The sequence below is a fragment of the Klebsiella sp. GW_Kp181 genome (genome assembly GCF_040062315.1).
GTDB classification, from domain to species: Bacteria; Pseudomonadota; Gammaproteobacteria; order Enterobacterales; family Enterobacteriaceae; genus Klebsiella; species Klebsiella oxytoca.
On record NZ_JBEAFR010000060.1, the window covers coordinates 1 to 57,671 of the forward strand.

General features: G+C 57.5%; 43 protein-coding genes and 1 pseudogene (1 of these 44 running past the window's edge). 24 read left to right on the forward strand and 20 right to left on the reverse strand.

What is annotated here, in order from left to right:
* Window positions 1-95: 95 nt before the first annotated feature.
* Together ABLV11_RS14740 and ABLV11_RS14745 are read right to left on the reverse strand one after the other, a co-directional pair.
* Window positions 96-530 carry a PTS sugar transporter subunit IIA gene (locus ABLV11_RS14740; RefSeq protein WP_004103186.1) on the reverse strand — a complete coding sequence of 145 codons (435 nt, stop codon included), beginning with the start codon at window positions 528-530 and terminating at the stop codon, window positions 96-98.
* Window positions 527-1,966 (reverse strand): sugar porter family MFS transporter, encoded by a 1,440-nt coding sequence (locus ABLV11_RS14745; RefSeq protein WP_004113687.1) that lies wholly within the window; start codon window positions 1,964-1,966, stop codon window positions 527-529. The genes ABLV11_RS14740 and ABLV11_RS14745 overlap by 4 nt, the downstream gene beginning before the upstream one ends.
* Window positions 1,967-2,977: 1,011 nt before the next feature.
* Between ABLV11_RS14745 and ABLV11_RS14750 the strand changes: the two genes are divergently transcribed.
* The 3 genes from ABLV11_RS14750 to ABLV11_RS14760 all read left to right on the forward strand — a co-directional run bounded on the left by ABLV11_RS14750 (window position 2,978) and on the right by ABLV11_RS14760 (window position 7,332).
* Window positions 2,978-6,190, forward strand: a complete 3,213-nt coding sequence (locus ABLV11_RS14750) for a molybdopterin cofactor-binding domain-containing protein (protein ID WP_348855385.1) — start codon at window positions 2,978-2,980, stop codon at window positions 6,188-6,190.
* Window positions 6,191-6,202: 12 nt separating this feature from the next.
* Window positions 6,203-6,661: a (2Fe-2S)-binding protein gene (locus ABLV11_RS14755; RefSeq protein ID WP_004103181.1), complete on the forward strand. Its 459-nt coding sequence runs from the start codon at window positions 6,203-6,205 to the stop codon at window positions 6,659-6,661.
* A 65-nt stretch (window positions 6,662-6,726) separates the two neighbouring features.
* Window positions 6,727-7,332 carry a CTP--molybdopterin cytidylyltransferase gene (locus ABLV11_RS14760; RefSeq protein ID WP_049593016.1) on the forward strand — a complete coding sequence of 202 codons (606 nt, stop codon included), beginning with the start codon at window positions 6,727-6,729 and terminating at the stop codon, window positions 7,330-7,332.
* 74 nt (window positions 7,333-7,406) lie between these two features.
* Here the strand turns inward: ABLV11_RS14760 and fdhF are convergent, their stop codons facing one another.
* Window positions 7,407-9,554 (reverse strand): formate dehydrogenase subunit alpha, encoded by a 2,148-nt coding sequence (gene fdhF, locus ABLV11_RS14765; RefSeq protein ID WP_126489259.1) that lies wholly within the window; start codon window positions 9,552-9,554, stop codon window positions 7,407-7,409.
* A gap of 133 nt (window positions 9,555-9,687) precedes the next feature.
* On the reverse strand, window positions 9,688-11,163 hold the full coding sequence (locus ABLV11_RS14770) for a nucleobase:cation symporter-2 family protein (protein ID WP_004103176.1): 1,476 nt from the start codon (window positions 11,161-11,163) through the stop codon (window positions 9,688-9,690).
* 510 nt (window positions 11,164-11,673) lie between these two features.
* Between ABLV11_RS14770 and ygfT the strand changes: the two genes are divergently transcribed.
* Together ygfT and ABLV11_RS14780 are read left to right on the forward strand one after the other, a co-directional pair.
* Window positions 11,674-13,614, forward strand: coding sequence for a formate-dependent uric acid utilization protein YgfT (gene ygfT, locus ABLV11_RS14775; RefSeq protein ID WP_142478423.1), 1,941 nt, complete (start codon window positions 11,674-11,676; stop codon window positions 13,612-13,614).
* The gene (locus ABLV11_RS14780; RefSeq protein WP_004103174.1) at window positions 13,611-14,087 is read left to right on the forward strand and encodes a 4Fe-4S dicluster domain-containing protein; all 477 of its coding nucleotides are present in this window, start codon (window positions 13,611-13,613) and stop codon (window positions 14,085-14,087) included. Before ygfT ends, ABLV11_RS14780 begins: the two co-directional genes overlap by 4 nt.
* 98 nt (window positions 14,088-14,185) lie before the next feature.
* On the opposite strand, the gene ssnA is transcribed toward ABLV11_RS14780, so the two are convergent.
* Together ssnA and ygfK are read right to left on the reverse strand one after the other, a co-directional pair.
* Window positions 14,186-15,517 (reverse strand): putative aminohydrolase SsnA, encoded by a 1,332-nt coding sequence (gene ssnA / locus ABLV11_RS14785; RefSeq protein ID WP_348855389.1) that lies wholly within the window; start codon window positions 15,515-15,517, stop codon window positions 14,186-14,188.
* 2 nt (window positions 15,518-15,519) lie between these two features.
* A complete protein-coding gene (gene ygfK / locus ABLV11_RS14790; RefSeq protein WP_126489258.1) occupies window positions 15,520-18,624 on the reverse strand; it encodes a putative selenate reductase subunit YgfK in 3,105 nt (1,034 codons plus the stop codon).
* Window positions 18,625-19,348: 724 nt separating this feature from the next.
* Here ygfK and ABLV11_RS14795 point away from each other — a divergent pair.
* Window positions 19,349-20,125: pseudogene (locus ABLV11_RS14795) on the forward strand (XdhC family protein); the annotation flags it as partial.
* A 107-nt stretch (window positions 20,126-20,232) separates the two neighbouring features.
* Here the strand turns inward: ABLV11_RS14795 and arcC are convergent.
* The 5 genes from arcC to ygeW form a co-directional block, all read right to left on the reverse strand.
* Complete coding sequence (gene arcC / locus ABLV11_RS14800) at window positions 20,233-21,165, reverse strand: carbamate kinase (RefSeq protein ID WP_126489257.1); 933 nt, start codon at window positions 21,163-21,165, stop codon at window positions 20,233-20,235.
* Between the two features lie 12 nt (window positions 21,166-21,177).
* Complete coding sequence (hydA, locus tag ABLV11_RS14805) at window positions 21,178-22,584, reverse strand: dihydropyrimidinase (protein WP_004113675.1); 1,407 nt, start codon at window positions 22,582-22,584, stop codon at window positions 21,178-21,180.
* A 50-nt stretch (window positions 22,585-22,634) separates the two neighbouring features.
* A complete protein-coding gene (locus ABLV11_RS14810; RefSeq protein WP_004113674.1) occupies window positions 22,635-23,846 on the reverse strand; it encodes a YgeY family selenium metabolism-linked hydrolase in 1,212 nt (403 codons plus the stop codon).
* 62 nt (window positions 23,847-23,908) lie between these two features.
* On the reverse strand, window positions 23,909-25,108 hold the full coding sequence (gene dpaL, locus ABLV11_RS14815) for a diaminopropionate ammonia-lyase (RefSeq protein WP_017145668.1): 1,200 nt from the start codon (window positions 25,106-25,108) through the stop codon (window positions 23,909-23,911).
* Between the two features lie 61 nt (window positions 25,109-25,169).
* Window positions 25,170-26,357, reverse strand: a complete 1,188-nt coding sequence (gene ygeW, locus ABLV11_RS14820; protein ID WP_004103164.1) for a knotted carbamoyltransferase YgeW — start codon at window positions 26,355-26,357, stop codon at window positions 25,170-25,172.
* Between the two features lie 490 nt (window positions 26,358-26,847).
* Here ygeW and ABLV11_RS14825 point away from each other — a divergent pair, with 490 nt between their 5' ends.
* Window positions 26,848-28,632 carry a sigma-54-dependent Fis family transcriptional regulator gene (locus ABLV11_RS14825; protein WP_004103163.1) on the forward strand — a complete coding sequence of 595 codons (1,785 nt, stop codon included), beginning with the start codon at window positions 26,848-26,850 and terminating at the stop codon, window positions 28,630-28,632.
* 71 nt (window positions 28,633-28,703) lie between these two features.
* Here ABLV11_RS14825 and ychF read toward each other — a convergent pair whose 3' ends face one another.
* A complete protein-coding gene (gene ychF / locus ABLV11_RS14830) occupies window positions 28,704-29,798 on the reverse strand; it encodes a redox-regulated ATPase YchF (protein ID WP_004103162.1) in 1,095 nt (364 codons plus the stop codon).
* A gap of 117 nt (window positions 29,799-29,915) precedes the next feature.
* On the reverse strand, window positions 29,916-30,500 hold the full coding sequence (gene pth, locus ABLV11_RS14835; protein WP_016808842.1) for an aminoacyl-tRNA hydrolase: 585 nt from the start codon (window positions 30,498-30,500) through the stop codon (window positions 29,916-29,918).
* A 272-nt stretch (window positions 30,501-30,772) separates the two neighbouring features.
* Here pth and ychH point away from each other — a divergent pair, with 272 nt between their 5' ends.
* Both ychH and ABLV11_RS14845 read left to right on the forward strand, forming a co-directional pair.
* Window positions 30,773-31,048, forward strand: a complete 276-nt coding sequence (gene ychH, locus ABLV11_RS14840) for a stress-induced protein YchH (RefSeq protein WP_004103160.1) — start codon at window positions 30,773-30,775, stop codon at window positions 31,046-31,048.
* Window positions 31,049-31,257: 209 nt separating this feature from the next.
* On the forward strand, window positions 31,258-32,304 hold the full coding sequence (locus tag ABLV11_RS14845; RefSeq protein WP_016808841.1) for a MerR family transcriptional regulator: 1,047 nt from the start codon (window positions 31,258-31,260) through the stop codon (window positions 32,302-32,304).
* Here the strand turns inward: ABLV11_RS14845 and dauA are convergent, their stop codons facing one another.
* The 4 genes from dauA to lolB form a co-directional block, all read right to left on the reverse strand.
* Window positions 32,305-33,984 (reverse strand): C4-dicarboxylic acid transporter DauA, encoded by a 1,680-nt coding sequence (dauA, locus tag ABLV11_RS14850; protein WP_348855386.1) that lies wholly within the window; start codon window positions 33,982-33,984, stop codon window positions 32,305-32,307.
* A gap of 248 nt (window positions 33,985-34,232) precedes the next feature.
* A complete protein-coding gene (gene prs, locus ABLV11_RS14855) occupies window positions 34,233-35,180 on the reverse strand; it encodes a ribose-phosphate diphosphokinase (protein ID WP_004103157.1) in 948 nt (315 codons plus the stop codon).
* Window positions 35,181-35,362: 182 nt separating this feature from the next.
* The gene (gene ispE / locus ABLV11_RS14860; protein WP_172598533.1) at window positions 35,363-36,211 is read right to left on the reverse strand and encodes a 4-(cytidine 5'-diphospho)-2-C-methyl-D-erythritol kinase; all 849 of its coding nucleotides are present in this window, start codon (window positions 36,209-36,211) and stop codon (window positions 35,363-35,365) included.
* Window positions 36,211-36,822 carry a lipoprotein insertase outer membrane protein LolB gene (gene lolB / locus ABLV11_RS14865; protein ID WP_004103154.1) on the reverse strand — a complete coding sequence of 204 codons (612 nt, stop codon included), beginning with the start codon at window positions 36,820-36,822 and terminating at the stop codon, window positions 36,211-36,213. The genes ispE and lolB overlap by 1 nt, the downstream gene beginning before the upstream one ends.
* A 273-nt stretch (window positions 36,823-37,095) precedes the next feature.
* Here lolB and hemA point away from each other — a divergent pair, with 273 nt between their 5' ends.
* The 6 genes from hemA to kdsA all read left to right on the forward strand — a co-directional run bounded on the left by hemA (window position 37,096) and on the right by kdsA (window position 42,622).
* On the forward strand, window positions 37,096-38,352 hold the full coding sequence (gene hemA, locus ABLV11_RS14870; RefSeq protein WP_348855387.1) for a glutamyl-tRNA reductase: 1,257 nt from the start codon (window positions 37,096-37,098) through the stop codon (window positions 38,350-38,352).
* Between the two features lie 42 nt (window positions 38,353-38,394).
* Window positions 38,395-39,477 carry a peptide chain release factor 1 gene (gene prfA, locus ABLV11_RS14875; RefSeq protein WP_004103150.1) on the forward strand — a complete coding sequence of 361 codons (1,083 nt, stop codon included), beginning with the start codon at window positions 38,395-38,397 and terminating at the stop codon, window positions 39,475-39,477.
* Window positions 39,477-40,316 carry a peptide chain release factor N(5)-glutamine methyltransferase gene (prmC, locus tag ABLV11_RS14880; protein ID WP_064344501.1) on the forward strand — a complete coding sequence of 280 codons (840 nt, stop codon included), beginning with the start codon at window positions 39,477-39,479 and terminating at the stop codon, window positions 40,314-40,316. Before prfA ends, prmC begins: the two co-directional genes overlap by 1 nt.
* Window positions 40,313-40,705 carry an invasion regulator SirB2 gene (gene sirB2 / locus ABLV11_RS14885; RefSeq protein ID WP_004103148.1) on the forward strand — a complete coding sequence of 131 codons (393 nt, stop codon included), beginning with the start codon at window positions 40,313-40,315 and terminating at the stop codon, window positions 40,703-40,705. Before prmC ends, sirB2 begins: the two co-directional genes overlap by 4 nt.
* 3 nt (window positions 40,706-40,708) lie before the next feature.
* A complete protein-coding gene (gene sirB1 / locus ABLV11_RS14890; RefSeq protein ID WP_004103147.1) occupies window positions 40,709-41,521 on the forward strand; it encodes an invasion regulator SirB1 in 813 nt (270 codons plus the stop codon).
* Between the two features lie 246 nt (window positions 41,522-41,767).
* Window positions 41,768-42,622, forward strand: a complete 855-nt coding sequence (gene kdsA, locus ABLV11_RS14895; RefSeq protein WP_004103146.1) for a 3-deoxy-8-phosphooctulonate synthase — start codon at window positions 41,768-41,770, stop codon at window positions 42,620-42,622.
* 88 nt (window positions 42,623-42,710) lie between these two features.
* On the opposite strand, the gene chaA is transcribed toward kdsA, so the two are convergent.
* Window positions 42,711-43,811: a sodium-potassium/proton antiporter ChaA gene (gene chaA, locus ABLV11_RS14900; protein ID WP_004113666.1), complete on the reverse strand. Its 1,101-nt coding sequence runs from the start codon at window positions 43,809-43,811 to the stop codon at window positions 42,711-42,713.
* A 265-nt stretch (window positions 43,812-44,076) separates the two neighbouring features.
* Here chaA and chaB point away from each other — a divergent pair, with 265 nt between their 5' ends.
* Window positions 44,077-44,307, forward strand: a complete 231-nt coding sequence (gene chaB, locus ABLV11_RS14905; protein WP_004103144.1) for a putative cation transport regulator ChaB — start codon at window positions 44,077-44,079, stop codon at window positions 44,305-44,307.
* A 149-nt stretch (window positions 44,308-44,456) separates the two neighbouring features.
* A complete protein-coding gene (locus ABLV11_RS14910; protein WP_004103143.1) occupies window positions 44,457-45,137 on the forward strand; it encodes a gamma-glutamylcyclotransferase in 681 nt (226 codons plus the stop codon).
* 35 nt (window positions 45,138-45,172) lie between these two features.
* On the opposite strand, the gene ABLV11_RS14915 is transcribed toward ABLV11_RS14910, so the two are convergent.
* The gene (locus tag ABLV11_RS14915) at window positions 45,173-45,415 is read right to left on the reverse strand and encodes a DUF1883 domain-containing protein (protein ID WP_004103142.1); all 243 of its coding nucleotides are present in this window, start codon (window positions 45,413-45,415) and stop codon (window positions 45,173-45,175) included.
* 238 nt (window positions 45,416-45,653) lie between these two features.
* Complete coding sequence (locus ABLV11_RS14920; RefSeq protein WP_004103141.1) at window positions 45,654-46,007, reverse strand: DsrE/DsrF/TusD sulfur relay family protein; 354 nt, start codon at window positions 46,005-46,007, stop codon at window positions 45,654-45,656.
* Window positions 46,008-46,075: 68 nt separating this feature from the next.
* On the opposite strand from ABLV11_RS14920, the gene nasR reads away from it, so the two are divergent.
* The 7 genes from nasR to ABLV11_RS14955 all read left to right on the forward strand — a co-directional run.
* Entirely contained in the window at window positions 46,076-47,272 is a 1,197-nt protein-coding gene (nasR, locus tag ABLV11_RS14925; RefSeq protein WP_126489255.1) for a nitrate regulatory protein NasR, read from the forward strand.
* A gap of 246 nt (window positions 47,273-47,518) precedes the next feature.
* Window positions 47,519-48,775, forward strand: a complete 1,257-nt coding sequence (locus ABLV11_RS14930; RefSeq protein WP_004103139.1) for a CmpA/NrtA family ABC transporter substrate-binding protein — start codon at window positions 47,519-47,521, stop codon at window positions 48,773-48,775.
* A 1-nt stretch (window position 48,776) separates the two neighbouring features.
* Window positions 48,777-49,661, forward strand: a complete 885-nt coding sequence (ntrB, locus tag ABLV11_RS14935) for a nitrate ABC transporter permease (protein ID WP_023329828.1) — start codon at window positions 48,777-48,779, stop codon at window positions 49,659-49,661.
* A 10-nt stretch (window positions 49,662-49,671) separates the two neighbouring features.
* The gene (locus tag ABLV11_RS14940) at window positions 49,672-50,460 is read left to right on the forward strand and encodes an ABC transporter ATP-binding protein (protein ID WP_016808835.1); all 789 of its coding nucleotides are present in this window, start codon (window positions 49,672-49,674) and stop codon (window positions 50,458-50,460) included.
* 9 nt (window positions 50,461-50,469) lie between these two features.
* The gene (gene nirB, locus ABLV11_RS14945; RefSeq protein ID WP_348855388.1) at window positions 50,470-54,540 is read left to right on the forward strand and encodes a nitrite reductase large subunit NirB; all 4,071 of its coding nucleotides are present in this window, start codon (window positions 50,470-50,472) and stop codon (window positions 54,538-54,540) included.
* Window positions 54,540-57,140, forward strand: coding sequence for a nitrate reductase (locus ABLV11_RS14950; RefSeq protein WP_126489252.1), 2,601 nt, complete (start codon window positions 54,540-54,542; stop codon window positions 57,138-57,140). Before nirB ends, ABLV11_RS14950 begins: the two co-directional genes overlap by 1 nt.
* A 102-nt stretch (window positions 57,141-57,242) precedes the next feature.
* Window positions 57,243-57,671 carry the start of a YchO/YchP family invasin gene (locus ABLV11_RS14955; RefSeq protein ID WP_004103131.1) on the forward strand. 951 nt of this gene lie beyond the right edge of the window, so 429 of the gene's 1,380 nt are visible here — the first part of the coding sequence; it begins with the start codon at window positions 57,243-57,245; its stop codon lies beyond the right edge, outside the window.

The following is a 57,671-nucleotide window of genomic DNA, read 5'->3' on the forward strand; positions in this document are numbered from 1 at the left end:
ATAAAAAACTGCACCTTACTCAGTTGGGTGTCCAACTTTTGGGGTGCAGTCCACAAGCAGGCTTTTATCTGACGACTTTCGGTAGCGCGCCGTGCTTATTGGTTTTGCTGGAGGATCCTTAAAAAGTCCGCTTTATTGGCAATCAATGACAGCGCTCTGGCGATAACTTCATCGCTAAAGATTGACGCGACTTCTCTTAGCACATCAATGTGCTCACTCTCTTTAGCAATCACGCCAATGGCAATGAACATGACGTTATTTCTGTCCCAGATTACGCCGTCAGGGAACTGATAAATCTCAACGCCGGTTTTAACTATGATGTTTGTGGCTGATTTAGGCAGATGCGGCAGCGTAATGCCGTTACCTAAAAAGGTGGAGACCTGGCGCTCTCTTTCAGCAAGAAAGGCCACGCAATCTTCACTGACATAACCCCTGGCTTTAAAGTCAGCGCCAATCATCGCCAGCACTTCCGCTTTATTTTTCGCCCGGCATGACAGATGAAGATTATCTTGCGTAATGTTATCGATCATAATCCGCTTTCCTTTGTTGCTGCATTGAGTCGTGCTGAAGATTTATTGGCCGACAGCTCTTCTTCCAGCTGCTCCAGCGATTTATTTGATGTTTCAGGTAGCGCCGTGACGACAAAAATAATCGCCAGGTAGTTAATCGCGGCAAAAATCAGGAACACCGGGCCTAACCCGAGCTTGGCCTGCAATAATGGGAACAGATAGCTGACGATGGCGTTCATCACCCACATGAAAAATACCGATATGCCCATCGACAGTCCGCGGAACTTGAGCGGAAAGAGTTCCGCCAGCACCACCCAGGTGATAAAGCCCATCGTCCCCTGCATTACGCCAACGAACATCGCGCCGAGCAGCCAGATGGCCGTGGCTTTGATGTCGCCGACCAGGGTGTAGTCTACGCCGGCAATGATAAGGTGCAGGGTAGCCATGATCGCGAAACCATAAATAATGATGGTTTTACGCTTAAAACGATCGACCAGGAACAGAACGCCAAATAACATGCCGCCGACGGAGAACACGCCGTTCAGCACGTTACAGATCAAGGAGGTTCTTTCGGAGAATCCGGCGCTGCTCAGGATCTCAGTGCCATAGTACATAATGACGTTGACCCCGGTGGTCTGCTGCAGCGCCGCCCAAATCACCCCTACCAGCAGGAGTTTGAAAATCCATGGCGTCTGAAGGATGGTGATAAAGGCGTTTTGCGAATGGAGCTTTTTATCGGCTTCGGCCTTAATTAAGGTGGTGATATCGTTGAATTCTTTGGTTGCGCGTTCAAGCGGGCGGATTTGCTTTAAAATTTCCAGCGCTTCTTCATGGCGGTTTTTGCTAACGAGCCAGCGAGGGCTTTCCGGCGAACGCAGCATGCCGATAAACAGGCAGATAGCGGGAATGGTCTGTACCATCAGCATATAGCGCCAGACGTCGGGCAGATGGCCCCAGAGGATGCCAATAATGGCGTTGATGGCAAATGCGGCTAACTGGCCGATGACAATCGCGACTTCATTTAAGCCAGTGAGTTTTCCGCGCATTTCCGTTGGCGCGACTTCAGATATAAAGGTGGGGGCGGTGACCGAAGCGCCGCCGACGGCATAGCCGAGGATGAAACGTGAAATAAGCAGTACGGTGATATCTGGCGCCAGAGCGGACATCAGTGCGCCGATGAAAAAAATAAAGGATAAAAAAAGCAGGTATTTTCTTCTGCCAAAGAAATCGGCGAATTTTCCCCCGAACACGCTGCCTAGCGCAGCGCCGATCAGCAATACGCTCATGACCAGACCTTCAGTGGTCGGCGTCAAAGCCATATATTGTTTCAGAGAGGAAAATGCGCCATTAATAACGCCGGTGTCATAACCGAATAACAGGCCGCCAAATGTCGCAACCAGGGTTATCTGGTGTAGTCGTTTTCTCTGCTGTAGGTTCAGATTCATAATAAGAGACATTTTTATACCTTTTGTTTTGATTAACGGCACGAGATAAAAACGTGTCATTCCATCCCCGTTATGGCCTGCCTTTGCGCCAGGCGAAGCACGGTCGGGATGAAATAATTTTTTGTTCTTAGTGCAACTATTTAGCGCGATTGCTATGCGCTAAATAAAACCGATCAAAGAGGTTTCTTTTTGATTAATGATGAATCATCGGTAGATGCGGGGCTGGGTCCTCCGGGATGGTCGACGTTCAGAAAGTCCCCGGCAGCGTGAGGGTGGAAAAGGGGTGGGCCAATATAAACGGTTCTGATAAATCCTGATCTCACTTCCTTCATTGCATCCTCCGGGGGGTTAGGATTTCTGCTGCGCCATTAAGGCGGGCAGAGTGCGTTTAGTGAGACGTTATTATTGACGCAATAAGTGAAATAAAAATGCAAACAGATCACATTTTGAAAGTTTTGTTTCGAGTGTGTTTTGTGAGGCAAGTGTAGCAGCCTTGTTTATACAAGGGCTTTGTTTATAATCATCTGATATATAGAGTAATTTTTTAGCTTGCAAATGGGGGGGGTAGCTATCAGTATGCCGATGTATTGTTAAAATTATGATATATATCACATTTGTTTACCGCATATTTTATGGAACTTAAATTCCATTATTGAAATTATTTTAATTTTTATTCGAAATTTGATGGCAAAAAGCTGCTGCCGTGGCGAGCGTTAACATTCACGGCTTAACCTCCTGAGTCCGCTTTTTGACCGCAAGCGAAGGCTGAGATCTATGTATGTCGTCAATGATTAGCGGCGGGGCGGCCCCGGGAAAGAGAATTGAGAACAACCGATTATCATAGTGATACGCCTGTTCTCTTTTTGATAATTACCCGGCAGGCTTATCCATGTCATATTTTTTCAGCGGCAGGTTTTTTTAGAGATGCTTCACATAACTTACCCTCAAATAACCCTTTATTTATAGGTGGCATAGCCATTGCTTTATTCAGTCATCTTTCTTTGTGAGTGGAGACTGAATAATATGGATACAGTGCTTGTTGGCAGTGAGGTGCCCCGCGTAGACGGGCTCGCCAAGGTGACGGGTAAAGCTGTCTACGGCGATGACATCACCATGAATAATATGCTGTATGGCGTATGCCGCTACGTCGATATCCCTGCCGGGCGTATTGATTCTCTCGACCTGTCGGAGGCGGAAAAAGTCCCGGGGGTCGTGCGCATCGCCACCTGGGACGATATACCCGGCCAGCGCAAACTGGGGGCGATTGTTCCCGATCATCCGCCGATTATTGACAAGGAGATCGCCTACCGCGGCGACGTGGTAGCCGTCGTGGCGGCGGAATCCTATGAGGCGGCCTGCATTGCCGTCGATAAAATCAAAATCACCTATACCCCGTGGGAACCGATTACTTCGCCGGAAGAGGCCATGAAGCCCGGGGCGCGCCTTATCCACAGCGAACTCGATAGCAATATCATCAATCGCCACCACACGGCGAAGGGCGATATAGAAGCCGGCTTTGCCGCCTCCACCCATATCTTTGAACGTGAATATGAAGTGGGTTTTCAGGAGCATGGCTATATTGAGCCGGAGTCCATTACTGCCTATCTGGACAATAATGAACAGATCATGACCATTGAAGGGTCGATTCAGAACGCTCACCGCACCCGGGCGGTGATTGCCAAATATCTCGACCTGCCCCAGGCGAAAGTCAATATTAAGCGTTCGGTCCTCGGCGGCTCCTTCGGCGGTAAGGATGACATTATCGATAACGTCTCCTGCCGCGCGGCGCTGCTGGTGCACCTGACCGGACGGCCGGTTAAGATCTCCTATAACCGTGAACAGTCGATGCGCGAGAGTTACAAGCGCCATCCTTATAAGATGAAATACCGCATTGGCGTGGACGACGACGCGCGTATTCAGGCGATTAAAATTGACATCATCGCCGATGGCGGCAGCTACTGCGGCCAGACGGTGTTTGTCACCTGGCGCAGTTCCGTCCAGGCGGCGGGCCCCTATAATATTCCTAACGTGCGCGTCGATCTGGTGGGGGTGTATACCAACAACAACTACACCTCGGCCTATCGCGGCTACGGCGCGCCGCAGGTCATTTTCGCCAACGAATCGCTGATGGATGACGTGGCGGGCGAACTGGGCCTGTCGCCCGTCGAATTCCGTTTGCGCAATATTCTCAAGCAGGGCGATACCAGCATGGCCGGGCAGGTCTTCAGCGAACACACCGTCTCCGCGCAGGAGGTGCTGGAGAAGACGCTGCTCAAGGCCGAATATGAGGCCAAACGCGAGCACTATAAAAAACTTAACGCGGAAGGCGGCCCGATCCGCTACGGGATTGGCTTCGCGCTGAGCCATCGCGGCTGCTCTCTGGGGGCGGAGGGGCTGGATGCGTCCTCGGCCCTGATTCAGGTGAATGCCGACGCCAGCGTGAACATTTCCACTTCGGTATCCGAGAACGGGCAGGGGCTGCAGACCACCATGTCGCTGCTGGCGGCGGAAGCCTTTGGTATTGCGCTCGACCGGGTGATGTTTAGCGAACCGGCCACCGCGATGATCGCCGACGGCGGCTCAACGGTCGCTTCGCGCGGTACCCTGATGGGCGGGCAGGCGATTCTGAGCGCGGCGAACAAAATTAAACAACGCATGGCGGACGCCGTCAGGGAAACGCTAAAAGCGCAGAGCATTGACGATATTGCCTGGCAAAATGGCAACGTGTTCAACCGCCACAACCCGGAGCTGAGTCTCAGTTTCCAGCAGGTGTGCGATATGACCCGGGCTACCGGGGCAAACCTCTCCGCCTACGGCTGGCACGTGGCGCCGAATATTCACTGGGATGAAGAGAAAGGCTGCGGCAGCCCCTATTTCACCTGGGTGTACGGCTGCCAGCTGGCCGACGTGGCGGTGGATATGCGCACCGGTAAAATTACCGTCAATAACGTCGTCGCCACTCACGATGTGGGAAAAGTCATTAACCCGGTTGGCTTTAGCGGCCAGGTTTACGGCGGCGTGCTGCAGGGGATGATCGGCTACGGCATGCTGGAGGATTTCAACACCGAGCACGGCGTGGTGAAATCGGAAAACTTCGATACCTATCTGCTGCCGACCATCAAGGATATGCCGCACATCGATATCATCGCGGTGGAAAACTATGATAAAGCGGGCCCGATGGGGGCGAAGGTTATCGGCGAACCGGTGCTCGAACTGGGCGCTGCGGCCCTCAACAACGCGGTGAGCTTCGCCATCGACCGACCCAACCGGACCCTGCCGCTGACGCTTGAACAGGTTCGCCTCGGCTATAACCTTAAGAAGCCGGAACGCCAGAGCGAGCAGATGCTGGAATCGGGCGATAAGAAACAGGTTCACCGCCTCAACACCCTGTCGCTGAGCGTCCCGCAAACCCTGAAAGAGGCTCTGACGCTGATGGCCGAGAAGGGGACAATGCCTATTGCCGGCGGTACCGATGTGCTGGTTCAGGCCCGGATGCTGTCCGGCGAAGTGCCGCTTGTTAATATTGCCGGGCTGGCGGAGCTGAAGGAGATTTTTGACGTTGAGGGTGGCGTCTCAATTGGTTCCGGCGTCTGCTTTACCGATCTGGTTAAGCATCCGTTGATTCAGCAACGCTATCCGCTACTGGTCACTGCCTGTAAAACCGTCGGCTCCCTGCAGCTGCGCAATCGGGCAACGATCGGCGGCAATATCGTCAACGCCGCCCCGTGCGCGGACTCCATGCCGCCGCTCATTATCTATGATGCGGAAGTCGAGCTGCGCAGCGCGCGCGGAACGCGCCGGATGCCGGTCAGCGAATTCGTCGTGGGCGGCTATCGCACCCTTCTTGAACCCGATGAGCTGGTGGTCCGCTTTATCCTGCCGGCGCCGACGCAGCAACCGCTGATCAATCGCTATCTGCAGCTTGGCCGGCGCAATGCGTTGAACATTACGCGCCAGAGCTTAACCGGGCAGTTCATGGTCGATAAGGGCGTGGTTCGCCTGTGCCGTCTGGTGGATGGCGCGCTGATGGCTAAACCGCAGCGGCTGACTGAGGTTGAGCAGGCGCTCACCGGTAAGACGCTAGACGCCGCCACCATCGACTATGCGGCCGGCGTGCTTCACGACAAGGTAGAAAAAGCCATCGGCGGACGCTGGTCAGCCCCCTATAAAGTCCCCGTATTTATCGATATGTTCCGGCAGATGCTGCAGGAAGTCATGACAGAGCAGAAGAAATAAGGAGCCATGAACATGAACCATATTGAGCTAAAAGTGAATGGCATCCGCATTGCCCGCGATGTTAAAGACAATGTCCGCCTGATCGATTTTCTACGTGAAGATCTCAAGTTAACCGGCACCAAAGAGGGCTGTTCGGTGGGTGAGTGCGGCGCCTGCACCGTCATTCTGGACGGAAAATCGGTCTGCTCCTGCCTGCTGCTGGCCGCCCAGTGCAACGGGGCGGAGGTCACTACCGTCGAAGCGCTGCATCACGATCCGGTCGGCAAAAAATTGCAGAATGCCTTTATTCGTCACGGCGGCGTTCAGTGCGGCTTCTGCACCCCCGGCGTATTGATGAGCGCTAAAGCGCTGCTGGATGCCAACCCGGCCCCCAGCGACGATGAGCTGAAAGAGGCGCTGGAGGGAAATATCTGCCGCTGTACGGGATATCAGCCGATCATCACCTCGATTAAAGCCGTGCTGAAATCCTGACCATCGTAAGCGCCGCCGTCGCCAGTTGACGGCGGCGCTTTTTCGGCCGCAGGAGGAGGATGACAATGAGAAAAAAAGTCGATAAGCAGTGCATTATGCTGGCTGCCGGGCTCTCAAGCCGCATGGGCAAGTGGAAAATGATGATGCCGTGGGGCGAAGGAACGATTCTGGATAGCGCCCTGGCCAGCGCCCTGGCGTTCTGCGATCGGGTGGTGCTGGTCACGGGGTTTCGCGGCGATGAGTTGGCCGCGTGCTATCAGGACCATCCGGGCGTTGAGGTGGTCTTTAACCCGCGATATCAGGAGGGCATGTTCTCTTCGATTCAGTGCGGGGTGAGCCATATCCGCGCTTCGCGTTTCTTTCTGGCGCTGGGCGATATGCCGGAGGTCACGCCGGGCGTATACCGCAGGCTATGGGCCAACGCCGACGCGGAAAGCTGCCTCATTCCGGCTTACGATCGCGGAAAAGGCCACCCGGTACTTCTGCCGCAGCGGGCGATATCTTTGATTAACCACGCGGCGGAAGAGGCCACCCTGAGGGAGGTCATCGGTCAGATGGCAGTACGCGTTATCCCGGTGGAGAATCAGGGAATTCACTGGGATGTAGACACTCCGCAGCAGTATCTTGCGGTCGCGCGCCGCTGCCGCAAGGATCTGACGGCTGTCGGATAGCGTTGATGGACGTCACCAGAAAAAATAAGCAGAGACAATATCGCCCCGGGGATTGACCGCCGGGGCGATATTTTTTACCCCGCGGCGCTTTCGCGCAGGCGGGCTTTCAGCTTGCTGTATTCCTCAATGACGTACCTTTCGGCGGCTTGCCGATCGGCAATGCGCTCAACGTTAACGGCGCAGTACTTGTACTCGGGGGTTTTGGTGATTGGGCTGAGATTCTCGGTGACCAGCTCGTTGCAGGCGCCGATCCACCATTGATAGGTCATATAGACGGCCCCTTTATTCGGCCTGTCGCTGATCTTCGCCCGGGAAATCACCTTGCCTTTGCGCGAGTGAACCCACACCAGTTCTTCGTCCTCAATGCCGAGACGTTTTGCGTCGGCGGTGTTGATCTGGATGTAGCCCGGTTCGTCCGCCAGTTTGGCCAGCGCCGCGCAGTTGCCGGTCATCGAACGGCAGGAGTAGTGGCCCACTTCGCGCACCGTGGAGAGCACCAGTGGATACTCGTCGCTCAGCTTATCGATCGGCGCTTGCCATTCGCAGGTGAAGAACTGCGCCAGCCCGTTCGGGGTGGAGAAACGTTCCGCAAACAGATACGAAGTGCCCTGGTCCGCCTCCGACTCGTCGCGACACGGCCACTGCACGTAGCCCAGTTCCCCCATTTTCTCGTAGGTCGCGCCGAAGAAGTTGGGGCACAGGTGGCGGAGTTCATCCCAGATCTGCTGGGTGTTGTCGTACTTCATCGGATAACCCATACGGGTGGCGATCTCACAGATGATCTGCCAGTCGGTTTTCAGATCCCACTTCGGCTCTACCGCCTTGAAAAACCGCTGGAAGCCGCGGTCCGCTGCGGTATAGACGCCTTCATGCTCGCCCCATGAGGTCGAGGGCAGAATCACATCGGCCGCCGCGGCGGTTTTGGTCATAAAGATATCCTGGACGATGACCAGCTCCATCTCTTCGAAGGCCTGACGCACGGCGGAAAGCTCGGCATCGGTCTGGAGCGGATCCTCTCCCATGATATACGCCGCCCGCACTTCGCCGTGCGCTACGCGGTGCGGCAGCTCGCTGATGCGGTAGCCAGGGTTCTCCGGCAGGCTCCCGACGCCCCAGGCTTTGGCGAACTTTTGCCGATTCTCCGGAAATTTCACGTACTGATAGCCGGGATAGGTGTCCGGCAGCGCCCCCATGTCGCAGGCGCCCTGGACGTTATTCTGGCCGCGCACCGGATTAACGCCGACGTGCGGTTTCCCCAGATTGCCAGTGAGGATCGCCAGGCTGGTCAGGGAACGCACCGTTTCAACGCCCTGCCAGAACTGGGTCACGCCCATTCCCCACAGAATCATGGCGTTTCCGGCGGTGGCATACAGCCGCGCGCATTCGCGAATCTGCCTGGCGCTGACGCCGGTGATGGCTTCCACCGACTCCGGCGTATAGCCTTCGACGATTTTGCGATACGCTTCGAAACCTTCGGAACGCCCGGCGACAAAGGATTTATCGTAGAGATCCTCTGCAATAATCACCTGCCCGATGGCGTTGAGCAGCGCAATATTGGAACCGTTTTTCAGGGCCAGATGCAGGTCGGCAATGCGCGCGGTTTCGATTTTGCGCGGATCGCAGACGATGATTTTGGCCCCGTTGCGTTTAGCATTGAGGATGTGATTCGCCACGATCGGGTGCGAATCCGCCGGGTTATAGCCGAAAATAAACACCAGATCGGTATTATCGATCTCGGTGATGGCATTACTCATTGCGCCGTTGCCGACCGACTGGTGCAGACCTGCAACCGAAGGGCCGTGTCAGACGCGTGCGCAGCAGTCGACGTTATTGGTACCAATAACGGCGCGCGCAAATTTTTGCATGATGTAGTTGGTTTCGTTGCCGGTGGCGCGCGAAGAGCCGGTGGTCTGAATCGCGTCCGGCCCGTATTTCGCCTTGATGTCGCTGAGGCGATTTGCCACATAATCGAGCGCTTCGTCCCAGGAGACGGATTCCAGCTTGCCGCCGCGCTGGCGGCGGATCATAGGGGTTTTCAGGCGCGGCGTGAGGATCTGCGGGTCGTCAATAAAATCCCAGCCGTAGTAGCCCTTAAGGCACAGGGTGCCCTGATTGTTTTTCCCCATCGCGGCGTCGGCGTGGGTAATTTTTCCCTCCTCTACCGTGAGCTGCATTTTGCAGCCGGAGGCGCAGTAGGGGCAGACGGTCGTTACTCTCTTCATAGCAGTGGTCCTTAAACTTAGAACAGCAGGGCATAACTAAAGCGGCCGCTAAGGCCCTGCGCTATTCCCTGCTGCACGACGGGTATCGCCAGCAGCAGCAGGGTGATCAAGGCAAACAGGATTCGGGTGGGCATTACTGTCCCTCCTGGGCTTCTTCAGGCTGTCTCTCCTTCTGAACTTTGCGCAGCAGGAGCCACATTCTGACGGTTCTGACGGCCATATTGCGCGCCGCTGAGCTCGGCGGGGCCGGATCGGGGACCGGCGTTTCGTGGTTAACGCGGAAAGGTACGCTGCCGTTGAGGGTGAGGTTGGCGACGATAGCCGTCAGGGTACCGATGGTGATCCCGCTGTGCAGAAACAGCTGAACCATCGGCGGAAACTGGGTAAACAGATTGGGCACCAGCACCGGCATCATGCCGAGGCCGAGGGTCAACGCCACGACCATGCCGTTATTATTGTTGCGATAGTTCACCTGCCCCAGGGTACGAATACCGGAGACGGCCACCATACCGAACATGACGATGCCTGCGCCGCCGAGGATCGGCTTTGGTATCAGCACCACCAGCGCCGCCATCCTTGAGAACACGCCCATCAGAATCAGAATGATACCGGAGACCGACACCACAAAGCGGCTGCGTACCCCGGTTAAACCGATCAGGCCGACGTTCTGCGCGAACGCGGCGTAGGGAAACAGATTAAAAAAGCCGCAGATAGTGGTCGCGATGCCGCAGGTGTTAAGGCCGTTGCGCAGCATTTTCGCGTCAACTTTTTTCCCGACGATATCCCCGGTCGCCATCATTGAGGACATGGTTTCCACCATGACCACCACCATGACCATTGATAGCAGGGCGACGGGGATAATATGAAATTCAGGTTTGGCAAACGGCATCAGGGTCGGTAGATGGAGCCAGGGTGTGGCGTGGACCAGACTAAAGTCGAGAGGCTTAAAGCAGCTCCAGAGTACGGTGCCGATAATCAGGCCGATCAGTACCGACGTATTTTTCACCACGCCGGAGGCAAAAGTGTAAATATTAAGAATAATCACCAGAGTAATCGCTGCCATCAGCAGCGAGAAGGGGGCGCCAAAGCCGCTCATCTCGCTGCTGCCGCCGCCGATCCACCCGCCAGCGACCGGCATAATAGACATGCCGATAAGCGTGACGATGCTGCCCATGACCACCTTGGGAAAGAAGCGGATGAGCTTGCTAATCCACGGGGCGCAGCAGAGGATGAAAATACCGGAGACGATCACCGCCCCGGAAATACCGCCGATCCCATACTCCTTGCCGATCAACACCATCGGGATCAGCGCGGCGAAGGTACAACCCTGGATTAGCGGCAGCCGACAGCCGAGCCACTTACCGACCCCCAGCGACTGTACGATGGTGGCCGCGCCGCAGATAAACAGGTCGGCGCTAATCAGTAAAATAATGTGCTCCGGCGGGAGCCCTACCGCATTACCCACAACGAGCGGAACCGCCACGGCGCCCGCATACATCACCAGCACGTGCTGTAGTCCATAAAGAATCATTTGCGTAACGGGTAAAACCTCATCAACCGGTGCGGTTGAATGACCGTTGCGTGAGGCGGAATTGGCGATATCTTTCATGAAGTTGTTATCTCCTGTACGACTTCACTCCGTATAAACGTGAACGGAGCCGAAGTTACGATTCGAAGGCCGCTGCCTCCCTGAGCTGATGCGTTCACCAGCGTGTTGCGCGCACGTTGAGTGATATGCGTAAGATGTGCCAAAAATAAATATCCGGAGAATCGAAGAGGAATTGTGTGAAATAACTCACGGGAAAAAGGGCGGAATATCTCTCTGAGGGCCATATCTTTAAATAAGACGCGTTGGCAAAAAATGTGCGCTATCACATTGAGATAGGGATAATCTCATTTTGGTATTACGCACGATACGTTGAATTATCAACATGATTAAATCCAGAACGCAGCGAATAATTTTCCCTCAGCGCGCGTGGATAATTATCTCGCCGTTACGCTGAGGGGCACTTTTTTTTGAGGCGGCTCGCAAAAATGAGCAGCATATGAATACCCTGAAAAAAATCGCCTGATTATTGCATCGCTTCCCGGTGAGTCCTGGAATAATAAAGGGAAGCAAATGAATAAATTTATTGTTGCCGATTCTGCAAACTGTATTGGCTGCCACGCCTGTGAAGTGGCCTGCGTCACCTCTCATCGCCAGGACAGCTGGCCCCAGCAGCGCAGCGACTTTCTGCCGCGTATTCGGGTGTTCTTCCACCGCAACGCCAGCAGTGCGACAACCTGCCGCCACTGCAACGACGCTCCCTGCGTCGGCGCTTGCCCGACCCAGGCGCTGATCGTAGCCAACGACAGCGTTCAGTTTACAGAGGCGCTGTGCATCGGCTGTAAAAACTGCGTCATCGCCTGTCCCTTTGGGGCGATTGAGATGGTGGCCAACGATGACGACGCGCCGCAGCTGGCGCAGAAATGCGATCTTTGCCGTCAGCATCCTTCCGGTCAGCAGGCGTGCGTGGCCAGCTGTCCAACCCAGGCGCTGCGTCTGATGGATGAAGCCGCGGTTAACCAGCTGCGTACCGCGCGGCAGATCCGCTCCGCGCTGGAAACCCCGCTGGAAGCCGTTCGCGGCGTAAGACGTCGGGCGATACTCAATAAACCTCCGCGCGTTGGCGCAAAAAAAGTGCCCGCCGATGACCGCATGCAGCACTTCCGGGAAATTTATCAGCCGCTGAGCGAGTGCGATGCGGAGTATGAGAGCGAACGCTGTCTCTACTGCGCGCAGAAGGCATGGTGCAACTGGACCTGTCCTTTACATAATCATATTCCCGATTTCATTCGCCTGGTGAACGAGGGCAAGATTATCGAGGCGGCGGAGTTATGCCATCAGAGCAGCTCCCTGCCGGAGATTTGCGGCCGGGTCTGTCCACAGGACAGGCTGTGCGAAGGGGCCTGCACGCTCAAGAACGAAGGCGGCTCGGTCGCCATTGGCAACCTTGAGCGCTATATCACCGATACCGCGCTGGCGATGGGCTGGCGGCCGACAATCGACAAAGTGGCCCCGCGACCGGAGCGGGTGGCGGTGATCGGCGCCGGGCCTGCCGGTCTGGGCTGCGCCGATATTCTCGTGCGCGCGGGCGTGCACGTTGATGTTTTTGACCGCCATCCGGAGATCGGCGGTCTGCTGACCTTCGGTATCCCGCCGTTCAAGCTGGATAAAAAGGTGCTTGAGATGCGCCGCGACATTTTTAGCGCCATGGGCGTCAATTTTCATCTCAATCAGGAGGTGGGGCGCGACGTGGCTTTTGCCGATCTGCTGAAAAACTATGACGCCGTCTTCCTCGGCGTGGGCACCTACGGTCTGATGGCCGCCGGTCTGGGGGGAGAGAACGCCCCCGGCGTGATTCAGGCCCTGCCGTTCCTGATTGCCAGCACCCGCGAGGTGATGGGGCTTGAAGAGAGCGCCGAGTATCCGCTGACCGACATCAAGGGGAAACGCGTGGTGGTGCTTGGCGGGGGAGATACGGCGATGGACTGTCTGCGCACCGCCGTTCGCCGCGGCGCAGCGAGCGTGACCTGCGCTTACCGTCGCGATGAACTGAGCATGCCCGGATCGAAAAAAGAGGTGGTGAACGCGCGGGAAGAGGGCGTGAAATTTGAGTTTAACGTGCAGCCGCAGCGCATTCAGCTCAACCGTAAGGGGCAGGTCTGCGCGGTGGAGATGATCCGCACGAAGATGGGCGAGCCGGGTCCGGACGGCCGCCGCCGGCCGCAGCCGATCCCGGATTCCGGGTTTGAACTTCAAGCCGATGTGCTCATTATGGCGTTTGGCTTTCAGGCTCACGAGATGCCGTGGCTACGCGGCCACGGCATTAAGCTGGACCGCTGGGGGCAGATAGTCACCGGTGGAAAAGGGCGCGGAACGACGCAAACCAGCCATGACAAAATCTTTGCCGGCGGTGACGCCGTGACCGGGGCGGACCTGGTGGTTACCGCCATGGTCGCCGGGCGGCAGGCGGCCAGCGAGATGTTGACGCAATTCAGGGCCCGGGAGGAGATATGACCAGTTTTATCGTTGCCAGTTCGCAGGCCTGCATCGGCTGCAGGACCTGTGAGGTTGCCTGTGCGCTGGAACATGTGGCGCCGGGGGCGGAGTTCCATCCCCGCCTGAAGGTGATGCGCCTCGACGATCTTAGCGTGCCGGTGATGTGTCATCAGTGCGAGAATGCGCCCTGCGTGGGCGCCTGCCCGACCGGGGCGCTGAGTATGGGGGCGGAGAAAGTTGAAGCCGACGGCGGACGCTGCATTGGTTGTCAGAGCTGCGTTGTCGCCTGCCCGTTTGGGGCGATTACCATCGAGGTGGAGGCCGGTCTGACGCCGGTTATCGTCAAGTGCGACCTTTGCGGTACCCGCGAGCGCGGCCCCGCCTGCGTTGATGTCTGCCCGACGGCGGCGCTGAGTATCATGACCGAAGAGCAGCTCAGAGCGCTGCAAAAGCAGCGCAATATCGCTACTGCCGCGCTGCTGTCGCTATAAACGTTGCGCCCGGCGGCGCGTAAGCTGCCGGGTCATTTCACGCGCGCTGTCTGCAAAAAAAACCGGCTTGTCAGGCCGGTTTAGCATTTTTGCACGGGCTATGCGGGGAGCGCATCCATTCGCGCCCACATTTTTTTCGCCACTTTCTGCGCTTCGCGGAATATCGGCTCGCAGTCGAAGCTGAACTGGCGATCCTCGTAGATCATCACGCCGTTCACCATCACGCTGCGCACGCTGTTTGCTCCCAGGCCGAAGGCGATATGTCCGGCGATATTTTCCGCGATCAGCGGCGTCGGCGCCATATAGTCGCAAATGGTGAGGTCCGCTTTATAGCCCGCCTCAAGGCGGCCAAAGTGGGCGTTGAAGTTGCGATTCAACAGTTCATTACCGTTACTCAGCGCCTTCGCGAAGCTGTCCGGCCACAGCGGCCCGCCGGCGTCGCGGTGTTTAAAGAAGGCAAACTTCAGCTCCTCGAACATATCGGAACCAATGCCGTCGGTGCCGAGCGCCAGATTACGGATCTGCGGCAGGTGGTAGTTGTAGCCGACGTGATTGTTCATATTGGAGCGCGCGTTATGCACCAGGAAACCGTCCTGCGCATTGAGCAGCTCCACGTCGGCATCGGAGATATACAGACCGTGAGCAATCAGCGTCTTACTGTTGATAAGGTCGAACTCCGCCAGCCGCACCAGCAGGTCCTTGCCGTAAAGGTGATGGCTGTGAGAAACATCGTAGCGGTCTTCCGCCGCGTGGATATGCAGGCCGCGGCCGGTGGCTTTTAGCGCTTCGCGCAGCATCGCCAGGCCTTCATCAGGCACGGTGAACGGCGCATGGGCGCCGATATGGGCCTCCACCAGATAAGGTAGCTCTCCTTTTTCGCGGGCGGCGTCGATCTCTCTGGCAAAGCGAATGTTCTCCTCAACGCTGTCGCGCAGCTCGCGGCTGCCAAAGTTGCGGTCGGTCGTTTCGAAGCAGGTCATCCCGCGCAGCCCGATTTTGAGAAAAGCGTTGCGCAGCTGGCTCAGGGAGCCAGCGATATAGTGGGGCGACGCATGATGATCGATAACCGCCGTGCAGCCGCTACGCACGGCCTCCATGGCGCAGATCAGACCGCTGTAGAAAAGCGACTCTTCGTCCAGCGCCCGGTCAAGGCGCCACCACAGGTTTTTCAGCGTGGAGATAAAGTCCGGGCTGGGGGCGATATTAGCCTGAATCCCCCGGGACAGGCCGGAATAAAAGTGATTGTGCGAGCAGACCATGCCGGGCATTACCAGTTGCCCGCGCATCTCTTTCACCTGCGCCTGCGGATAGCGCTGGCACAGGCCGGGGCCGACGGCGAGAATTTTATCATCCTCAATGGCAATATCGACGTTCTCCCACACTTTCGCCGGATAGATCTGCGCGGCGGTGGCATTTTTCAGGATCAGGATACTCATACTTCAACGCCTCCCAGGAGATAGCTTTGATGCTGATGAATATGGCTTATGATGCGGCACATGGCGTCGAGCTGGGCCGGTACCTCGTTAAACTGGCCGCGGTCGTTAATTTCCAGCTGCCACGTCTGGTCGTTCTGACGCACTTTGACGCTGGCACCCTCGACGAAGAAGCCCGGATTGGTGCTGTTGACAAAATCCTGCTCGAGGCTGAATACGGTGATTTTGTCTTTATACGGTTTCCCCTGCCACGGGCAGAACTGAGCGCAGTTGCCGCATTCGTTGCAATAAGCGTCCAGGTGCAGGGTCTGGAAACGATTCTGGAACCCCGGGACGGCCACGGAAATATTGGCGCGGTTTGGACAGACGTCGACGCACTTGCTGCACACGTAGTTGCACTCCAGGCAGCGGCTGGCTTCCTGCTCGACAAAAGCCTCGCGCTGGTTTTTATCCACCAGCGTGACGGCGATAGCGCCTTTACGCTGATACACCTTCGCCGGATCGACATTGTTCCAGACTTTATTCCCGTAGCTGCTGGCGATATTCTCCCGCGCCAGGATCAGGTCCGTGGCCCGCCGCGCGTTGCCGATAGCGGAGACGATAGAAGAGGGGCCGCGCTGAACGTCGCCAATCAGAAAGACGTTCGGCTTGCTGGTCTCGCCATCGGCGTTGACCACCGGCCAGCCCTGCGGGTCGAGCGGGATCCCCATTGCCGACAGCGCTTCGCCGTCCTGCTGCTCGCCGATGGCGGTAATCAGGGAGTCGACTTTCAGCGTGCGAAGTTCATCGGTTTCTACCGGACGGCGGCGGCCTTTCTCATCCGGCTCGCCCAGCTTCATCACGCGTACGACGAGCGTTCCGTCGGCGTTAAACTGTTCCGGGTTGCATAGCCACTCGAAGTCGACGCCGTCGAGCAGCGCCTCATCGTACTCTTCGCGCCAGGCGGGCATCTCTTGCTGAGAACGGCGATAGACGATGGTTGCGCTCTGCACGCCCGGCACGCGTAGCGCCGCGCGGGCGCAGTCCATCGCGGTATTGCCGGCGCCGACCACGGCCACGCGTTTGCCCAGATCCAGTCGGTCGCTGCGGTTGAACTGGCGCAGGAACTGCAGCGACTTATGCACGTTCTGGTTATCGCCGCGCAGCTTCACGCCGCTGTTTTTATCGGTACCGGTGCCGACCAGCACATAACGAAAACCTTCCGCCTGCAGCTTTTCTACGCTCAGATGCGGGTCGCAGCCGTACTCAATTTTGACGCCGTGGGCGACGACAAAATCGATATCGTGCTGGATAAGCTCGCCGGGAATGCGGAACTGCGGAATGATATTCTGCACCACGCCCCCGGCGTTGGCTTCGCGTTCAAAAACCGTGACCGGATGCCCGGCGCGGGCGAGAAAGTATCCGGCGGCGAGACCCGCAGGGCCTGCGCCGATCACCGCTACCGGGTGCTGGGAGCCGGAGCCCGCGGGTTTGTGCCAGCGGCTGCGGTACTCGTCCCAGCCTTTCTCCAGCGCCACTTTTTTCAGCTCACGAATGTTGAGCGCGCTGTCGTAATCCAGGCGCGTACAGTTGTACTGGCACTGGTGGTCGCAGATATGGCCGGTAATGGCCGGCAACGCGTTACGCTGATAGATTAGCTCCAGCGCGTCGGCGTAGCGATGCTCGCCCAGCAGGCGAATGTATTCCGGAATATCCTGCTTAATGGCGCAGGCCGTTACGCAGGGGGCGACGTAGCAGTCAAGCAGCGGCAGGGGCTCGCCGGTATCAATGCGCTCTTCCGGCTTCCACTGTTTCTGGGTGTAGTCCATGCTCACCGCTTTTTCCGCCAGTGCGTTGAGGCGCTCGACGTCGATCTGCGTCATGTTCCAGCCGTCGGCTTTTTCCAGCTCGCGCATGCACTCGCTCAGGCGCAGATATCCTCCCGGCTTCAGCAGGTCGGTGGCCATGGTGATAGGGCGAATGCCGGTTTCGAAAATTTCGCGAATATTCAGCTGGCTGGCGCCGCCGGAATAGGAGATCGGCAGCTTGCCGTCAAACGCCCGCGAGAGCAGGGCGGCCACGTTGATAGATAGCGGGAACAGGGCGCGGCCGGACATATACATTTCATCTCCCGGCAGCGCCCCCTTGTTATTGACGGTGCCGAGGGTGTTGGTCAGCTTGACGCCAAAGCCAAGGCTGCGCTCTTTCGCCAGCGCCATCAGGCGCGTCAGCATCTCCAGCGCCCGGTCGATCTTAAGATCGTGGTCAAATGACTCTTCGCTAAGGCCGATATAGCCGAAGCCGCAGGCGTCGAGGATCTGGCGTACGCGTGGATAGCCGAGCAGGGTCGGATTGAGCTTCACAAAGGTGTTGAGGTTTTTCTCCGTCAGCATATAGCGGCAGATGGCTTCGATCTCATCCGGCGGACAGCCGTGCATCGTCGAGAGGGTCACCCCTTCCACCAGCCTGGCGGGCACGCGCTGGGCAAGGTTATCGAGCCCGTCTTTGCGCGCGCATGTTGGCAGGCGATCGATAAAGGTTCTATTTTGCAGCCAGCGGTTCAGGGTATCGCGGTACTGGGCGAATTTAGGATGGGCGGAGGCGTCCATCATATTGTCGATAAATTCCTGCATTGGCGGCTGTTTAATACCGTCAAGGTTGTAGCCAACGCTCATATTGAAAATAAACGACTTGCTCTCTTTATGGGTGCCCAGCGGAAAGACCTGCTCGAGCAGATGCAGCGTGAACCAGGCTTTCAGGTATTCATCCCAGGCTTTCTTGAGGGTAAATTCGGTGGACCATTCGGTGTTAAAGCACTCATCTTCGGCATCGATACAGGGTTTTTCCAGCTCCAGCCGGTCAAGGATCTGTACGGTTTTCAGCTCGATAAACCGCCCGCCGGTGAGCCATGCGGTAATGATGTTTTGCGCCAGCTGGGTATGCGGCCCTGCTGCCGGGCCGAGCGGCGTCGCACAGCTTTCGCCGAATACGCCGATCGACCTCTGCGCCTGCGGCGTGTAAAACTGTTGCTCGGGAATGCCAAAAATAGTCCGCTGACTCTGATACTCGTCGAAAATGCGCGTTAAAAGCTCCTCAAACGGCACGGGACGCATTATATCTCCCATAACCCTCTCCTTAGATATCATTGTAAGATCGACATTGCCGGTGGTAATAATCCCGACGGATAACGAAAGAGGAGCAACAATCACACCAGTTATTCAAACCGCGGCGGCGAAATAATTAATTTGTGAACCAGGTCGAAACTCGACGATGCCGGGCGAATAATTCCATAGCGGGTAAATGAGAACTTAAATCAATACGCTTTATCATTCGGCGAGATTTCTCAAAATCAGATCCGGAATATCAGAATGATAATTTATGTCGGCTATTCGGCGGTGATTTCAGCAGGCGGCTTATTTTTGCTGCGGTAACCGAGGAAATAATCGATGAGATACCCTCGTTGCAGCGTCAATAGGGCTAACGAAATGACCTGGCTCACAATTTACGATGAAAAATAGTGGCTAAGTATAAATATTGCATAGTTGCTACGGGTCGCTGCGACGCTATTTCAACGCCGGGTAGACTCTCAAACTGAGAACCCGGGAAATATCGCAGATAAACAAATATACCCAAAATAATTCGAGTTGCAGGACAAAACGGTTAACCGTTTTGAACAGCGCTTGCGCTGGCCCTGAAAGTGTGAGTCCCGTAGGGGCGAATCACGCGGCAACGCAGTGAATCCCCAGGAGCTTACTCTAGTAAGTGACTGGGGTGAGCGAGGAAAGCCAACGCACATGCAACTTGAAGTATGAAGGATATAGAGCCGTAAACATCGCCTTTGAGGTTAGTATGAATATTTTTGCAGAAGCTGCACGACTTGAGGAGCAGAACCGTCCCTTTGCCCTGGCGCAGATTGTCGAAAGCCGGGGCTCTACCCCCCGACACTCCGCTCAGATGCTCATCCGGGAGGACGGCTCGATTGTGGGCACCATTGGCGGCGGGATGGTGGAGCGTAAAGTCATCGATGAGGCGCTGGAGGCGCTGAGCGAGCGGGAGTCGCGAATGTTCCACGGCCGCATGGCGCGCACCGGTAGCGACGCCGTGGGCTCCGACTGCGGCGGCGCGATGTCGGTTTATATCAGCGTTCACGGCCTGCGCCCGCGCCTGCTGTTGGTCGGCGCCGGGCACGTCAATCGTGCGGTTGCCCACGCCGCGGCGCTGGTGGATTTTGACATCTGCGTGGGCGATATCTATCCCGCCAGCCTTTGCCCGGAGGCTTTTCCGCTTTCGGCGAGGCTGGTCCATGGCTCCAGCTTTACGGAAGTGGTCGAGGCGATGGCGGTGCGGCCGCAGGATTTCGTACTGATAGCCACCAACAATCAGGATCGCGAGGCGCTGGACAGGCTGATAACCCAGCCGGTAGCCTGGCTTGGGCTGCTGGCCAGCCGACGGAAAGTGCAGGCTTTTTTACGCCAGATGCGGGAGAACGGCGTGCCGGAGGCGGATATCAGCCGCCTTCGGGCGCCGATTGGTTATGACATCGGCGCCGAGACGCCAAACGAGATTGCTATCAGCGTACTGGCGGAAATCCTGCAGGTGAAAAACGGCGCGCCTGGGGGGCTTATGGATCAGGTGCGGCAATCTTGTCAGCCGGATTGTCTGGCTGAGGCGGTGGCAATCTGAAGAGCAGGGGAGAGTTGCCGGGAGGTTCCCGGCAACCCGTGGTGTACAGCTTATTGGCTTATGATGGTGCCCGTTTTTCCTTCAATCCCCTCTTTGGCTTTGCTCAGTATCGTGATCAGCGCCTTGCGCCCCGGGCCTGAGCGGGCAAAGGCGGCGGCGGCTTCCACTTTTGGCAGCATAGAGCCTTTGGCAAAGTGTCCTTCTTCGATAAAACGTTCGGCATCGCGCAGGGAGAGGTTATCCAGCCACTGCTCGTCAGGTTTACCGAAGTTGATCGCCACCTTCTCTACGGCGGTGAGGATGATCAGCAGATCGGCGTCGATCATCTCCGCCAGCTTCGCGCTGGCCCAGTCCTTGTCGATGACCGCGCTGGCGCCGCGCAGATGATTCCCTTCGCGTATGACCGGAATGCCGCCGCCGCCGACGGTGATCACCACGTGGCAGTCATCCATCAGCGCTTTTACCGTTTGTTTCTCGATAATATCGACCGGCTTTGGCGACGCGACGACGCGACGGTAGCCGCGCCCGGCATCCTCTTTCATGATGTAGCCGTTTTGGCTCAGCTTCTCAGCCTCTTCTTTACTGAAGAATGAGCCGATGGGCTTGGTCGGATTAAGAAAAGCCTCATCGTTAGCGTCCACTTCCACCTGGGTTATCAGGGTGGCCACCGGAATGTCCAGCTGGCGCGTGAGCAGTTCTTCACGAATCGCGTTCTGCAGGTCGTAGCCGATGTAGCCCTGGCTGAGAGCCACGCAGACCGACATCGGTAGCATCGGTGTGTGGGCTTCGGTTTTTGCCGCGGCCTCGAAGGCCTGATTAATCATGCCCACCTGCGGGCCGTTGCCGTGAGTGACCACCACCTGGTGGCCAAGGGAGATAAGATCGACGATCGTCCGGGCGGTGTGCTGTACGGCCCGCATCTGTCCGGCGAGATCGTCGCCCAGCGCATTCCCGCCGAGAGCGAGAACAATTTTTTTACTCATAGCTTCCTCTCATTACGTTTCTGTTCCGCTGACGGTCTGGTGAGCGGTGGAAAAAGGTTGTCGGCGTAAAAAGCGGCCCTGTCCGGCGATGCCGGTAAAGGTGCCGTTATCAAAGATCACTCTGCCGTGGGAGAGCGTCTGGCGAATCGCGCCCTGGCAGATAAAGCCTTCATAGGGTGAATAGTCTGCGTTGTCGTGCAGCATGGCATGGCGGATGGTGGTCGTACGCTGTGGATCGATGATAACCACGTCGCCATCGGCGCCGGGCGCCAGCAGACCCTTCTGCGGCCACAGACCAAACAGCTTCGCCGGATTGGCGCTGGTGAGCGCCACAAAGCGCTCGGGGGTGATGCGCCCGGTCATCACGCCGTGCGAGAACAGCAGCAGCAGCCGGTTTTCCACCCCAGGCAGGCCGTTCGGGCAGCGGCTAAAGTCGCCGCCGGAGATCTGCCTGCGCTGCTGCGCAGAGAACGCGCAGTGGTCGGTGGCGACCGTGTCAATATCCCCATCATGGATGCCGCGCCATAGCGCATCGTTATTACTGGCGTTGCGCAGAGGAGGGCTGAGCAGGTAGTTAAGCGCATCTTCACGCTCATAGCAGCGCTCGTCGAGCAGCAGATACTGCGGGCAGGTCTCTACCCACACCGGCTGGTGGCGTCTTCTGGCAAGACGTAGATACTCCAGGCCCAGGGCGTTGGAAAGATGAACAATATAGAGCGGCGCGTTTCCCGCCAGCCTGGCGAGGTTGATCGTTCGGGCGATGGCTTCCGCCTCGCACTCCAGCGGGCGGCTCAGGGCGTGATAGCGCGGCGCGGTTTTACCGGCGTTGATAAATTCCGCCCGGCGCTGGGCGATGGCGGCATCGTTTTCCGGATGGACCGTCGTCAGCGCGCCGGCGCGCTGCAGGTGGCGCATTGCCTGCAGCAACTCGTCATCGTTAAGTTTGTACTGGTAGGTCAGATAGAGCTTAAAGCTGCTGATGCCGCTATCCACCATCATCGGGATCTCGTCGAGAATGCCGTGGTTAACGTGCTGGATAACGCCGTGAAAACTGTAGTCGATAACGGCTTTATAGGCGGCGTAGCCGCGATAGACTTCGAACTGGTGGCGCAGGTGACAGCCGACGGGGCCAAAGCCCATATGATCAACAATGGTGGTGGTGCCGCCGCAGGCCGCGGCCCGGGTTCCGGTAAAAAAATCATCGCAGCTGCGGGCGAGCCCCACGTCAATATTGAAATGAGTATGAACGTCGACGCCGCCGGGCATCACGTAGCAGCCCTCGGCGTCAATCACTTCGCAGGGTTGTTCTGCCTCAATAGAATCGGCAAGGCGCTTGACGAGGCCATCTTCAATGAGCAGGTCCTGCTTTACCTGTCCGTCGGCGTTGACGACGAGGCCATTTTTAATCAGTACGCGCATAGAAACCTCAACATACCGCCGCAGAGCGCGGCGGCAGACAGGACGAACAATTACTCCGTAGCCAGCCAGCTCAGCGGGATGGCGGCATACATTGCGGCGCAGGTCACCAGATGCGATTTCCAGGTTTTCTCATTTGGCGCGTGCGCTTCCGGCTCTTTCCCTGGCCCAAAACCGATAACCGGAATGCCGTGGCGGCCCATAATTGACACGCCGTTGGTGGAGAAGGTCCACTTATCCACCACCGGCGCTTTGCCGAACAGACCTTCGTAGGCGTTACTCAGGGCGCGGACGGTGAAGTGGTTCTCTTCCACTTTCCAGGTCGGGAAGTAGCATTCGGTCGGGTAGACCAGCCCGGTCCAGGAGGGGCGTTCGTAGTTGTACATTGAGACCACCGCGGCGGCTTTTTTCACCGCTGGCAGCGCGCGGATCTCTTCCAGCGCGCCTTCCCAGGTTTCGCCCCAGGTCAGACGGCGGTCAATGGAGACGGCGCAGCTATCCGCCACCGCGCAGCGGCTCGGCGAGGTGAAGAAAATCTCTGACACGGTCAGGGTGCCTTTGCCGAGGAACTCGTCGTAGCCCAGCTTCTGCGAAAGTTGTTCCAGCTCGGTGAGAATAGGGGCCATTTTGAAGATGGCGTTATCGCCGCGCTCCGGAGCGGAGCCGTGGCAGCTGACGCCCTGAACTTCCACGCGGATCTCCATACGCCCGCGCTGGCCGCGGTAAATCTGGCAGTCGGTGGGTTCGGTGCTGACGACAAATTCAGGACGAATGCCGGACTGTTCAATAATGTACTGCCAGCACAGGCCGTCGCAATCCTCCTCCTGAACGGTACCGGTCACCAGCAGGGTATACTCATCTTCCAGACCCAGATCTTTGATAATTTTACCGGCATAAACCATGGAGGCCATTCCGCCCTCCTGGTCAGACGCGCCGCGTCCGCCGATCAGCTCATCGGTCTCCATACCTTCGTACGGGTCGAAGTTCCAGTTTTTGATGTTGCCAATGCCGACGGTGTCAATGTGCGCGTCCATGGCGACCAGACGCGGGCCGTGGCCGATGTAGCCCAGTACGTTACCCATCGGATCGATTTCCACTTTGTCGAACCCGACTTTCTCCATCTCCTCTTTGATGCGGTGCACCACGCGCTTCTCATCACTGCTTTCGCTGGGGATGGCGATCATATCGCGCAGGAAGCGGGTCATCTCTTTTTCATACTGTTTTGATTTTTCCAGGATCGCGTTGAACGGAATTTGCTTAGCCATAAGGATGTTCTCCAGTTCTGAATACAGGTTTCCCGCCGGGCGGGAGGAATTTGATAAGTTGGCTACTGCGCGGCCGGATGTTTGCCTTCCCAGACGACTTCGCGATAGTGCTTAACGTCGGTGTCACCCTCGGTGCTAATCACCAGCACCACGGAATCGCTATCCAGCTTGAGTTTGTGCATCAGCGCTTCGCGCTGCGGATGGAAATGAATCGCCGCCAGCAGGCCGAGACCGACGGCGCCGGATTCGCCGGAGATGATGCGAGGATCCTGGCCCGTCGGGTTTCCCAGCACCCGCATGCCGAGGGCGGCGACGGCGTCCTGACAGGAGACAAACTGCGTGGCGCAGTTGCGCAGCACTTCCCAGCCCAGCGGGTTAGGCTCACCGCAGGCGAGGCCAGCCATAATGGTGGCCATATCGCCGCTGACGTTAACGATCTGGCCCTTCAGGGCAGAGCGGTAGAGACAGTCGGCCAGCTCTGGCTCGACGATAATGGAATGGAGATGCTTCGCGCCGTAGACATCGGCCAGGTAGCCCAGCACGCCGCCCGCCATCGCCCCCACGCCGCCCTGCAGGAGCACGTGCGTCGGACGAGCGATACCCATTGAGGAGAGCTGTTCTACCGCTTCATCAGCGAGGGTGGCGTAGCCCTGCATAATCCAGGTCGGAATTTTTGTGTAGCCTTCCCACGCGGTGTCCTGCACCACCTCCCAGCCGTTTTTCTGCGCGGTCTGCATGGTAAAGCGGACGGTGTCGTCGTAGTTCATGTCGGTGACGATACACTCGGCGCCGAGGCGCAGAATGGCATCAACCCGCTCCTGTGCGGAACCTTTAGGCATATAGATAACGGCGTTCTGGCCTAACTGGCGGGCCGCCCACGCCACTCCGCGGCCGTGGTTGCCATCGGTGGTGGTGGCGAACGTCATCTTCTCTTTAATGCTGGATTTGAGCGTTTCGAAGGAGAGATCGTTGATATCTAAATGGTATTTTTCACAGAGCAGCCTGGCAATAGCGTAAGAGCCACCGAGCATTTTGAAGGCATTGAGGCCAAAGCGTCGTGACTCGTCTTTGACGAGGATTTTTTGCACGCCAAACAGGGCGGAAAGCTCGTTCAGCGCCACCAGCGGCGTAGGCTTATAGCCGGTAATTTTTTGATGAAAGCGGCGAGCCTGCTGCGCCTGCTGGCGTGAAAACAGCGGCGAAGTCTCCCCGTTGAAAAAACGGTTTTCGGCAATATCCATTTTCAGTGAGAAAGCAGACATACTCGATCCTTATCCTTTTATGGGCGAAGTCATGAGGCTGGCCCGCTGGCCAGCCTGGGGATTATTTGATGCGTTTCTGTGCTTCCTTGAGCAGCTGCTCCAGCACCTTGCCCGGATTGGCGTATTTGCGGCACACGATCATCGCGGCGATGATATACGGCTTCCAGCTGGCCTCTTTGTAGGTCGGGATACGGTACTTCTCGAAGACGCCCTCGGTGACTTCGCCCGCGTCGCAGGAGACGCCGGTGATATCCGCCGGCAGGCAGTGCATGTACAGCGCGTCGCCGTCGCGGGTGTGTTTCATCATCTCTTCCGTACAGTGCCAGTCTTTATGTCCGGCGTTCTGTTCAAGGCAGGCTTTTTCCAGCGCCTTCAGACCTTCATGGTCATTCGCGCGCAGCAGCTCGGTGCGTTTTTCCATCACCTTGTACGGCGCCCAGGATTTCGGGTAGACGATATCGGCGTCTTTAAACGCTTCTTCCATGCTGTTTACCTGGCGGAAGCTGCCGCCGGAAGCTTTGGCGTTGTTTTTTGCCACTTCAATAACGTCCGGGATCAGGTCGTAACCTTCCGGGTGGGCGAGGGTAACGTCCATTCCGAAGCGGGTCATCAGGCCGATAATGCCCTGCGGTACCGAGAGCGGTTTGCCATAGCTCGGCGAATAGGCCCAGGTCATAGCGATTTTCTTGCCCTTCAGGTTCTCCAGCGAACCGAAGTGCTCGCGCAGCCAGGCGAGATCGGCCATGGATTGCGTCGGGTGGTCGATATCGCACTGCAGATTGATCAGCGCCGGACGCTGCGGCAGGACGCCCTGCTTGTGGCCGTCATCCAGCGCTTCGCCTACCTCACGCATGTAGGCATTGCCCGCGCCAAGGAACATGTCATCGCGGATGCCGATGGCATCGGCGCAGAAGGAGATCATGTTGGCGGTTTCACGGACCGTTTCGCCGTGGGCAATTTGCGATTTTCCCTCATCCAGATCCTGCTGGGCCAGACCTAACAGGTTGAGCGCGGAGGCATAGGAGAAACGGGTGCGGGTTGAGTTATCGCGGAATACGGAAATACCTAATCCGCTGTTAAACACTTTGGTGGCGATATTTTCATCGCGCAGGGTTTTCAGCGCGGCGGCAACATCCAGCACCTGCTTCAGCTCATCCGGCGATTGCTCCCAGGTCAGCAAAAAGTCTTTCTCACTGAGATGAGAGTTAAGTTTATTGATATCCTTAATCAGTTCGTTAACAGTTTTCATGTTTCAATCCTGGTCGTGAATGACGGCTTAATGATTGCTGTGCGGTCGGATATGCAGAGTTGCCGAATTAGCGACTGCCAGCGCTGTATAATCACTAACAATAAGCGTGCCAAATCCTCCGCAAGAGGCGACGGTCAAAATTGAATGGTTGAGATTATGCTAACTCGGTCACGAATTCAGGCGTGTTTCTCCGGCAGGGAAACGCTGACATTTGTGCCACTGGCGTCAATTCCAGCAGTACAGGCAAGGGAGGGCGCAGTGAATAATACGATTATCATCTTTACACTGCGCCAATATGATAAAATCCGCTGTGAATTTATCATATTGATAAGGAACTGTGATAGCTATTGCATATTTAAGATAAGGTGGGGGGATCGGCCCTATCTATATCAATGCTCGCTGCTAAAGGGAGTGGTATCATTCTTCAGAGATAAATAAAACCGCCTCGCTCGATGCCGATCAGGTGAGCAATAATAGAAGGCCGATATACATGATACCGTCCAAAGCACCTTCCATTTTAATGCAGATTCAGCCTACAATTCAGAAGTTTGCAAGGATGTTGTCCAGCGTACTACAGTTGGAGGTTGAGATTGTCGATAACGAATTATACCGCGTTGCGGGAACCGGGGCTTATAGTAAGCAGATTGGCTATAAATTAAATTCAAATTCACGGCTTCTTCGTTACATTATTGAAACACAGAGCGAAAAGGTCGTCACCCATTCCCGCTTCGATCCTCTCTGCAAAGATTGTAACAATAAGGACAAGTGCGAAGAGAAAGCGTTCCTCGGCACTCCGGTGATGTATCACGACCGCTGCGTTGGCGTTATTAGCCTGGTGGCGCTAACCCGCGAGCAGCAGGAACGTATTAATGAGAACATTCAGGAATTTTCAGATTACGTTCGCCACGTCTCCAGCATATTCGTTTCTCGCTTTTTACAGGAACGGGCGGTTGGCGATAATATCCACAAAATATTTTTAACCATGATTGAAAATATGGACCAGGGCGTGCTGGTGGTAGGCAACGATCAAAAAGTTAAATTTGCCAACCAGGCCGCGCTGAAAATAATGAGCGTGACGCAGGGCCACGTTATTGGCAAGTCCATCCAGTTTCAGCCTTTGACCTTCGAAGATAATTTCAAGCACGGCCATATGCAGCACATTATCTCCTTTGACGATCGCAAGGAGCTCATTATCGGCCAGCTGCACGCGGTGCAGGATCAATGGCTGTTTTTAATGGCCTTTCACCAGTCGCACTCTTCTGGCGATTTCAGCTGCGGGCAGGAAGGGCCGCAAATTGAAGCGATGGTTGGCGAGTGTCGGCCTATGCGGCAGTTGAAAAAGCTCATCAGCCGCGTGGCGCCGAGCCCATCCAGCGTGATGATAGCCGGCGAGAGCGGGACCGGGAAAGAGGTTGTTGCCCGCGCTATCCACAAGCTCAGCGACCGCCACACGAAGCCCTTTATCGCCATTAACTGCGCCGCCATCCCCGAGCAGCTACTGGAGAGTGAACTGTTCGGCTACGTGAAGGGGGCGTTTACCGGCGCATCGGCTAACGGTAAGACCGGCCTGATTCAGGCGGCCAACAGCGGAACGCTATTCCTGGATGAAATTGGCGATATGCCGCTCACCCTGCAGGCCAAGCTGCTGCGGGCCATCGAATCACGAGAGATTCAGCCGGTAGGCGCCAGCCATCCGGTTCAGGTCGATATCCGCATTATTTCCGCAACCAATCAAAACCTTGACCAGTACATTGCGGAAGGGAAGTTCCGCGAAGATCTCTACTACCGCCTGAACGTCATCCCGCTGCGTCTGCCGCCGCTACGCGAACGCCAGGACGACATTGAGCTACTGATTCACTATTTTCTGCATTTGCATACCGGTCGGCTCAACCTGGTTTACCCCGGCGTCGCGCAGGATGTGATCGATTTCCTCAAACGCTACCGCTGGCCGGGCAATATTCGCGAACTCAGCAATTTGATGGAGTACCTGGTCAACGTGGTGCCCTCGGGCGAGATTATCGATATGTCCCTCCTGCCGCCCAATCTATTGAGCAGCGGTGAACTGGCGAGCCAGCCGACAGCGCCTGTTTCAGCGGCAGCGACCATCGCCCAGGAGGAAAACGTAACGGCGCTGGAAGAGATGGAGCGGCAGATGATCCGTGACGCCCTCTCTCGCTACAGTAATAAAAAGCAGGCAGCGGACGAGCTGGGTATCGGCATCGCCACGCTGTATCGCAAAATAAAGAAATATTCGCTGGCGGCGGGTCAGAACTGACGGGAACGGCGTCAATAAAAAATCCACGCGAGAGCGTGGATTTTATGACTGGTCTCAGAGCGCAGAAAGGCTTAAACGTTGAACAGGAAGTTCATCACATCGCCATCTTTTACGATGTAGTCTTTACCTTCAGCGCGCATTTTCCCGGCTTCTTTGGCACCCTGTTCGCCTTTGTAGGTAATAAAGTCTTCATAGGCGATGGTCTGCGCGCGGATAAAGCCCTTTTCGAAATCGGTGTGGATTTTACCTGCGGCCTGCGGAGCCGTTGCGCCGACCGGGATAGTCCACGCGCGAACTTCCTTCACGCCTGCGGTGAAGTAGGTCTGCAGGTTCAGCAGTTCGTAACCGGCGCGGATAACGCGGTTCAGGCCAGGCTCTTCAAGACCCAGTTCGGCCATAAACTCATCGCGGTCGGCATCGTCCAGCTCGGCGATATCGGACTCAACGGCGGCGCAAACGGCGACGACCACCGAACCTTCGGCAGCGGCGATTTCGCGGACTTTATCGAGATAAGGATTGTTCTCAAAGCCGTCTTCGTTGACGTTGGCGATATACATGGTCGGCTTCAGGGTCAGGAAGCTCAGGTATTTAATCGCCGCTTTGTCTTCGTCGGTCAGATTTTTCAACGAACGCAGCATACCGGCATTCTCAAGGTGCGGCAGGCATTTTTCCAGCGCCGCCAGCTCGGCTTTCGCGTCTTTATCGCCGCCTTTGGCTTTCTTCTGCACGCGATGGATGGCGCGTTCGCAGGTATCCAGGTCGGAGAGCGCCAGTTCGGTATTGATCACTTCAATATCGTCAGCCGGGTCCACTTTATTGTTAACGTGGATAATGTTGTCGTTTTCGAAACAGCGCACCACGTGACCGATAGCTTCGGTTTCGCGGATGTTGGTCAGAAACTGGTTGCCCAGGCCTTCGCCTTTGGAGGCGCCTTTGACCAGGCCCGCGATATCAACGAATTCCATCGTGGTCGGCAGAATACGCTGCGGTTTAACGATTTCAGCCAGTTTGTCCAGACGCGGATCGGGCATCGGCACGACACCAGTGTTCGGCTCAATGGTACAGAAGGGGAAGTTGGCCGCTTCAATACCCGCTTTGGTGAGCGCATTGAACAGGGTGGATTTGCCGACGTTGGGCAAACCGACGATACCGCATTTGAATCCCATGATTTAAATCACCTTAATCTTTGGATAATCAACCTGTTACAGTGAACAGATTGTAGAAAAGTTAATAACTTCGCCTATTATACACGGTGCGTGACAAAAATTCCGCACGCCGACCGGTTATTGCGCTTTAAAAGCGTGTAAACGGTTGGTCGCTTTGGTCAGGCCATCCTTCATCCACACTTCGGTGCAGCGCGCCGCTTCGTCAACGGCCTCATCAATCAGCTTCTGCTCGCTGGCGGGCGGCTTGCCCAGCACAAAACCGACAACTTTATTTTTATCGCCCGGATGGCCGATTCCCACGCGTAAGCGGTGAAAGTTCGGGTTATTGCCCAGCTTGCTAATGATGTCTTTCAGGCCATTATGGCCGCCGTGGCCGCCGCCCAGCTTGAACTTAGCGACGCCAGGCGGTAAGTCGAGCTCATCGTGGGCGACCAGGATTTCATCCGGGTTAATGCGAAAAAAGGTCGCCATCGCGCCGACGGCTTTACCGCTCAGGTTCATAAAGGTCGTTGGGACCAGCAGGCGAACATCCTCGCCCGCAAGGTTAATCCGCGAGGTGTAGCCGAAGAATTTGCTCTCTTCGCGCAGCGGCGCGCGGTAGCGTTCTGCCAATAAATCCACGTACCAGGCACCGGCGTTATGTCGGGTCGCTGCGTATTCAGCGCCGGGGTTCGCCAGGCCGACAATCAGTTTTATGCTCACTTTTTTATCCTGCTTGGATCGTTCTCTGGCGCGTAGTGTACTGTCTGCACGCGCGGTTGACAAAATTCTGCCAGCGAAGCGCGGCCGGAACGGATAATCACGGCTTTGAACAATTAGAATTTGATGTTGTTCAGTAGGTTATTTGTAAACTTTTGTTGGCAAGATGTTCGCTTATGTGATCGTCCACGCAATCGCTATATTGGCTATTGTCTATACTACACCTATAAGATTTGGGGATATTCCCATGCAACCCAAGGTTCCGGAGGTGACATATGAAACGCAGAAACGCTTCGTTACTCGGTAATGTGCTGATGGGGTTGGGGTTGGTCGTCATGGTTGTCGGCGTTGGTTATTCCATTTTAAACCAGCTTCCGCAGCTTGACCTGCCGCAGTTTTTCGCACACGGCGCGATATTAAGTATCTTTGTCGGCGCGGTACTGTGGCTGGCGGGCGCGCGTATCGGCGGTCATGAACAGGTCAGCGACAGATACTGGTGGGTTCGCCACTACGATAAACGCTGCCGCCGCGATCAGCATCGCCACAGCTGAGTGAATTCTTTACCACCAGCCGTTGTCAACGGCTGGTGCGTTTTCATGCGGCCTGGTCAGGCTGTCTTTCTGCTGTCGTCTCAATTCCTTATTTCTCTCATTGTGCTTCTTCGGCATAGTCTGCTTAATACCCTCCCCGTATTTAGCGCTTGACCCTGACGTCACGTCAGGCAGCAGAGTCGTGCCACTGGTATACGAAAGGAGCCGTCATGTTAATTCAGGTGGGAGAACTGGCGAAGCGCGCCGGAATGACCGTCCGCACGTTACATCACTATGAACAAACGGGATTGCTGACGCCTTCGGCCAGAAGCGCGGCGGGTTACCGGTTATATAATCTGGCGGCCGTGCAGCGGCTGCATATGATTAAAGCGCTGGCGCAGGCCGGGCTGGAACTCGCCACAATTAAGGACTATCTCGACCGGGACGCCTTCTCGCTGTCCGATCTGCTGGTCAAGCAGATCGCCACCCTCGACCGACAGCTGCAAACTCTCTCAACGCTGCGCCAGCGCCTGGCGCTGCTGCGCGAAGAGCTGGACAGCGGAGGCGAGCCCGATCTTGAGTCCTGGGTACAAACGCTGGAGCTGATGAAAATGTACGATCGCTGGTTTAGTCAACAGGAATTACAGGTGCTGCCGTTTGCGGAGCAGGATGAGCAGCGTAACCAGACATGGCTGGAGTTGGTGGGGGAAGCGCAGCAGCTCATGGGCGAACGCTGCCCGGCAGATGAGCCGCGGGCGATTGCGCTGGCAACCCGCTGGATGGAGCAGCTGGAGCAGGATACCGCCGGCAGGCCGGAGTTTCTGACTCGCCTGAATGAGATGCACGCCGCCGAACCGCAGATGCGTGAACAAACCGGGGTGACGCCGGAGATGATTGATTTCATTACCCGTGCTTTTGCCGAAAGCAAGCTGGCCATCTGGGCGCGCTATCTGAACGCCGAAGAGCTGGCCTTTACCCGGCAGCACTATTTCGATCGCCTGATGGAGTGGCCGGCGCTGGTGGCCGACCTGCATCGGGCCTGTCGTGAGAAGCGAGACCCGGCCTCCCCGGAAGGTCAGCAGCTGGCGCAGCGCTGGCTGGCGCTGTTCCAGTCTTACGCGGGTAAGGATGCGCAGACGCAGCAGAAGTTTCGCTATGCCATGGAGCAGGAGCCGCATTTGATGAAGGGAACGTGGATGACTTCGGAGGTGCTCAGCTGGCTTCAGCAGGCGATTGGCGTGATGATGCGGCAGGCGCAGGGGCCTGCCGCCGAATAATTAAATATCCGCCAGCGCGGCGTTGCGGTCCGGGTAGAAGCTCAGACGGCCCGGAATGGGTTTAACGCCGGCGCGCGCCAGCGTGCGCAACGGCTGAAACTCCAGATTCGACACGCGCAGTTCACAGCCTTCCGGCAGCTTATTCACGAAGCGCTGGAAGGCATCCAGCCCGCCGGCATCCAGCACCGGCACCGCATCCCATTTCAGCACCACGATACGCTTACCTTCCACTCTGGTTTCGAGGTCGGTAAATAGCCCTTCCGCAGCGGCGAAAAATAGCGGGCCAATCACGCGCAGCACCAGCACGTCGTCAGGAACTTCGACGTTAACCGGCGCGAGGCGGGTCATACGCGCGATCCGGCGCATAAACAGCAGGGAGGCCAGCACAATACCGACGCTGATTGCGATGACCATATCAAACAGTACGGTCAGCGACATGCACATCAGCATGACGATAATGTCGTCTTTTGGCGCATAGCGCAGCAGGTTAACAACCTTGTGCGCTTCGCTCATATTCCATGCCACTATCAGCAGCAGTGCCGCCATAGCGGAAAGCGGCAGCCAGGAGAGCAGGGGAGCGAGGATCAGCAGCGCCATAATGACCAGCAGCGCGTGGATCACGGCGGAAATCGGCGAAGTCGCCCCGGCGCGGACGTTGGCCGCCGAGCGGGCGATGGCGGCGGTGGCGGTAATGCCGCCGAAGAACGGAGCGACGATATTGCCCAGCCCCTGGCCAATGAGCTCGCTATTGGCCTTATGTTTGGTGCCGGTCATGCCGTCCAGCACTACGGCGCACAGCAGGGACTCGATCGCCCCGAGCATGGCCATGGAAAACGCCGCCGGCAGCAGCGCCCGCAGCGAGGACCAGCTAAGCGTGAACTCCGAACCGGGCATATCCCACGGCAGCACCAGTTGCGGCAGCAGCTGCGGAATACCGTTGCCCTGACTGCCGTCGGCGAGAATATAGTGGAACTGAGAGCCGATGGTGGCGACGCTGCCGCCGAGCAGATTAACCACGCCCATGACCGCGCAGCCTGCCAGCAGCGCCGGCAGGTGGCCCGGCAGACGAATACCCAGGCGAGGCCAGATAATCAGCGTGCCCAGCGTGACAATACCGATGGCGGCATCGCCGGGATTAATCGTCGGCAGCGCCATAACCAGCGCGCCGACTTTCTGCAGATAATGTTCAGGCACGTGCGCCATCTGCAGACCGAGAAAATCTTTAATCTGCATGGTACCAATGGTGATACCGATCCCGGAGGTGAAGCCGAGGGTAACCGATAGCGGGATATATTCAATCAGCCGGCCAAAGCGTGCCAGGCCGAAAAGAATCAGGAAGATCCCAGACATCAAAGTTGCAACCAGCAGTCCCGCAAGGCCGAACTGCTGCGAGACCGGGTAGAGAATGACCACAAAAGCGGCGGTTGGCCCGGAAACGCTGAAGCGCGAGCCGCCGGTTAACGCAATCACGATCCCCGCCACAGCAGAAGTGTAGAGACCGTACTGCGGCGCCACGCCGCTGCCAATTGCCAGCGCCATCGCCAGCGGGATAGCGATAATCCCGACGGTAATCCCGGCGATCGCATCACGGGTAAACCGCGAAGCGGTATATTTTTCTTTCCAACAAGCGTCGATGAGGGCGCGGAAAGGCATCACATGTGAGGAAAATAATCTGTTCACAATAATGTTTCATCCATGAGCGCATCATCTGTCAACTAAATGGCAGGTGAAGGAGGCATTGGTCATATCCACGTCATCCTTCGGATGCCTCTCTGCTGGCTGCGTTCATTTACCTCGATCACGTACTGCCGGTACGCTCCCGGGATTCATTCACTTGCCGCCTTGACGCATGCCGAATGATATTGTGGAAGAATAAAAGGTTCAGAGACAAAAAAACCCGCCGCAGCGGGTTTTTGTGCCGGGCTCGATTAATGTTCGAACATAGCAGAGATAGATTCTTCGTTGCTGATACGACGAATCGCTTCGGCCAGCATACCAGACAGCGTCAGAGTACGTACCTTTTCCAGCGCTTTGATTTCCGGCGTCAGCGGAATGGTATCGCAGACGACGAATTCGTCAATCACAGAGTTTTTGATGTTCTGGATGGCGTTGCCGGAGAAGATCGGGTGCGTTGCGTAGGCGAATACGCGTTTAGCACCGCGCTCTTTCAGCGCTTCTGCGGCCTTACACAGGGTGCCGCCGGTATCGATCATATCGTCAACCATCACGCAGTCACGACCAGCGACGTCACCGATGATGTGCATCACCTGAGAAACGTTAGCGCGCGGACGGCGTTTGTCGATGATAGCCATATCGGTATCGTTCAGCAGCTTGGCGATAGCGCGAGCGCGAACCACGCCGCCGATGTCCGGAGAAACCACGATAGGGTTATCCAGGTTCAGCTGCAGCATATCTTCCAGCAGGATCGGGCTGCCGAATACGTTATCCACCGGAACGTCAAAGAAGCCCTGAATTTGTTCTGCGTGCAGGTCAACGGTCAGAACGCGGTCAACGCCGACGCTTGACAGGAAATCAGCAACCACTTTCGCGGTGATAGGAACACGAGCAGAACGAACACGACGGTCCTGGCGAGCATAACCGAAGTAGGGGATAACAGCGGTGATACGACCTGCCGAAGCACGACGCAGAGCATCAACCATAACAACCAGTTCCATGAGGTTGTCGTTGGTGGGAGCACAAGTGGACTGGATGATGAAAATATCACCACCGCGTACGTTTTCATTGATTTGTACGCTGACTTCGCCGTCGCTAAAACGACCTACAGCGGCGTCGCCAAGAGAAGTGTACAGGCGGTTGGCAATACGTTGTGCTAGTTCCGGGGTGGCGTTACCAGCAAAAAGCTTCATATCAGGCACGAGAAGAACCTCAGGCATGCGTCCAGTGGTGGATGAAATGGGCCAAAAACTGTGCGGGTGGGCACGATTTCATCCAGGCGGTGTATTTAAAGAGCCCGATGCAACGTCTGGAACAGGGTGACGTTGTCACCGTAACTCAGTTTCCCCGGCGTTTTCGCCAGATTTGCTATAATAAGCAGAACTTAGCGCAGCGCCTGCTTGAGCGGAGAGATGTTAACACCTCGCGCCACGAAGCCATGCAGCCATGCCGGGGCTTTTTCAAGCACCTGACGAGCGGCGGATTCAGTGTCAAATTCAGCAAATACACATGCACCGGTGCCAGTCAGGCGCGACGGCGCATATTCTAACAGCCAGGAAAGCGCCGCATCAACCTCACGAAAACGTTTTCTTGCGATAACCTCGCAATCATTGCCGAATTTACATTTTAATAACGTATTAATTGACCTGGCCGGGGTATTGCGCGGAAGTTCCGGATCGCGAAAAATGATCGGCGTTGGAATGCTGACCCCCGGATGCGCCACCAGATACCATTTTTCCTCCGGTTCGGCCGGGGTGAGAATTTCCCCGATGCCTTCAGCAAAGGCCGCATGGCCGCGAACGAACACCGGCACGTCGGCGCCGAGCTGCAGACCCAACGCCGCCAGCTCATCTTCCGGAAGATTACAGCCCCACAAGTGATTCAGCGCCACCAGTACGGTGGCCGCGTTGGACGAGCCGCCGCCGAGGCCGCCGCCCATCGGCAGCACCTTATCAATGCTGATATCGGCGCCGCTGCCTGCAGGAAGCTTCCCGTCCTGCGCTGCGGCCTGCATTAACAGCCTGGCCGCGCGAATAATCAGATTCTCTTCATCCGGTACGCCGTCAACCGGCGTTAGCAGACGCAGTTGGCCATCGTCGCGCGGTTTAATCGTCAGCGTGTCGCCATAATCCAGAAACTGAAAAAGCGTCTGCAGCGTGTGGTAACCGTCGGCGCGCTGCCCGGTAATGTATAAAAACAGATTTAGTTTTGCGGGAGAGGGCCAGCGGGTCATCATTTCACAATCCAGTTATCCATTTTCAGCTTGATGCGCTGACTGCCGTCGTTAAGTTCCATATTGGCCGGTAGCGAAGGTTTGGTGTCTGAGGTGTAGCCGCCCCAGGTGACGTGCCAGGTTTTGCCGTTTTGCGTGTAGTTCAGCTCGCGCAGGCGATACTGGTCATCAAGCGAGTAGTCGGTGGCCTCGCCCGGCAGGCCAATGATCCACTGCCGCAGGCTATTGAGCGGAATCGGCATGCCGGTCAGGCGGCCAATCATCTCTTCGGCGTCGGTCGCCGTGTAAGTCTGGCCTTTATTGTCAATCAGCTGCACGTTGCCCGGCTGGGCGGTTAACGACAGTTCGGTGCTGCCGAGCGGGTTAGTCAGCAGCAGGCGGTAGCGGTCCTGGCCCGTCTGCTGCCAGAAGAAGCGGGCATAGACTTTTTGCTCATCAGAAAGATAAGCAAAAGCGCCGCGCGTCTGGAACTGATTAAGATTGCGGACATCTTGCTGGTGCTGACGCCACTGTGGAGAATCCGGGCTTTTACCCGGCCCTTTCGGAGCATTAATCGCACAGGCGGTCAGAACGAGGCTTGCCAGCGGCAACAGGCGGAACAGTCGATTCATAATGATGACAAATCCTTGATGTCTACAGTGAAATGCGGCGGATGAGAGAAACAGGTGGCCGATTTGTGTAGCGGGTTACAATTATAACCATTAATGCTAGCGTTGCCGGGCGGTAGCGTCTACGTTCAAGTTGTCTGAAATCAAAAAATTACCGTTAATGGCTATTACAGATTAGCTATTACTCCAAAAGGGGAGCCTCTCTTTTATTGATTACGCGCATCCTGTATGATGCCTGCAGACTAACCTTAGCAACGCTGGTACTACTCCCTCACAATGACCCTTTTAGCTCTTGGCATTAACCACAAAACAGCTCCTGTAGCGCTGCGAGAACGCGTAACGTTTTCGCCGGATACGCTCGATCAGGCGCTGGAGAGCTTGCTGGCCCAGCCAATGGTGCAGGGCGGAGTGGTGCTGTCGACCTGTAACCGCACGGAACTTTATCTCAGCGTCGAAGAGCAGGATAACCTCCAGGAAGCTCTTATTCGCTGGCTGTGCGACTACCACGGTTTAAATGAAGAGGACCTGCGTAAAAGCCTCTACTGGCATCAGGACAACGAGGCGGTCAGTCACCTGATGCGCGTCGCCAGCGGTCTTGATTCGCTGGTGTTGGGCGAGCCGCAGATCCTCGGGCAGGTGAAAAAAGCCTTTGCGGATTCCAGCCGTGGGCACCTGAACGTCAGTGAACTGGAGCGCATGTTCCAGAAGTCGTTCTCAGTGGCCAAACGGGTGCGCACCGAAACCGATATCGGCGCCAGCGCGGTCTCCGTGGCGTTCGCTGCCTGTACTCTGGCGCGGCAAATCTTCGAATCACTCTCCAGCGTGACCGTGCTGCTGGTCGGCGCCGGTGAGACTATCGAACTGGTGGCTCGCCATCTGCGCGAGCATAAAGTCCGCAAGATGGTGATTGCCAACCGCACCCGCGAGCGCGCTCAGGCGCTGGCCGATGAAGTCGGCGCGGAGGTGATCGCGCTGAGCGATATCGACGAGCGGCTGAAAGAGGCCGATATCATCATCAGTTCTACCGCCAGCACGCTGCCGATTATCGGCAAGGGGATGGTGGAGCGCGCGCTGAAGGCGCGCCGCAATCAGCCGATGCTGCTGGTGGATATCGCCGTTCCGCGCGATGTCGAACCGGAGGTTGGCAAGCTGGCGAACGCCTATCTTTACAGCGTGGACGATCTGCAAAACATCATTCAGCACAATCTGGCGCAGCGTAAAGCCGCGGCGGTGCAGGCGGAAACCATTGTTGAGCAGGAAGCCAGCGAGTTTATGGCCTGGCTACGCGCCCAGAGCGCCAGCGAGACCATCCGCGAATATCGTTCCCAGGCCGAGCAGGTCCGCGAGGAGCTGACGGCGAAAGCGCTGGCAGCGCTCAATCAGGGCGGCGATGCGCAGGAAATCATGCAGGATCTGGCGCGCAAGCTCACTAACCGCCTGATCCACTCGCCAACCAAATCTCTTCAGCAGGCCGCCCGTGACGGGGATGATGAACGCCTGCATATTCTGCGCAACAGCCTCGGGCTGGAATAGCGCACCTTTATCTCTTTTTTAGGACAGGGTGAATTTACGCCTATGAAGCCTTCTATTGTTGCCAAACTGGAAGCCCTCTATGAACGCCATGAGGAAGTTCAGGCGCTCCTCGGCGATGCCGCAACCATCGCCGATCAGGATAAATTTCGCGCGTTGTCGCGCGAATACGCGCAGCTGAGCGACGTCGCGCGCTGCTATACCGACTGGCGTCAGCTGCAGGATGATATTGAAGCCGCGCAGATGATGCTCGACGATCCGGAGATGCGCGAAATGGCGCAGGAAGAGCTGCGCGAAGCGAAAGAAAAGGGTGAGCAGATGGAGCAGCAGCTGCAGGTTCTGCTGTTGCCAAAAGATCCGGACGACGAGCGTAACGCGTTTGTTGAAGTTCGCGCCGGCACCGGCGGTGATGAAGCGGCGCTGTTCGCGGGCGATCTGTTCCGTATGTATAGCCGTTACGCGGAATCACGCCGCTGGCGCGTGGAAATCATGAGCGCCAACGAAGGCGAGCACGGCGGCTTCAAAGAGGTGATTGCCAAAATCAGCGGCGACGGCGTCTATGGGCGACTGAAGTTCGAATCCGGCGGCCATCGCGTTCAGCGCGTCCCGGCCACCGAATCCCAGGGGCGTATCCACACCTCCGCCTGCACCGTGGCGGTGATGCCAGAGCTCCCGGAAGCCGAAATGCCGGATATCAACCCGAGCGACCTGCGCATCGATACCTTCCGCTCCTCCGGCGCGGGCGGTCAGCACGTTAACACCACCGACTCGGCAATTCGTATTACCCACCTGCCGACCGGCATTGTTGTCGAATGCCAGGACGAACGTTCCCAGCATAAAAACAAAGCCAAAGCGCTATCGGTGCTTGGCGCGCGTATCCGCGCCGCGGAAGTCTCCAGACGCCAGCAGGCGGAAGCCTCCGAGCGCCGTAACCTGCTGGGCAGCGGCGATCGCAGCGATCGTAACCGTACCTATAACTATCCGCAGGGCCGCGTGACCGATCACCGCATCAACCTGACGCTTTACCGTCTGGATGAAGCGATGGAAGGCAAGCTGGATATGCTGATTGAGCCGATCGTTCAGGAGTATCAGGCCGATCAGCTGGCAGCCCTTTCCGAGCAGGAATGATGACTTTTCAGCTGTGGCTGACGCAGGCCATCGCTCGTCTGAGCCAAAGTGAAAGCCCGCGCCGGGATGCCGAAATCCTGCTGGGTCACGTGACCGGCAAAGCGCGGACCTATATTCTCGCCTTTGGCGAAACGGCGCTGACGGCGGAGCAGGCCGTCGAGCTGGAAACGCTGCTGAGCCGTCGCGCACGGGGCGAGCCGGTGGCTCACCTGGTGGGCCAGCGCGAATTCTGGTCGCTGCCGCTGTTTGTTTCTCCGGCCACGCTGATCCCGCGTCCGGATACCGAATGCCTTGTTGAGCAGACGCTGATGCGGTTACCCGGCAAGCCGTGCCGCATTCTCGATCTCGGTACCGGCACCGGCGCTATCGCTCTGGCGCTGGCCAGCGAACGCCCCGATTGCCACGTCACCGCCGTTGACTTTATGCCCGATGCGGTTGCGCTGGCGGCGCGTAACGTTGAGCACCTCGCCATCAAGAATGTTACCGTGCTGCAAAGCCACTGGTATAGTGCGCTCGCCGCACAGCCGTTCGACATCATCGTCAGTAATCCACCCTATATTGATGAAACCGACCCGCATCTTGCGCAGGGCGATGTGCGCTTTGAGCCAAAAACGGCGCTGGTCGCCGCCGATGGCGGTCTCGCCGATCTGGCTTACATCATTCGCGAAGGCCGCCGCTTCCTGACTCCCGGCGGTTTGATGCTGCTGGAACACGGCTGGAAGCAGGGGGAAGCGGTGCGCGCAATCTTTCGCGAGGCGGGTTATGGCAATATTGCTACCTGCCGCGACTACGGCGACAACGAGCGCCTGACGCTCGGGCAATATCAGGGAGGCGTATGAATCTGTTTAACGCTGTCCTGTATCTGCATATCGCCTGCGTGGTGGTCTCGGTCAGCCTGTTTGTCCTGCGCTACTGGTGGCACTGGAGCGGCAATCGCCGGCTCGACCAGCGCTGGGTTCGCATCGCGCCGCACTGCAGCGATACGCTGCTGTTTCTCAGCGGCGCCGGATTAATGGCAATAACGCACTATCTGCCGTTTACCGAAGAGGGTACATGGCTGACTGAGAAGCTGTTTGGCGTTATCATTTATATCGCATTGGGATTTATCGCGCTGGGCCGTCGTCGTCCGCGCAGTCAGCAGAGCCGGTTTGTCGCCTTTCTGCTGGCCCTGGTGGTGTTGTTTATCATTATTCAACTCGCCATCACAAGAACACCGTTACTGGGGTAAGGCATGAGGTCGTTAGCTGATTTCGAATTTAATAAAGCGCCGTTATGTGACGGCATGGTCCTCATTTCTGAATTAATCCGCGACGATTTTCCGACGCACTATGTGCAGGATGAGCTGGAGCGGCTGCTGGCCCTGGCGCGTGAGGAGATTGCCTCCTCGTGGGACCAGGAGCGCCAGATAGAGCGTTTGCTGGAGCTTTTTTACAATGACTGGGGCTTTAGCGATTCGCGCGGCGTTTACCGTCTGTCCGACGTGCTATGGCTTGATAAAGTGTTGAATAATCGCCAGGGTAGCGCGGTGTCGTTAGGCGCGATCCTGCTGTGGATTGCTCAGCGTCTGGCGCTACCGGTGGTGCCGGTGATTTTCCCGACCCAGATGCTGCTTCGCGCCGACCCTGAAGAGAGCGAGGAGATGTGGCTCATTAACCCGTTTAACGGCGAAACGCTCAACGAGCATACGCTGGAAGTGTGGCTGAAGGGCAATATTAGCCCAGTTGCCGAGCTGTTTAACGAAGACCTTGATGAAGCGGATAACGCGGAGGTGATCCGCAAGCTGCTCGATACCCTTAAATCGGCGCTGATGGAAGAGCGGCAGATGGAGCTGGCGCTACGGACCAGCGAAGCGCTGCTGCAGTTCAATCCGGAAGACCCGTACGAAATTCGCGACCGGGGGCTGATATACGCCCAGCTGGATTGCGATCACGTGGCGCTGCAGGACCTTAATTACTTCGTTGAACAGTGCCCGGAGGATCCCATCAGCGAGATGATCCGCGCGCAGATCAACACCATTTCGCACAAACAAATTACATTGCATTAAAGCCAATCCCAGCAGGCGTTCCTGCGCAGCCAGTTTGGACACGGACAGCGCGCAGAAACCGGAGCGTACACGTAGTACGTGAGGATTGACTCGCGACGCTCGCCCTCCGGGCCGCCCTGAAGGGCGTTCAAAATACTTTCGTATTTTGTCGAGCACTGCCCAGGTCCAAAATGGCAAGTAAAATAGTCCTGATTGGATAGGCTTTAGTCTGAAACCATTCCGGTTACACCCTGATAAGGCGAACTTATGAAACAAAAAGTGGTTAGCATTGGTGATATCAACGTAGCAAACGACCTGCCATTCGTGCTGTTTGGCGGCATGAACGTGCTGGAGTCCCGCGATCTTGCGATGCGTATCTGCGAACACTACGTGACCGTTACGCAGAAGCTTGGCATTCCTTACGTGTTCAAAGCCTCTTTTGATAAAGCTAACCGTTCTTCCATCCACTCCTATCGCGGGCCGGGTCTGGAAGAAGGGATGAAGATTTTCCAGGAGTTGAAACAGACTTTCGGCGTGAAAATAATCACCGACGTTCACGAAGCCAGCCAGGCGCAGCCGGTCGCTGACGTGGTGGATGTTATTCAGCTGCCAGCGTTCCTCGCCCGTCAGACCGATCTGGTTGAAGCGATGGCGAAAACCGGCGCGGTTATCAACGTGAAAAAACCGCAGTTCGTGAGTCCGGGCCAGATGGGCAATATCGTCGATAAGTTTATCGAAGGCGGCAACGACAAAGTGATCCTTTGCGATCGCGGCGCAAACTTCGGCTACGACAACCTGGTCGTCGATATGCTGGGCTTTGGGGTGATGAAAAAAGCCTCCAATAACTCACCGGTTATCTTCGACGTTACCCACGCCCTGCAGTGCCGCGACCCGTTTGGCGCGGCCTCCGGCGGCCGTCGCGCTCAGGTTGCCGAACTGGCGCGCGCCGGGATGGCGGTTGGGATCGCGGGCCTGTTTATTGAAGCGCATCCGGATCCGGAGCACGCGAAATGCGACGGTCCTTCCGCGCTGCCGCTGGATAAACTGGAGCCGTTCCTCAAGCAGATGAAAGCCATCGACGATCTCGTTAAAAGCTTTGATGAGCTTGATACCAGCAAGTAATCGCCGCTGAAACGACAAAAGCCTGCCGGTTTTACAACCGGCAGGCTTTTTTGATCTCCCCGAACGGCATCACGCCGCCGGGGGAGACTCAGGCAAAAATGGTCATCAGGTAGGCAGCGAACAGCGCCAGATGCGCCGCACCGTTCAGCACATTGGTGCGCCCGGTAGAGAACGATATCTGGCACAGCAGCAGCGAGGCGACCATCACGACCATCTCCGGGGCGCCAAGGCCAAAACGCAGTTCGTTACCGGTGAGGAAGGCGATAAGCGTCACTACTGGTACGGTCAGGGAAATGGTGGCCAGCACGGAACCGAAAAACAGGTTCATCGCCCGCTGGACCTGATTGTTCAATACGGCCTTCAGCGCGCCAAGGCCCTCCGGGGAGAGGATCAGCAGCGCCACCAGGAAGCCGGTAAAGGCAACGGGAGCGTTCATGCTGGTCAACAGCGTCTCCAGCGGGTTGGCATTCATTTTGGTGACCGCAATAACCGCAACCAGATGTATCAGCAGCCAGGCGGTGTGCCACTTGCTGCTGTGCGCCGACGGTTTGCCGTGATGCGGGTCATCGTCGTCGCCGTCATCCTCATGTTCGTAAACAAACAGGCTCTGGTGCGTTTTGGTTTGAATCAGCAGGAAGACGCCGTACATAGCGGCGGAGATCAGCGCCACCAGCAGCGCCTGGCCGGTGGTAAAGTTGGCCCCGGGCAGCGCCATCGGGAAGACCAGAACGATTATCGCCAGCGGAAAGAGGGCGATAAGGTACTGTTTAATCCCGAACAGATTCATATACTGGGTGGCGAATTTGCGCCCGCCCAGCAGTAAAGAGAAACCGACAAGCCCGCCGGTAACAATCATAATGATCGAATAAAGCGTATCGCGCATCAGAGTCGGCGCGGCGTCGCCGGTAGCCATTAATGCGGAAATCAGGCTGACTTCAAGAATCACCACTGAGAGGCTTAAAATTAACGATCCGTAAGGTTCGCCAAGGCGGTGGGCCAGCACGTCGGCGTGGCGGACGACGCTAAAGGCGCTGCTTAGTATGCCGACCAGCGCCAGAATATTAATCGCAACGACCACTGGCAGTGACTGGCTGCTTCCCCAGAAGAACAGCACCGCCAGCGCCAGAACCGGAAAGGCGAGGGAGGTCTCCTTGTGGCGGGTTTTTACCGCCTCATGTGCATCGGTCATGAATTATCTCCAGCTATGCAGGTGTTATAATTATAGATATCGTAAGTTAATAAAATAACAGACATTGATTAAACTAATTTGTTTTTTTACTTAAATTTACCACTATAGTCCTGTAAAAGTGATAGATTGCCATAAACTGCGGTTACTATTTTTTTGTATTTATTATTCAGATAATTACTAAAACATCTTTCTCATTTATCTGTCGCCTTGCCAGCCGGTTGATCCTCTACCAGACTCACTATTCACCCTTAAACCGGAGGTTGCCATGCCCTATAGCAACAAAAGTGAATTGCCCGACAGCGTTCAGCACGTACTGCCCGCCCACGCCCAGGAGATTTACAAAGAAGCCTTTAATAGCGCCTGGGAGCAGTATAAACATAAAGAGGACCGGCGTGATGACGCCAGCCGCGAAGAGACGGCGCATAAAGTGGCCTGGGCAGCGGTGAAAAATGAATATCAAAAAGGTGAGGATGATAAGTGGCATAAGAAGAAATAATACCTTTTGCCGCGGCCTCCGCTGACTGTCCGCTTGCCCGCGGCCCGTTCATTGCTTATTGTCGAATAAAGCTGGATAATAATTCGGCAATACTTCACGGATGGCACCAGATAATCGCCGGAAGCGGGCAGTGGCGGAGGTAGTAGACAGTGTTAACTCGTGATTTCTTACTGAATGCAGATTGTAAAACGGCGTTTGGCGCTATTGAGGAATCGCTTCTCTGGTCGGCAGAACAACGGGCCGCCTCTTTGGCGGCGACCCTGGCCTGTCGTCCGGATGACGGCTCGGTGTGGATCTTTGGTTACGGTTCGCTAATGTGGAACCCGGCGCTGGAATATCGCGAATCCTGTACCGGTACGCTACCGGGCTGGCACCGCGCGTTCTGTTTGCGGCTCACCGCCGGGCGCGGTAGCGCCATGCAGCCGGGCCGCATGCTGGCGCTGAAAGAAGGTGGGCGCACGACCGGCGTCGCCTACCGCCTGCCCGATGAATCGCTGGAAGAAGAGCTGACGCTGCTGTGGAAGCGGGAGATGATCACCGGCTGCTACCTGCCGACCTGGTGTAAGCTGGAGCTTGACGATGGTCGCACCGTCAATGCGCTGGTCTTTATTATGGACCCGCGACATCCGCTGTTTGAGGCGGACACCAGCGCGCAGGTGATTGCGCCGCTGATAGCGCGCGCCAGCGGGCCGCTTGGCACCAACGCTCAGTATCTGTTCGCGCTCGATCAGGAGTTGCGCAAACTCGGCATGCACGACGCTTGCCTCGACGATTTAGTCGGTAAGGTACGTCATCTGCTTGGTGAGAATAGCCAGCCGGGGCTGGCGTAAGAATGAATCGCCCGGGGAGACCCGGGCGTTTGCTATCAGGCGGGAACGTAGCTGATAGAGTGTTCCAGCGACTGGCTGTGGCTGTCGATGAGAACGTTCCAGGTGCCGCTGTAAGGCACGGTCAGATACGCGCTATCTCTGTCCTGTACGCTCAGAACATCAGCGTGACTATCGCCAGGCACTTTGGCACTCATCAGGTGAATATGGCAGCGTTCAGAACAACGCACCACCAATGTGTCACCGCCAAACAACGTCAAACTTGCTTTTACCATTGCCATTTAATCTTAACCCCGTTTCTGTCTACAGCATCCTGCCAGCCCATTAACCCGCGTGATATTGTTCACACTTTGCTCTGTGCATAACACCAAAGGGGAGGGATGCGGATGCTGATTTTGATCAAAAAAAAGAATAAAGATTAAACAAAAATGACGTTGTGCCTGAAAGCTTTCAGCTGGCATTGTTTTCGATTAGTAAACGCCGCCAGCTTAATATTTAATCCCGTGAGCGCGGGGATTTTTAGAAGGTCAGGACTTTATCCGCCGCCAGCGTCCACTGCGCCAGCTCAACGAGGGTGCCAATCTCCACGCCATCAATCAGCGGCAGCGCGCTGATCCCCCGGCCATCGGTACAGGTTTTACACAGCTTCACCGGCACATTTTGCGCGGTGAGGATCTCCAGCATCTGCTGAATATTGTAGCCTTCCGCTGGCTTCTGCCCGCGCAGGCCGGCGGTGACCGCATCGGACATTAAAAACAGTTTGAGTTCAAGGTCGGACTGCTGCTCGCGCAGGGCGATCGCCAGACGCAGGCTGTTGAACAGAGATTCGCTGCCGTAGGCGGCACCGTTAGCGATAATCACAATACGTTGCATAAGGACTCCTTCTATAAGGCACGGTTATTGCTTGGCTGAAGTATAAAGCGTTAACCCGGGAGAGGGGTATGAATAATACGGCTGGCATTAGGCCTGAGGTGGTCGACTGGTTTGCGCGCGCGCGGCGACGCCAGAAACAGCAGCTACGTCAGCTGTCGCAGCTGGGGTCGCTGGCAGGAGAGATAAGTTCGCTGGTGCATATGCTGCAGTGCGAACGCGGCGCGTCGAATATCTGGCTGTGCTCGGGCGGCAGACTGTACTCGGCGGAGTGCCGGGCGGCAGCGGCGCTGGTCGATGAGCAATTCACACGTTTCAACGCCGCGCTGGAACCCGCCCGTGATGCCGCCAGCAGCGCGCTCTGCTGGCGCATTGCCTGCGCGGCGTGGTATTTGACGCAGCTTGCGGCGCTGCGCCAACGCGTGCGCGCCCGGAACATTCCTGCCGAAGAGGCGACCGGGCAGTTTAGTCGTATTATTCGCCATCTGTTGAATATTGTTCCGCAGCTCAATGACAGTATCGACGACCCGCAAATCGCTGGACGTATGGTAGCGCTCTATAGCTTTATGCAGGGAAAAGAGCTGGCCGGACAGGAACGTGCGCTGGGCGCGCTAGGCTTTGCCCGCGGGCAGTTCAGCGATGAACTGCGTCAACAACTGGTGGACCGCATTGATGGTCAGCAGCCCTGTTTCGATAGTTTTCAGGCCTTAAGCTATCCGCCCCTCACCACTCTGTTTGCCAGCCAGTGCCTGGCCAGCCTGGAGATTGAACAGCTGCGGCGGGTTGCCTGTACCCGCCAGCCTCCAGTAGACGAGGGAGAAACGGCGCTCCGCTGGTTTTACGCACAGACCCAGCGCCTTGAGCAGCTCCGTGGCGTGGAAGAGCGGCTGATCGTCGACCTGCTCAACGCCACCGCCGCCCTGCTGGAAGGCGAAGAGCAGAGCATGCAGTTGCCGCCCGCAAACTGGGATGAGGCTGAGGACAGTATCGCCCTGCGGCTGGACAAACAGCTGCTGCCGCTGGTACGCCAGCAGGCCCTTGAGCTTCAGCAACTCTCCTGCCAGCTTGCATCGTTAAAGGAAGCCCTTGAAGAGCGCAAACTGATTGAGAAGGCGAAAAGCGTGCTGATGACCCATCAGGGGATGCCGGAGGAACAGGCCTGGCAGACGCTGCGAAAAATGGCGATGGATAAGAACCAGCGGATGGTGGAGATAGCCCGTGCGCTGCTAACGGTAAAATCACTCTGGCAGACAACCCCAAAGGAGTAGTTGCACGATTAGCGAGCATTTATTGCCAGCCGACGGTGCAGCGTTTTGCGTATAGCAAGGCCGCTGGCTAAGCAAAAGCGCACAATATGGCCTTCTGCAAATCTGGCATCTGCTTTGCATTAGAAAAAATGAGTGAATAATGTTTTGGGCAGCGGGCCAATGGCGGTGCGTATGTCCATGGATAAAGGCGTCCTGCGGTGCGTAAGCACCGCCGGGCGCTTTTTTTTGCGCGTTTCTGGAGCAGATATGGGCGATACGTTTTCAATTTCACGACGGCGTTTATTACAGACGGGGGCGGCGCTAGGCGGCGCGATGCTGCTGCCCGGCATGATGCAGGCGGCATGGGCGGCGGGGACGGATAAGCCGGAACAGACCACCGTGCGGGTGGGTTTTATTCCGCTGACCGACTGTGCCCCCTTAGCCATCGCTTCCCTAAAGGGATTCGATAAAAAGTACGGCATCACCCTCGTCCCGAGCAAGGAGGCCAGCTGGGCGGCAGTGCGCGACAAGCTGGTTGCCGGAGAGCTGGACGCCGCGCACATTCTGTACGGCATGCTCTACGGCCTTGAGCTGGGGATCGCCAGTAAACCCCAGGCGATGGCCAATCTGATGACTCTTAACCGCAACGGGCAGGCGATTACGCTCTCCAGCGAGCTGCAGGAGAAGGGCGTCACCGACCTGGGCGGACTGAAAAAACGGATCGACCAGCAGGCGCCGGGCAGCTACACCTTCGCCCATACCTTTCCAACCGGCACCCACGCGATGTGGCTCTATTACTGGCTGGCGAGCGGTGGAATTAACCCTTTCGACGATATCCGCACCGTCGTTGTGCCGCCGCCGCAGATGGTGATGAACATGCGTATCGGCAATATGAGCGGTTTTTGTGTCGGCGAGCCGTGGAACGCGCGCGCCATTAACGATCGCATCGGCTTCACCGTCGCCACTTCTCAGGATATCTGGCCGGAACATCCGGAAAAAATTCTCGGCACCCGCAGCGAATGGGTTGAGCGTAACCCGAATACGGCTCGGGCGTTGGTGGCGGCGCTGATGGAGGCCCAACGCTGGATTGATGCTTCCGTGGAGAATACTCGCGAAACGGCGCGGATACTCGCCAGACGCGCGTGGCTGAACACGAAAGAGCAGTACCTCACCGGGCGCATGCTCGGCGCATACGACAATGGTATCGGTCGCCGCTGGCAGGATGCGCACCCGATGCGCTTCTACGAACAGGGGGAGGTGAGCTTTCCATGGCTCTCGGACGGCATGTGGTTTTTGACCCAGTTCCGCCGCTGGGGATTGTTGAAGGCGTCGCCGGATTATCAGGCGGTGGCGCAGCGCATTAATCGCATTGACGTCTGGAAAGAGGCGGCGCTGGCTGTCGGCGGGATCGGCGCGCCGAAGCAGCCGATGCGCAGCAGCACATTGCTCGACGGCAAGGTCTGGAATGGGGCCGACCCGGAAGGCTATGCCAGCAGTTTCGCGATTCAACGTAAAGGGGCATGAGATGAAACACGCATATAAAACTCAACCGCAGGCCAGCGCTGGAAAGGCGCCCGGCGAAGTGATCACCCTGCCGCCGCTGCAGGTTCGCAAAACCACGCCTCCGTTCAGCCGCTGGCTGCGCGATGCTACCCAACGTCTGCTGCCGCCGCTGCTCGGGCTGGGATTGCTGCTGTTGGGCTGGCAGCTGGCAGCAATAAACAGCAAAGGTTTCCCGACGCCGCTCAGCACGCTGGATTCCGCGTTGACCCTTTTTGCCGATCCGTTTTATCAGGACGGGCCGAACGATATGGGGATCGGCTGGAACGTGCTGGCGTCGCTGCAGCGCGTGGCGGTGGGGTTTGGCCTTGCCGCGCTGGCGGGCATTCCTCTGGGCTTTCTGATCGGTCGTTCGCCATTCTTCGCCCGGATGTTTAACCCGTTGATTGCGCTGCTGCGCCCGGTCAGCCCGCTGGCCTGGCTGCCTATTGGCCTGCTGCTGTTCCAGAAGGCGGAACCGGCCTCGAGCTGGACCATTTTTATCTGCTCGATCTGGCCGATGGTTATTAACACCGCCGAGGGCGTGCGGCGTATTCCTGAGGACTACCTCAACGTGGCCCGCGTGCTGCAGCTTTCCGAGTGGACGGTGATGCGCAAGATCCTCTTTCCGGCGGTCTTACCCGCGGTGCTGACCGGGGTTCGTCTCTCGATTGGTATCGCCTGGCTGGTGATCGTCGCCGCCGAAATGCTCACCGGCGGCGTAGGGATCGGCTTCTGGATCTGGAACGAGTGGAACAACCTCAACGTTGAAAACATCATCATTGCCATCGTCATTATCGGCGTGGTCGGGTTGCTGCTGGAACAGGGGCTGATGCTGCTCGCCCGTCGTTTTAGCTGGCAGGATAAATAAGGAGTCGCAGATGAAACCACTCATTCAGGTCCAGGGCGTCAGCCAGCGTTTCAATACCACCAGCGGCGAATTCCTCGCACTGCAGAATGTCTCATTCGATATTTACGAGGGGGAGACCATCAGCCTGATTGGTCACTCAGGGTGCGGTAAGTCAACTCTGCTGAATCTGATTGCCGGGATTACCTTGCCGACGGAGGGCGGCCTGCTGTGTGATAACCGTGAAATCGCCGGGCCGGGCCCGGAACGCGCGGTGGTGTTTCAGAACCACTCTCTGCTGCCGTGGCTGACCTGCTTCGATAACGTTGCGCTGGCGGTGGATCAGGTCTTCCGCCGCAGCATGAGCAAAGGCGAGCGCAAAGAGTGGATTGAGCACAACCTCGAACGGGTCCAGATGGGGCACGCCCTGCACAAGCGTCCGGGAGAAATATCCGGCGGTATGAAGCAGCGCGTTGGCATTGCCCGGGCGCTGGCGATGAAGCCGAAAGTGCTGCTGCTGGATGAACCCTTTGGCGCCCTTGATGCCCTGACGCGGGCGCATTTACAGGACGCGGTGATGCAGATTCAGCAGTCGCTGAATACTACCATCGTGATGATTACCCATGATGTTGATGAAGCGGTGCTGCTTTCCGACCGGGTGCTGATGATGACCAATGGTCCGGCGGCGACGGTCGGGGAGATCCTCGATGTTAACCTGCCGCGCCCGCGCAATCGCGTGCAGCTGGCGGACGATAGCCGTTATCACCATCTGCGTCAGCAGATCCTGCACTTCCTCTATGAAAAACAGCCGAAAGCGGCATAGGGGGCGGCGATGACGCGGCAACTGGTGATTATTGGTAACGGTATGGCGGCCACGCGCCTGGCGCAGGCATTGGTAGAACGGGATGCGCAGCGGTTTAGCATCACCATTATCGGCGATGAACCCGGCCAGGCCTATAACCGCATTCAGCTGTCGCCTGTGCTGGGCGCAGAGAAAACAGCAGGCGAGACGAGACTGCTGCCCGAGACGTGGTATCAACGGCATAACGTTAAGGTACGCGCCGGCGAGACGGTTACGGCGGTGGATATTCATGCCCGTACGCTGCAAACCACCGCAGGGGTAGTTAGCTGGGATGAACTGGTGTTCGCCACAGGCTCGCTACCGTTTGTGCCGCCGTTACCGGGCATTACGCAGCCGCACGTTTTTGCTTTCCGCACTCTGGCGGACGTCGAGGGCATCCTGGCCATCGACGGCCCGGCGGTGGTTATCGGCGGTGGCGTACTCGGCGTAGAGGCCGCCGCGGCGCTGCGGCGTTATGGTGACAGTGTCACTTTACTTCATCGCGGAAGCGGGCTGATGGAGCAGCAAATCGATGCTTTTGCCGGCGAGCAGCTGCAAATGCTGCTTGCCGAGCGCGGGATTCGCTGCGTGATGGAGAGCCGTATCGCCGCTATTGATGCACATCAGGTGCGGCTGGAGGACGGCCGCGCGTTTGCCGCCTCGCGGGTGGTGCTGGCGACCGGCGTGCAGCCGAACAAACGGCTGGCCGAGCGCAGCGGGCTGGCCTGCGCCCGCGGAATCCTCGTTGACCGCCAGCTGGCAACCGCGCAGCCGGGCGTCAGCGCCATCGGGGAGTGCTGTGAAATCGACGGTCGGACCTGGGGGCTGGTGGCGCCATGCCTGCGCCAGGCGGAGGTGCTGGCTGCCCGCCTGTGCGCTACCCCAGGCGAAGATTTTTGCTGGCAGGATAGCGGCACTCGTCTGAAGGTCAGCGGTATCGAGTTGTTCAGCGCGGGCGAGCTGCGGGCCGCAGAACAGGATGAAAGCTGTATCAGCTGGGACCCGCTGGACCGCCACTACCGGCGCCTGCTGCTGCGCGACGGTAAGCTGCGCGGCGTACTGCTGCTGGGCGATTGCAGCAGCGCTGCGCCCCTCACCGCTCTGCTGGGGGCGGATGCCCCGGCGCCGGCAGAGTGGCTCTTCGATCCCTCTTCAACGATGCAGCCGCGCGCTGCGGGAAAAATTATGATGACAAAACCTGTTTTAGTGCTGGTCGGACACGGTATGGTCGGCCACCATTTTCTTGAGCAATGCGTCGACCGTCGCCTTCATCAACGGTATCGGATTGTGGTGTTCTGCGAGGAACGCTATGCCGCCTACGACCGGGTTCATCTGACTGAATATTTCACCGGACGCAGCGCAGAATCGCTGTCGCTGGTTGAGGGCGATTTTTTCGCTCAGCACGGTATTGAGCTGCGCCTGAGCGAATCGGTCGCCAGCATCGACCGCGAAGCGCGGGTGGTGCGCGATGCCTTCGGCCACGAAACCCACTGGGATAAGCTGGTGCTGGCGACGGGGTCTTACCCGTTTGTTCCGCCGGTGTCGGGTCATCATCTCGAGGGCTGTTTTGTTTATCGTACGCTTGACGACCTCGACCAGATTGCCGCCCGCGCCGCAACCGCCCGACGGGGTGTGGTTATCGGCGGCGGGCTGCTCGGGCTGGAAGCGGCCAACGCGCTGAAGCAATTGGGGCTGGAAACTCACGTTGTCGAGTTTGCGCCGAACCTGATGGCGGTGCAGCTGGACAACGGCGGCGCGGTAATGCTGCGAGAAAAAATCAGTCAACTGGGCGTCGGGGTGCATACCAGCAAGGCGACGACGGAGATTGTTCGCAACGAACAGGGGCTACAGCTGAACTTTGCCGACGGTAGCTCGCTGGCGGCCGATATGCTGGTGTTCTCCGCCGGTATTCGCCCGCAGGACGGGCTGGCGCGCAGCGGCGGGCTGGAAGTGGGCGAACGCGGCGGGATTTGTATCGACAACCAGTGTCGTACCTCCGACCCGGAGGTGCTGGCAATCGGCGAATGTGCCCTGTGGGAGAACAAAATTTATGGTCTGGTGGCGCCTGGCTATCAGATGGCGCGCGCCGCAGCGGCTACCCTGGCGGGCGAGGAAGGCTGCTTTAGCGGCGCGGATATGAGCACTAAGCTGAAGCTGCTGGGCGTTGATGTCGCCTCGTTCGGCGACGCCCAGGGGCGCACCCCGGGCTGTCAGAGCTATCAGTGGACCGATGGGCCGCAGCAGATCTACAAAAAAATTGTAGTCAGCGCGGAGGGCAACAAACTGCTCGGCGGGGTGCTGGTCGGGGATGCCAGCGACTATGCCACGCTGCTACAGATGATGCTTAACGGTATGGCTTTACCCAATCACCCGGAAAGCCTGATCCTTCCGGCGCTGGAGGGCAGCGCGCCAAAAGCGCTCGGCGTGGCGGCGTTGCCGGACAGCGCGCAGATTTGCTCCTGTCACAACGTCAGCAAAGGCGATATCTGCCAGGCGGTGAACGGCGGCGCGGGCGATATGGCGGCGATAAAAAGCTGCACCAAAGCGGCGACCGGCTGCGGCGGCTGTAGCGCGCTGGTAAAACAGGTGATGGAATATCAGCTTGCCGAGCAGGGCGTTGAAGTCAAAAAGGATATCTGCGAGCATTTTGCGTGGTCGCGGCAGGAGATCTATCACCTGGTACGCGTCAACCATATTCGCACCTTCGAACAGCTTATTACCCGCTATGGACGCGGTCACGGCTGTGAGATCTGTAAACCTCTGGCGGCCTCGGTGCTGGCCTCCTGCTGGAATGAATATCTGCTGAAGCCGGCGCATTTGCCTCTTCAGGACACTAACGACCGCTACTTCGCCAATATTCAGAAAGATGGCACCTATTCGGTGGTGCCGCGTATGGCGGCGGGAGAGGTGACGCCGGACGGGCTGATTGCGATCGGCCAGATCGCCAAACGCTATCAGCTGTACAGTAAAGTGACCGGCGGCCAGCGTATCGATCTGTTCGGCGCGCGCCTGGAGCAGCTCCCGGCAATCTGGCGCGAGCTGGCCGAGGCGGGATTTGAAACCGGCCACGCCTACGGCAAATCCCTGCGGACGGTGAAATCCTGCGTGGGTTCAACCTGGTGCCGCTATGGCGTCCAGGATTCCACCGGCCTGGCGGTAACCCTCGAACATCGCTATAAGGGGCTGCGCGCGCCGCACAAAATTAAAATGGCGGTCTCCGGCTGTACCCGCGAATGCGCGGAGGCCCAGGGCAAGGATATTGGCGTCATCGCTACGGAGAAGGGCTGGAATCTGTACGTTTGCGGCAACGGCGGTATGAAGCCGCGCCATGCCGACCTGTTCGCCAGCGATCTGGATGAAGCCACCCTTATCCGCAGTATCGACCGGCTGCTGATGTTCTATATTCGTACCGCCGACCGTCTGCAGCGTACCAGTACCTGGATGGATAATCTTGAGGGAGGCGTCGACTATCTGCGCGCGGTTATCCTCGAAGACAGCCTTGGCATCGGCGAAGAGCTGGAGCAGGAGATGGCGCGGGTGGTCGAGAGCTACCAGTGCGAATGGCAAACCACCCTTAACGATCCGCAGCGGCTGGCGCTGTTCCGCTCCTACGTGAACAGCGATGAGCCGGACGAAGCGGTGCAGCGGCAAACCCTGCGCGGCCAGCCGCAGCTGGCCCCGTTCGCGGCGCAGGCCGAACCGGCGCTGCCGTCCCGCCCGTGGCAGGCCATTTGCGATCTCGACGCCATCCCGCAGCAGGCGGGGATTGGCGCGCGGCTCGGCGAGCGGCAGATTGCGCTGTTCCGCTTTGGCGATCAGGTATATGCCCTCGATAATCTTGAACCGGGCAGCGAGGCCAACGTTCTTTCGCGCGGCCTGCTGGGCGATGCGGGCGGTGAACCGATCGTGATTTCGCCTCTGTATAAGCAGCGTATTCGCCTGCGCGATGGCCGCCAGTGCGACGACGGCGAAATGGCGGTACGCGCATGGCCGGTAAAAGTGGAGAACGGTAAAGTATGGGTTGGCAACCAGCAGCTGCTGGCGCGCGCGGAGGCCTCGTGATGAATGAAACCAGGACCACTTGCCCCTATTGCGGGGTCGGCTGCGGCATTATCGCCAGCCTGAATGCCGACGGCCAGGTTACCGTACGCGGGGATGAACAACATCCGGCAAACTTTGGCCGCCTGTGCGTGAAGGGGGCGGCGCTGGGCGAAACCGTCGGGCTGACGGGAAGATTGCTCTTCCCGGAAGTCGATGGCGGTCGCGCGACCTGGGCCCAGGCGCTGGCAGCGGCGGGTTCGCGTCTGCGGGAGATTATCGACGAGCACGGGCCGCAAGCGGTGGCGTTTTATGCCTCCGGCCAGCTGCTGACCGAGGATTACTACGTGGCCAATAAGCTGATGAAGGGGTTTATCGGCGCGGCAAATATCGATACTAATTCGCGGCTGTGCATGTCTTCAGCGGTCACCGGCTATAAACGGGCGCTGGGCGCTGATGTGGTGCCGTGCAGCTATGAGGACGTGGAAAACAGCGATCTGGTGGTGCTGGTCGGGTCGAACGCCGCCTGGGCGCATCCGGTACTCTATCAGCGGCTGGCGCAGGCGAAGCGCGACAATCCGCAAATGCGGGTGGTGGTCATTGATCCGCGTCGGACCGCCACCTGCGATATTGCGGACCGGCATCTGGCGCTGGCTCCCGGCAGCGACGGCGGGCTATTTGTCGGCCTGTTGAACGCCATTGCCGCCCGCGACGACATCTGCGGCGATTTTAGCGATGCGCCGCAGGCGCTGGCCATCGCGCAGGACTGGGATATCAACCACGTCGCGCAGTTCTGCGGCCTGCCGCGACAGCAGATCGCCGATTTCTACAGCGAGTTTATCGCCGCTCCCCGCGCCATCACGCTCTATACCATGGGGATTAACCAGTCCGCCAGCGGCAGCGATAAATGTAACGCTATCATTAACGTTCACCTGGCGAGCGGTAAATATGGGCGTCCGGGCTGCGGGCCTTTTTCGCTGACCGGACAACCTAACGCCATGGGCGGACGCGAGGTGGGCGGACTGGCGACCATGCTGGCGTCGCATATGAACTTTGAAACCGACGATTTACGGCGTCTGGCGCGCTTCTGGGGGACCGAACGTCTGGCGCAAACGCCGGGGCTGGCGGCGGTGGATTTGTTCGCCGCCATTGGCCGCGGCGAGGTGAAAGCGGTGTGGATTATGGGCACCAACCCGGTAGTGTCGCTGCCGGACAGCCATGCGGTAAGCAAAGCGCTGGCGGCCTGTCCGCTGGTCATCGTGTCCGACGTCGCCGCCGCTACCGATACCGGACGCTTTGCCCATATCCGCTTTCCCGCGCTGGCGTGGGGAGAGAAGAGCGGCACGGTAACCAACTCCGAACGAAGGATCTCGCGCCAGCGCGCTTTCATGGCGCCACCGGGGGAGGCCAGAGCCGACTGGTGGATCGTCGCCCGCGTGGCCCAGGCGCTGGGCTTCGGCTCCGCTTTTGCCTGGCAGCACCCGCACGAGGTGTTCAGCGAACACGCCGCGCTTTCAGGATATGAAAATGATGGCCAGCGGGCATTTGATATCGGCGGACTGGCGGATCTCAGCCGCAAAGCGTGGGAGGCGCTGGAACCGGTGCGCTGGCCGGTGAGCCGCAGTGAAGCAGCCTGGAGTGTGCATAAGGGCTGGCATCGCGACGGTAAACTGCGGATGGTGCCGGTCGCGCCGCAACCTACCCGGGCGACCACCGATGCGTTCTATCCACTGATCCTCAACAGCGGGCGGATCCGCGATCAGTGGCACACCATGACCCGCACCGGCGCGGTGCCGCGTCTGATGCAGCATATTAACGAGCCGGTGGTGGAAGTCGCGCCAGCGGACGCGACGCGCTATCAGCTGCTGGAAGGCGAACTGGCGCGGGTGCGCTCACCGAATGGGGTGATGGTAGCAAAAGTGATTGTCAGCAATGGCCAGCGTCCCGGGTCGCTGTTTGTGCCGATGCACTGGAATGATCAGTTTGCTCGCCAGGGACGGGTGAATAACCTGCTGTCTGCAGTCACTGACCCGCACTCCGGGCAGCCGGAAAGTAAACAGGCGGCAGTGGCGATAGCTGCCTGGCTACCAGCGTGGAAAGGCGAGCTTTTTTCTCGCTTGTCGGTGTCGCTACCCGCTTCACTACACTGGCGGCGGCGGGCAGCGCAGGGAATCATTCATCTTTCGCTGGCGGGGGATATCGCCTCCCGCGAGTGGCTTATTGAGTGGTGCCAGCGAAAAGGGTGGCAACTACAGACAGCCAAAGGCGGTAGCATCTGGAACCTGCTGGCGTGGCAGGGGGAAGAGCTGATGCTCGGCTGGTGGAGCGATGTCAACGAACCGCGCGTGGATGCCGAGTGGATTAGCGCCGCGTTTCGCAGCCCTCCGCCGAATGCTACCCAGCGTCACGCATTATTGAGCGGCAGAAAGGGTAGCGATGAGGTACCGCGCGGACGCATTATCTGTAGCTGCTTTAGCGTGGGCGAACGGGCGATAGACGAAGCGATTGCCACTGGCTGCCGTACGCCCGCCGCACTGGGAGCAAAGCTCAAATGCGGCACCAACTGCGGCTCTTGTATCCCGGAACTTAAGGCGCTGCTGGCGGCGAAGCTGGCGCAGGCCTGATATTCGGTATATTCCTGGAATCGTGCGGGAGGCTGCCAGGGCGGGTAAAAAACGATAAACTTAACTTTTGCCGCCATCACTTTATGAGTAGACGTAACCGATTTGAGCTCCTTGTCGTTCCGTATAACCCCTTATTTACCGCTTCTCCTGCTGCTGACAGGCGCTCCCGCCCGCGCGCTGCAGGATACTCAGGCCTTTTCCAGAGGCCCTGAAAGCTTACCCGACCTTGGCCTGGCGCCGCAGGTCGATGACGACGCAAAACATTTTGCCGAGATGGCGAAAAAATTTGGCGAAGCCAGCATGAGCGATAATGGGCTGACAACCGGCGAACAGGCGCGTGTATTTGCCATGAGCCGGCTGGGCAACGAAGTCAGCCACCAGCTGGAAAGCTGGCTTTCGCCGTGGGGCAACGCCAACGTCGATTTGCTGGTCGATAAAGAGGGCAATTTTACCGGCAGCAAGGGGAGCTGGTTTGTTCCTCTGCAGGATAACGGCGACTATCTCACCTGGAACCAGTACTCGGTCACCCAG

What these genes read in the sequence shown, in the direction of transcription:
- ABLV11_RS14740 (WP_004103186.1), bottom strand. Translation starts at nt 530, where the DNA reads ATGATCGATAACATTACGCAAGATAATCTTCATCTGTCATGCCGGGCG.
- ABLV11_RS14845 (WP_016808841.1), top strand. Translation starts at nt 31,258, where the DNA reads ATGTTAATTCAGGTGGGAGAACTGGCGAAGCGCGCCGGAATGACCGTC.
- ABLV11_RS14755 (WP_004103181.1), top strand. Translation starts at nt 6,203, where the DNA reads ATGAACCATATTGAGCTAAAAGTGAATGGCATCCGCATTGCCCGCGAT.
- ABLV11_RS14780 (WP_004103174.1), top strand. Translation starts at nt 13,611, where the DNA reads ATGACCAGTTTTATCGTTGCCAGTTCGCAGGCCTGCATCGGCTGCAGG.
- dpaL (WP_017145668.1), bottom strand. Translation starts at nt 25,108, where the DNA reads ATGTCTGCTTTCTCACTGAAAATGGATATTGCCGAAAACCGTTTTTTC.
- ntrB (WP_023329828.1), top strand. Translation starts at nt 48,777, where the DNA reads ATGAAACACGCATATAAAACTCAACCGCAGGCCAGCGCTGGAAAGGCG.
- ABLV11_RS14825 (WP_004103163.1), top strand. Translation starts at nt 26,848, where the DNA reads ATGATACCGTCCAAAGCACCTTCCATTTTAATGCAGATTCAGCCTACA.
- ispE (WP_172598533.1), bottom strand. Translation starts at nt 36,211, where the DNA reads ATGACCCGCTGGCCCTCTCCCGCAAAACTAAATCTGTTTTTATACATT.
- sirB2 (WP_004103148.1), top strand. Translation starts at nt 40,313, where the DNA reads ATGAATCTGTTTAACGCTGTCCTGTATCTGCATATCGCCTGCGTGGTG.
- ABLV11_RS14950 (WP_126489252.1), top strand. Translation starts at nt 54,540, where the DNA reads ATGAATGAAACCAGGACCACTTGCCCCTATTGCGGGGTCGGCTGCGGC.
- ABLV11_RS14930 (WP_004103139.1), top strand. Translation starts at nt 47,519, where the DNA reads ATGGGCGATACGTTTTCAATTTCACGACGGCGTTTATTACAGACGGGG.
- ABLV11_RS14770 (WP_004103176.1), bottom strand. Translation starts at nt 11,163, where the DNA reads ATGAAAGATATCGCCAATTCCGCCTCACGCAACGGTCATTCAACCGCA.
- ABLV11_RS14940 (WP_016808835.1), top strand. Translation starts at nt 49,672, where the DNA reads ATGAAACCACTCATTCAGGTCCAGGGCGTCAGCCAGCGTTTCAATACC.
- prfA (WP_004103150.1), top strand. Translation starts at nt 38,395, where the DNA reads ATGAAGCCTTCTATTGTTGCCAAACTGGAAGCCCTCTATGAACGCCAT.
- hemA (WP_348855387.1), top strand. Translation starts at nt 37,096, where the DNA reads ATGACCCTTTTAGCTCTTGGCATTAACCACAAAACAGCTCCTGTAGCG.
- kdsA (WP_004103146.1), top strand. Translation starts at nt 41,768, where the DNA reads ATGAAACAAAAAGTGGTTAGCATTGGTGATATCAACGTAGCAAACGAC.
- ychH (WP_004103160.1), top strand. Translation starts at nt 30,773, where the DNA reads ATGAAACGCAGAAACGCTTCGTTACTCGGTAATGTGCTGATGGGGTTG.
- ygeW (WP_004103164.1), bottom strand. Translation starts at nt 26,357, where the DNA reads ATGAAAACTGTTAACGAACTGATTAAGGATATCAATAAACTTAACTCT.
- ABLV11_RS14745 (WP_004113687.1), bottom strand. Translation starts at nt 1,966, where the DNA reads ATGTCTCTTATTATGAATCTGAACCTACAGCAGAGAAAACGACTACAC.
- ABLV11_RS14920 (WP_004103141.1), bottom strand. Translation starts at nt 46,007, where the DNA reads ATGCAACGTATTGTGATTATCGCTAACGGTGCCGCCTACGGCAGCGAA.
- ABLV11_RS14750 (WP_348855385.1), top strand. Translation starts at nt 2,978, where the DNA reads ATGGATACAGTGCTTGTTGGCAGTGAGGTGCCCCGCGTAGACGGGCTC.
- ABLV11_RS14760 (WP_049593016.1), top strand. Translation starts at nt 6,727, where the DNA reads ATGAGAAAAAAAGTCGATAAGCAGTGCATTATGCTGGCTGCCGGGCTC.
- chaA (WP_004113666.1), bottom strand. Translation starts at nt 43,811, where the DNA reads ATGACCGATGCACATGAGGCGGTAAAAACCCGCCACAAGGAGACCTCC.
- ychF (WP_004103162.1), bottom strand. Translation starts at nt 29,798, where the DNA reads ATGGGATTCAAATGCGGTATCGTCGGTTTGCCCAACGTCGGCAAATCC.
- hydA (WP_004113675.1), bottom strand. Translation starts at nt 22,584, where the DNA reads ATGCGCGTACTGATTAAAAATGGCCTCGTCGTCAACGCCGACGGACAG.
- lolB (WP_004103154.1), bottom strand. Translation starts at nt 36,822, where the DNA reads ATGAATCGACTGTTCCGCCTGTTGCCGCTGGCAAGCCTCGTTCTGACC.
- prmC (WP_064344501.1), top strand. Translation starts at nt 39,477, where the DNA reads ATGACTTTTCAGCTGTGGCTGACGCAGGCCATCGCTCGTCTGAGCCAA.
- ygfT (WP_142478423.1), top strand. Translation starts at nt 11,674, where the DNA reads ATGAATAAATTTATTGTTGCCGATTCTGCAAACTGTATTGGCTGCCAC.
- nasR (WP_126489255.1), top strand. Translation starts at nt 46,076, where the DNA reads ATGAATAATACGGCTGGCATTAGGCCTGAGGTGGTCGACTGGTTTGCG.
- ygfK (WP_126489258.1), bottom strand. Translation starts at nt 18,624, where the DNA reads ATGGGAGATATAATGCGTCCCGTGCCGTTTGAGGAGCTTTTAACGCGC.
- arcC (WP_126489257.1), bottom strand. Translation starts at nt 21,165, where the DNA reads ATGAGTAAAAAAATTGTTCTCGCTCTCGGCGGGAATGCGCTGGGCGAC.
- nirB (WP_348855388.1), top strand. Translation starts at nt 50,470, where the DNA reads ATGACGCGGCAACTGGTGATTATTGGTAACGGTATGGCGGCCACGCGC.
- ABLV11_RS14810 (WP_004113674.1), bottom strand. Translation starts at nt 23,846, where the DNA reads ATGGCTAAGCAAATTCCGTTCAACGCGATCCTGGAAAAATCAAAACAG.
- sirB1 (WP_004103147.1), top strand. Translation starts at nt 40,709, where the DNA reads ATGAGGTCGTTAGCTGATTTCGAATTTAATAAAGCGCCGTTATGTGAC.
- chaB (WP_004103144.1), top strand. Translation starts at nt 44,077, where the DNA reads ATGCCCTATAGCAACAAAAGTGAATTGCCCGACAGCGTTCAGCACGTA.
- ABLV11_RS14915 (WP_004103142.1), bottom strand. Translation starts at nt 45,415, where the DNA reads ATGGCAATGGTAAAAGCAAGTTTGACGTTGTTTGGCGGTGACACATTG.